The organism is Luteimonas sp. AC640a (genome assembly GCF_979256585.1).
The window spans coordinates 829,078-885,003 of the sequence record NZ_CEEDOV010000007.1 but is presented as its reverse complement, the minus strand read 5'-3'; the positions used below and the strand labels follow the sequence as shown (position 1 = coordinate 885,003).

Here is a 55,926-nt window from a genome sequence, read left to right as displayed (position 1 = left end):
CACCAGCGTCACCGTCGCCACCTTGGACAGCACGGTCGCCGTGTCGGACACCGGCAGTGACTTCCAGAACAGGACGCTACGGTCGCGGCGATCGTCGTACAGCGCGCCCAGACAATAGAAGAACGCGACGAAGATCATCACCAGGAACGGCCAGGTCGCCGACAGCGCCAGCGTGATCGTGATGCCTTCCGACAGCTGGTAGAGATCGTCGCTGGTCAGCTGCTGGGCCAATGTGCCCAGATCCAGACCGTTGATGGTCACGCCGTTGTGCTGGACCAGGTTGCCCTCCGCGACCGCCTTGTGGGCGAACACGATGCCGGCGACCAGCAGGCCGAGCGACAGCAGCAGCGACACGCCGCCGGCGATCATCGGCGCCCAGAAGATGCCACCACGGTGCTCCCAGTACTCGCGCCGCAGCAGCAGACGGAAGCGGTGGGTCGGATGGGTCGATGCGAATGTGCGGGACGGAACCGGGGCGTCCACGTGTTCGGCGGCGGCATTCATGCGTAGGCTCCTTTCATCGTGGCCACGAACAGGTCGGCCAGGCCCGGGGTGCGGGTTTCGCCGTACGTCGACAGGGTGGAAACGGGCACGTTGTCGAACAGCATCACGGTCTTGCCGAAGGGCAGGGCGCGTTCGTCGATCGGGCGGTGGGCGCGGGCAGCGTCGAGGTGTTCGGCGTTGACCAGTACTTCGACGAAGCGTTCGCCGACATCATCCATCGGCGCGTCCAGCACGATCTTGCCGTTCTGGATGAAGAGCACGTCGGTGAGGATGTGCTCGATCTCCTCGACCTGGTGCGTGGTGACGATGATCGTCTTCTGCTCGTCGAAGTAGTCTTCGAGCAGGCGCTGGTAGAACTGCTTGCGATACAGGATGTCGAGACCGAGCGTCGGCTCGTCGAGCACCAGCAGCTTGGCGTCGATCGCCATCACCAGGGCCAGATGCAGCTGCACGATCATGCCCTTGGACATTTCGCGCACGCGCTGCTTCGGGCCGAGCTTGGTGTTGGCGAGGAATCGCTCGCAGCGGGCGCGGTCGAAACGGGGATGCACGCCTTCGACGAAATCGATCGCGTCACGCACCCGCATCCAGCGCGGCAGCACCGCGACGTCGGCGATGAAGCAGACATCGTTCATCAGTGCGTCGCGTTCGGTGCGCGGATCGCGGCCCAGCACCGACATCTCGCCGTCGAAGCGGATCAGACCGAGCAGCGCCTTCAGCGCGGTGGTCTTGCCGGCGCCGTTGGGACCGATCAGACCGACGATGCGTCCGGCCGGAATCTGGAAGCTGGTGCCGTCGAGCGCACGCGCGCCCTTGTAGGTCTTGGTGAGGTTGCGCGCGGTGATCACCGGGGTGTCGATGACGGCGTTCATTCGTTGGCTCCATTGCCGATGGACTGCAGCAGGTCCCGGGTCGACAGCCCCAGGCGTTCGATCCGTTCCACCACCTGTGGCCATTCGTCGGTCAGGAACCGTTCGCGTTCGCTGCTGCGCAGCTTCTTCGAGGCTTCCTCGGTAACGAACATGCCCAGGCCGCGGCGCTTCTCCACCAGCGCCTCGTCGGCGAGTTCCTGGTAGGCGCGGGAGACGGTGATCGGGTTGAGCTGGTAGTCGGCGGCCACCTGGCGCACCGAGGGCAGCGCATCGCCGGGCTTCAGGACGCCGTCGAGCATCATGGCGATGACGCGTTCCTTCAGCTGGCGGTAGATGGGAGCGCCGTCGCTCCATTCGATATTGGCCATGGCCTCAGCTCCTTCCACCAGCGCCCCGCGCGAACGAGAAGTACGGCAGGGCGAAGCCGCTGCGTGCACGGCGGGTGCGGGGACGCGGGGTCTCCGCTTCGATGTCGGTCGTCGTCGCAGCGCGCTCGGCCTGGGCACGGGCCTTCGCGGCGACCGCAACGGCGACGGGCGGGGGTGCGAGCTCGCCGGCCGACAGCGCCGGGCCGGCGAACAGCAGGCCGGCCGAGAGCGCCAGGGCGGAGGCGGTGCATGCGATGATCGGGGTGTGGAGCCTGCGGTTCATGAGGACCGTCCTGCTCTAGTGGGTAGGTGTTGTAGGTGACTATAACACCACCGCAGCAGGTGTCAACGCGCCTGACAGAAATTTCTACCCAACTGATGGCACGGTGCGCCGGCCATCCAGGAGATCGCGACATGCGTGGCAATCGGTGGTTCCGGCGCGTGGCGCTGGTAGTGGGTGTGACCCTGGTGGCCGGCGCGGCGTTCGCGCAGGGCGCGGCCGCGCCGCGCGGCGTGCTCGATCACCAGTTCCGCCAGCTCGCGGTCCGCGAGACCGTGGATCTGCGTAGCGCCTACGGCGGTGATGTCGTGCTGATCGTCAACACCGCCAGCAAATGCGGGTTTACCCCGCAATACGAAGCACTCGAATCCATGCATGCGCGCCTGCGTCCGCGCGGATTCGCGGTGCTGGGCTTTCCGTCCGGCGACTTCAAGGAACAGGAATTCGAGGACGAGGCGGCGATCCAGGAGTTCTGCACGCTGACCTATGGCGTGAAGTTCCCGATGTTCCAGAAGGTGCACGTGATCGGTCCCGACGCGACGCCCCTGTTCAAGCAGCTCACCGAGGCCACCGGCCAGGCGCCGCAGTGGAACTTCCACAAGTATCTGGTGGGTCGCGACGGGCGGGTGCTGGGTCAGTGGGGCAGTCGCACCAAGCCGGATGATCCGCAGATCCTCGCGGCGATCGAGCGCGCGCTGGCCGCGCCCAGGCCCGCCGCCCGCTGAAGGCCGCGGCGGGCCTGATTGCTCCGCCGCCGCGCGCCCGCGACAATAGCCGGCTGCATCGCCCCGCATCCGGGGCAGGAGAACCATGCGGATGTTGAATCAGATGCGTGCCGCAGCCCTTGCGGTGCTGCTGGCACCGGTCGCCACGCTGGCCGTGGCCGCCGAAGGCACCGATCGCGACAAGAGCAGTTACGTGGTCGGCATGGATATGGCCGCGCAGCTGGCCCAGGTGACGCCCGATCTCGATCTGGCCGCGTTCGAAGCCGCGGTAACGGCCGCGCTCGCCGGCAAGCCGCCGACGCTCGACCAGGCGGAAACCCAGCGCATCGGCCAGGCGCTGGCGCAGCGCGTGGCCTCGCGCAGCGGTCGTCCGGTGCCGGGCCTGCCGCCTGGCAGCGAGCCGCCTGCAGTGGATCGCGCTAAGGTCGGCCAGATGCTCGGCGCCGATGTCGGTCGCTCGCTGACGCCGATGCGCGACGAGATCGCCATCGCGCCGTTGATGCGCGGCGTCCGCGACGCGGTCGACGGCAAGCCGCCGACGCTGTCGGCTGACGAGATCACCAAGGTGCGTCAGGGCATGATCACGCGCGGCCAGATGCGCACTGCGCGCGCCGCAGACGACAACCGCCAGGCCGGCATCGCCTTCATGACCGCCAATCGCGGTAAGCCGGGCGTGTTCGCGACCGCGTCGGGCATCCAGTACAGCGTCGAGAAGCAGGGCCAGGGCCCGCGCCCGCGCGCCAGCGATCGCGTGCGTGTGCATTACAAGGGCACGCTGCTCGACGGCACCGAGTTCGACAGTTCCTACAGCCGCGGCGAACCGGCCGTGTTCGGCCTCGACCAGGTCATCGCCGGCTGGACCGAAGGTCTGCAGCTGATGCCGATCGGCGGCAAGTACCGCTTCTGGATTCCCGGCGAGTTGGCCTACGGTGTGCGCGGCAGTCCGCCGAACATTCCCGCGAACTCGACGCTCATCTTCGATGTCGAACTCATCGACATTCTTTGACCTTTCGTTCTTTGATTCATTGTTCACATCCCGTCGTCCGCCATCTGCGGCCGTCCGTTCCAGATCCCTCATCCCGGAGTTTTGACCGCATGAAGAACACCAAGCGCCTCGCCATCGCCGGCCTCGCCGCCGTCCTGCCGCTGGCGATGATCGCCTGCAAGCCGATCGACAAGGAGACCGGCAAGCCCGTCGAAGGCGCCGCTGCCGAAACGCCGGCCGAAGGCGGCGAGATCGCCGGCCTCAAGGGCGAGCGCGAGCAGATCAGCTACATCATCGGCAACCAGATGGGCGAACAGCTCAAGCAGATCAAGGACGAGGTCGACATCAAGACGCTGCAGCGCGCGATCAGCGAAACGCTCGACGACAAGGCGATCGAGATCACCGACGAGCAGGCCATGGGCATCATGCAGAAGTTCGGTGAGCGCATGCAGGCCAAGCAGGTCGCGGAGATGGAAGAGAAGTCGAAGACCAATGCCGCCGAGGCCGAGAAGTTCCTCGCCGAAAACGGCAAGCGTGACGGCGTGCAGACCACGGCATCGGGCCTGCAGTACCGCGTGATCACCGAAGGCACCGGCGCCAAGCCGGGCCCGAACGACACTGTGCGCGTGCACTACAAGGGCACGCTGCTCAACGGCGAAACCTTCGACAGCTCGATCGATCGCGGCGAGCCGGCGCAGTTCGCGCTCAACCAGGTCGTTCCGGGATGGCAGGAAGGCCTGCAGCTGATGCCGGTCGGCAGCAAGTACGAGCTGTGGATCCCGGCGGCGCTGGGTTACGGCGAAATGGGCTCGGGTCCGATCGGTCCGAACCAGGCGCTGGTGTTCGAAGTCGAGCTGCAGGACATCGTCAAGTAAGACCCTGGCCGGTGCGCTGCCCCGTGCGGCGCGCCGGTCCATCGAGAATGCAATGAATGACACCGGACACGACGCGCTGGAATCGCGCGTCACCGAACTGGAAACGCGACTCGCGTTCCAGGAGCAGACCATCGGCGAGCTCAACGATGCGCTGAGCCAGGCGCGACTCGAGCTGAGCGCCCAGACCGGGCTGCTGCGCCGGATGATGGACGACCTGCGCCAGGCGCGCACCGTGCAGTTCCCCGATGCGTCGGAAGAACCGCCACCCCCGCATTACTGAGTACGACAGCGATGACCGATTCCCTCCGCGACCAACTGCTCGGCCTCGGATTCAAGGCGCCGGCTCCGGCTGCGCCCAAGCCCAATCCGCGCCGCGACGAGCGTCGTCCGCGGCCCGACGACCGTCGCGGCCCTCGGCCTGTCGGCCGCAGCGCCGATGGCAAGCCTGGCGCGCCGCGTGGCGACACTCCCGCGCGTCCGCAGGCCCGCCACAGCGGCGCACCGCGCAGCGACGGCAAGCCGCGCCCGAACACCGATCGCCGCGCCGCGCCGCAGGGCAAGCGCCCGCCGCGCGAAGACATCGATCTGGCCAAGGCCTTCGCCATCCGCGCCCAGCGCGAGAAGGACGAGCGCATCGAAGCCGAGCGCGTGAAGCAGGAAGACGCCCGACTGCGCCGCGAGGCGCGCGCGAAGCTGGAGGTGTTCCTGGCCGACAAGTCGCTCAACATCAAAGAGGCCGAGATCGCCCGCCACTTCGAGTACGGCGGCAAGATCAAGCGCATCCACGTCGACGAGGCCCAGCTCAAGGCGCTCAATGCCGGCGAACTCGGCGTCGTGCAGCTCAACGGCCGCTACATGCTGGTGACCGCCGCGGTGCTGGCGGAAGCCGGTGCGATCTTCGCGCCGTCGGTGGCGCTGCGGATCGATCCCGATGCACCTGCCACGGACGATCCCTACAGCGATCCGATGTACCAGGTGCCGGATGATCTCGTCTGGTGATCACGTCCGCGCCCATGCGGTTCGCGATGCGTGCAGGCGCGATCGGCCTGCTGGCGTTGGCCTGCGCGGCCGCGCAGGCCCAGGATGCGTCCGACGTCGAATTCGACCGGCCCGGCATCGGCTTTTCGCCGTCGGTGCTGGCGCCTGGGCGGATCGCCTGGGAGCAGGGCCTGCCCGACATCGGTCATGACGACAGCGACGGCGTGCGCACCACGCGCTACGCCGCCGCGAGTCTGTTGCGCGTGGGTCTTGCCGAAGATATCGAGCTGCAGATCGGCAGCGACAGCCGGGTGTGGGAACGCACGCGCAGCGTCGATGCGCGCCAGCGCGTGCACGGCGGTGGCGACAGCAGCGTCGCATTGAAGTGGGTGTTGCCGGGTTCGAACGACACCACGCAGTGGGCGCTGCTTGCGCGGCAGGGCGTGCTGACCGGCGCGTCCGACATCCGCGCCGAGCGTGCGCAGCAGGATCTCGGCGTCAGCGTCGCCACTGGCGATCTCGCGTTCTACGTCAACGGCACGCGCGACGAAAACGGCACCGGCTGGACCGTCTCACCGAGTTACACGTTCCTGTCGACCGAGACCGTCGGTGCGTACGTCGAAGCCGGTCTCGGTACCGGCGCGCAGCGTTCGCGCGCGCTGGGCACCGGCATCACCTGGCGCGTCGCGTCTGCGGTGCAGCTGGATCTGTCGGTGCTGCGCGGATTCGCCGATGACGAGGACGACTGGACCGGCGGCTTCGGCGTGTCCTTCCTGTTGCCCTGACGTTCCTCGACGAATCGCGACCCGCGTCGACGCACGGATCGCGGCGGTGTTGTGATCAGTCCCGCGCCTGCGCGTCGTATTCGGCGATCGGCCCGGCGACCTTGCGACCGGCCTGCCACACGGCTTCGATACTGCGCGTGTTGCGGATGTCGGTCAGCGGGTCGGCCGACAGCACGACGAAATCGGCGCGCTTGCCCGGCTGCAGCAGACCGCGATCGTCGAAGCGCAGCAGCTGCGCGGCCGCGCTCGTGGCGACGACCAAGGCCTGCTCGGGGCTGAAACCGGCCTGGTCGACCATCAGTTCCAGTTCGCGATGCTCGGCGAAGCCCGGTACGCGATGGGGCAGTGCGCCGGCATCAGTGCCGAAGCCGATGCGTACGCCGGCCTCGCGCAGCGTCGACAGGTTGTCGAGATTCACCGCCAGTGCGTCGCGGTGGGTCTGCGTCGCCGGATCGGCCAGCTTGTTCTCCCGCCATGCCGCATCCGACCACTGCGCGCGCACCGACGCGGGCAGGGCGTTGCGCAGGAACGGCGTGTCCAGCCAGTCCGGCTGCTCGGCGTAGATGTAGTTCGCCTCGTCGATCTGCAGCGTGGCGATGTAGCCGGTGCCCGCCGCCCTCATCGCGTCGACGAGCGGTGCACCGATCGCCTGGTCACGGATGCCGTGGGCGATGATGTCGACGCCGCTGGCGACGAGATCGGCAGCCGGCGCCAGATCGTGGATGTGCGCGGCCACCAGCAAGTCGTGGCGATGCGCTTCCTCGATTGCGGCGGTGTAGACCTCGGGCGTCATCTGCGGCGACTTGCCGCCGAGGTCGTCGACCCAGAGCTTGATCAGATCGACGCCGGATTCCGCCTGCGCGCGCACAGCCGCGCGAGCGCTCGCTGCGTCGGCAGGGCGGGCGACGGGATCGTCCGCGAGTCCCATGTTCGCGGCCGGCGGCGCGCCATCGGGCGTACCGACACCGCCGCCTGCGCCGTAGAGCTGGGCGCCGAGCATCGGGTCTGCATTGATCGCGGTGCGGATCTCGCCGAACGCACTGCCGTTCATGCCCAAGGATGCGACCGTGGTGATGCCGTAGGCCTGGAACTGGCGCAGGTCGGCCGACACCTGGTCCTGCGTGTAGAAACGATCGCCGTGCTCGGTGCCGCGGGTGTTGCCGACGTGCGCGTGATCGTTGACCAGGCCCGGCATGACGAAGCGTCCTCGATGGTCGATGCGTTCGGCGCCTTCGGGCAGATCGCTTGCGCCGGACTCGGCGATACGTTCGATCAGTCCATCGCGGATCACCAACGAGACTTCGCCCAGATCGCGTGTGCCGTCGAACACGCGCGCGTTGTCGATAACGATCACGCCGCTGTATGCGTCGGGCGCAGTGCTGGAGGCGCCAGTGTTCGCTGCATCCTGTGCGTGGCCGCTGCAGGCGGCGAGGCAGGCGGTGGCGGCGAGCGAAACGAATGCGCCGGGGCGTCGGGACATGCGGGCGTCCTTGTTCGATGAAAGGACGGGCCAGCCTAACGACCGCCGGGTGGCGGTCGTGTGTCCATGCCTGCGCGCGGCGCTATTCCGGGTCGTAATCGAGGTTCGACGCGAGCCAGCGTTCGACCTGCGCGAGTGTCGCGTGCTTGCGCTTGGCGTAGTCCTGCGCCTGTTCCTTGGAGACGCGGCCGACGACGAAATACTGGCTCTTCGGATGACTGAAGTAGTAACCCGAGACCGCCGCGGTCGGCAGCATCGCGAAGCTTTCGGTCAGCGTCATGCTGGTGTGCGCGGTCGCATCCAGCAGTTCGAACAGCCGGCCTTTTTCGCTGTGTTCCGGGCACGCCGGATAGCCGGGCGCCGGCCGGATGCCGCGGTACTTTTCGGCGATCAGCGCATCGGTGTCGAGGCTTTCGTCGGTCGCATAGCCCCAGTAATCGGTGCGCACGCGCTGGTGCAGCCGCTCGGCCAGCGCTTCGGCCAGACGATCGGCCAGCGCCTTGAGCAGGATCGCGTTGTAGTCGTCGTGCGCGGCTTCGAAGCGGGCGACGTGCGGCTCGATGCCGATGCCGGCGGTGACCGCGAACGCGCCGATCCAGTCCTGCTTGCCGCTGTCCTGCGGCGCGATGAAATCGGCGAGGCAGAAGTCCGGCCGTTCGACCGGCTTGTCGACCTGCTGGCGCAGGAAGTGCAGCGTCGCTTCGCCGCTATCGTGCTGCAGCACCACGTCGTCGCCGATGCTGTTGGCCGGCCACAGGCCGAATACGGCTTTCGCGGTCAGCCACTTCTCGTCCACGATCCGGCGCAACATCGCCTGCGCATCGTCGAACAGCTCGGTCGCCTGCGGGCCGACGATGTCGTCGCTGAGGATCGCCGGGTACTTGCCGAACAGTTCCCAGGCGTTGAAGAACGGCGTCCAGTCGATGATCTGGACCAGATCGTCGAGCGGATAGTCGTCGAACACATGCACGCCCGGCCTGTTGGGCGTGGGTGGCGTGTACTGGCTCCAGTCGCCGTCGAAGCGCTGCGCGCGGGCTTTCGCCAGCGACACCAGCCGCTTGGCGTCGCCACGATTCGCGTGGCGCTGGCGAATCTCGGCGTAGTCGGCATCGTTGGCGGCGACGAACGCGCCGCGCAGCTCCGGACTGATCAGCGACTGCACCACGCCGACCGCGCGCGAGGCGTCCTTGACCCAGACCGTCGGCGACGCGTAATGCGGCGCGATCTTCAGCGCGGTGTGCGCGCGTGAGGTCGTCGCGCCGCCGATCAGCAGCGGTGTCTCGAAACCCTGGCGCTTCATTTCGCGGGCCACGTGGCTCATCTCTTCGAGCGATGGCGTGATCAGGCCCGACAGGCCGATCACGTCCGCCTGCACCTCGCGCGCCTTGTCGAGGATGGTCTGGGTGGCGACCATGACGCCGAGGTCGACGACCTCGAAGTTGTTGCAGGCCAGCACCACGCCGACGATGTTCTTGCCGATGTCGTGCACATCGCCCTTGACCGTCGCCATCAGCACACGGCCGTTGTTCTTGCCCACGTCGCCAGTGCGCAGCTTCTCGGCCTCGATGTAGGGCAGCAGATAGGCCACGGCCTTCTTCATCACACGCGCCGACTTGACCACCTGCGGCAGGAACATCTTGCCCGCGCCGAACAGATCGCCGACGACGTTCATGCCGGTCATCAGCGGCCCTTCGATGACATCCAGCGGGCGCGTGAACGACTGCCGTGCTTCCTCGGTGTCCTCGACCACGTACTGGTCGATGCCGTGCACCAGCGCATGGGTGAGCCGCTGCTGCACCGGCGCCTCCCGCCAGGCGGTGTTCTCGACGTGGGCCGCGCCTTTCTTGCCCTTGTAGCGCTCGGCGAGATCGAGCAGGCGCTCGGTCGAGTCGCTGCGGCGGTTGAGCACCACGTCCTCGACGCAGTCGCGCAGTTCGGGATCGAGGTCATCGACGATCGGCATCGCGCCGGCATTGACGATGCCGAAATCCATGCCGGCCCGGATCGCGTGGAACAGGAACACCGCATGGATCGCCTGGCGTACGACCTCGTTGCCGCGAAACGAGAACGAGACGTTGGAGACGCCGCCCGAGACGTGGCAGTGCGGCAGCGTCGCCTTGATCTCGCGGGTCGCCTCGATGAAGTCGACGGCGTAGTTGTCGTGCTCGGCGATGCCGGTGGCGATCGCGAAGATGTTGGGGTCGAAGATGATGTCTTCGGGCGGAAACCCGACGACTTCGGTCAACAGCTTGTAGGCGCGCGTGCAGATCTCGACCTTGCGGTCCTTCGTATCGGCCTGGCCGACCTCGTCGAAGGCCATGACCACGACCGCCGCACCGTAGCGCAGCACCTTGCGCGCCTGTTCAAGGAATGCGGCTTCGCCTTCCTTGAGCGAGATTGAGTTGACCACGCCCTTGCCCTGGAGGCATTTCAGGCCGGCCTCGATGACGGTCCACTTCGAGGAGTCGACCATCACCGGGATGCGCGCGATGTCGGGCTCGGCGGCGATCAGGTTGAGGAAGGTCGTCATCGCATGCTCGGAATCGAGCATGCCTTCGTCCATGTTGACGTCGAGGATCTGCGCGCCGCCTTCGACCTGCTGGCGGGCGACCTCGACCGCCTCGGGATAGCGGTTTTCCTTGATCAGCTTGCGGAACGCCGCCGAGCCGGTGACGTTGGTGCGCTCGCCGACATTGATGAAGAGCAGTTCCGGCGTGACGATCAGCGGCTCGAGGCCGGACAGGCGGGTGTGGCGGGGACGCGTCATGCGGCGACGTCCAGCGTCGCCGGCGGTCGACGCGGCGCCACGTCGGCGACGGCTTCGGCGATCGCGCGGATGTGTTCGGGCGACGTGCCACAACAACCGCCGACGATGTTCAACAGGCCGGCGGTCGCGAACTCATGCAGCACCTCGGCCATGTCTTCGGGCGTTTCGTCGTAGCCGCCGAATGCATTCGGCAGGCCGGCGTTCGGATGACACGACACGTACGTCTGCGCAATCTGCGACAGCGTTTCGACATGCGGACGCAGGTCTTTCGCGCCGAGCGCGCAGTTGAGGCCTACCGCATGCGGACGCGCGTGCTGCAGCGAATACCAGAACGCCTCGGCGGTCTGGCCCGAGAGCGTGCGACCCGAGGCGTCGGTGATCGTGCCGGAGATCATCACCGGCAGACGCCCGCCGCGATCGTCGAACACGGTCTCGATCGCGTACAGCGCAGCCTTCGCGTTGAGCGTGTCGAACACGGTTTCGACCATGAGGATGTCGGCGCCGCCGTCGATCAGTCCGTGGGCCGCGTCGCGGTAGATCGACACCAGTTCGTCGAAGGTCACCGCGCGGTAGCCGGGATCGTTGACGTCGGGACTGATCGACGCGGTGCGGCTTGTCGGCCCGAGAATGCCGGCGACGAAACGCGGGCGATCCGGCGTTTGCGCCTGCGCGGCGTCGCAGGCTGCGCGCGCGAGCGCCGCGCCGGTCTCGTTGAGTTCGTGGACCAGGTGCTGCAAGCGGTAGTCGGCCAGCGAGACTGCGGTCGAATTGAAGGTGTTGGTCTCGACGATGTCCGCGCCAGCGGCGAGATAGTCCGCGTGGATGCCCTGGATGATGTCGGGGCGCGTGAGCGTCAGCAGATCGTTGTTGCCGCGCTGGTCATGGCTTTCGCAACCACAGCCGGCGCCATGCGCGTGGCCTTGCGCCGCATAGAGCGCGTCGTAGCCTTGCGCGAAACGCTCGCCGCGATAGTCGGCCTCGGTCAGTTCGAAGCGCTGGATCATCGTGCCCATCGCGCCGTCGAGCACGAGGATGCGCCGGGCCAGCGCGGCATCGAGCGCCGCGACGCGTTCGGGGTGCAGCCAGGTGGTCATGGCTTTCTCGCGATGATCGAGATCACCTGGAAATGCGGCGGACGCTTCTCGCGGGTCACGGTTTCGGCGCTGTGGATCTCCAGCCCGGCCTTGGTGACGAAACGGCGCAGTTCTTTGTCCGGGAAGCCGAGATTCGCGTGGCCGTAGGCCTGCACCGCGGTTTCGTGGCCGTGGCGATCGAGGCTCGACAGCAGCAGCCGGCCGCCGGGCCGCAGCACACGCGCGGCCTCTATGACCGCCTGCGCGGGCTTGGTGGCGTAGGTCAGGGCGTGCATCAGCACGACCAGATCGAAGCTGCCGGCCTCGAAGGGCAGGGCATGCATGTCGCCCTCGCGCACTTCGACGTTGGTGAAGCGCTTGAGCCGCTCGGCCGAGGCGGCGACGACGCGCCGGCTGGCATCCAGACACACGTAGCGATTCGCGTGCGGCGCCAGCAGTTCGGCCAGCACGCCATCGCCCGAGGCGATGTCGAGTACGTCGCCGGTCTCCAGCAGCGGCAGCGCGGAACGCGCCAACGCCTCCCAGGTCCGGCCGGGCGAGTAATGCCGCTCCATGTCGCCGGCCACGGTGTCGGCCCAGCTCTGGTCGGCGGCGCGCGTCGCCAGCACCGCGGGGGTGCGTTCGGCATCCTGGCGCAGCAGCGGATCGTCGCTGCCGGTCGACAACGCCTGCCACAGGGCGCGCTGCGCGTGGTCGAGCGCTGCATCGTCGAAGCGGTAGTAGGCGGACACGCCGGCGCGACGGTCGCGCACGAGGTTGGCTTCCTTCAGTCGCGCGAGATGGGTGGAGACGCGCGGCTGCGCGAGGCGGGTGATTGAGGACAGCTCGGCCACCGTGAGCTCTTCGACTTCGAGCAGGGCGAGCAGGCGGACACGCGTGGGGTCGGCGAGCACTTTCAGGCGCGCGGACCAAGCCTCCAGATCCATCAATATCTCCATATCGCGATATAGAGATAATTGTCGGCGCGCAGGTCGCTGGGGTCAAGGTTGCGCGGACGCGACGTCATGCGAGGGTCACACGCTGGGACGCGGATATACACCGTTTGCAGCGCGTTTGACTGCACGCGTCAACCGGTGTTTCCGGGCGATTCATGCTGCACTGCGCAACCGGTTTGTCGGGTGTTTTACCGGGCTGGAACGTTACAATCACCGAATCGTTTTCGAGCAGGAGTTGCATGCCGTGGAGTTCGGTTTCAGCGAAGAGCAGTTGATGATCCAGGACATCGCGCGACGGATCGCCCAGGAGCGCATCGCGCCCAGCGCCGAGCACCACGACCGGACCGGTGACTTTCCCGTCGAGAACATGAAGGTGCTCGGCGAGAACGGCCTGATGGGCATCGAAGTGCCCGATGAGTACGGCGGCGCGGGCATGGACCCGATCTCCTACGTGCTGGCGATGGTCGAGGTCGCCGCGGCCGATGCCGCGCATTCGACGATCATGTCGGTCAACAACTCGCTGTTCTGCAACGGCATCCTGACCCACGGCAACGAGGCGCAGAAGCAGGAGTACGTGCGTGCGATCGCTGAAGGTCGCGAGATCGGCGCGTTCGCGCTGACCGAACCCCAGTCGGGCTCCGACGCGACGGCGATGAAGTGCCGCGCGGTCAAGCAGGCCGACGGCACGTACGTGATCAACGGCAAGAAGAGCTGGATCACCTCCGGTCCCGTGGCGAAGTACTTCGTGCTGTTCGCGGTGACCGAGCCCGACAAGGGCGCGCGCGGCATCACCGCATTCCTCGTCGACGGCAGCCGCGACGGGTTCCACCGCGGCAAGACCGAGCCCAAGCTCGGCATCCGCGCCTCGGCGACCTGCGAGATCGAGTTTCAGGACTACGTGGCCCAGGCCGGTGACGTGCTCGGCGAGGAAGGCCAGGGCTTCAAGATTGCGATGGGCGTCCTCGATGCCGGCCGTATCGGTATCGCATCGCAGGCGATCGGTATCGCCCGCGCCGCGTACGAGGCGACGATCGCCTACGTCAAGGAGCGCAAGGCCTTCGGTCAGCCGATCGGCGCGTTCCAGATGACCCAGGCGAAGATCGCCGACATGAAGTGCAAGCTCGATGCGTCGCTGCTGCTCACCCTGCGCGCGGCCTGGCTCAAGGGCGAGGGCAAGCGCTTCAGCAATGAGGCTGCGATCGCCAAGCTCACCGCATCGGAAGCCGCGATGTGGATCACCCACCAGGCACTGCAGATCCACGGCGGCATGGGCTATTCGAAGGAAATGCCGATCGAACGGTATTTCCGCGACGCCAAGATCACCGAGATCTACGAAGGCACCAGCGAGATCCAGCGTCTGGTGATCGCCCGCAACGAGACCGGTCTGCGCTGATCCGCATGCCGCTTCTCCACGCCAGCATCGCGTGTGTCCGTCGCCTGCGCCGCCCTCGTGGCCGCGCGGCGTCGGTGGTTCCCGACCCGGTCGCACACGCGACCGCGTTGTATTGAGAGATTCCTTCCCGTCGGCCCGCGTGAGAACGCGGGCCTCATTGCATCGGAACGTTTGTCGTCATGACCTCATCCCGCAAGACAGGTAAATCCGCCGCGGCCGCCGCGCCCGTGAAATCCAGCAAGACCACCGCGCCCGCGAAGCAGCGGGATACCCGCGTGGCCCCAGCGTCGCCGCGTCGCGCCGGCATCGGACTGCTGGACCCGATTTTCGACGCCGTGCGCCGCCGCGCGGGCAAGGCCGCGCATGCGGACGCCAGCGCCTTCGCGCAGGCCTTCTATCGCCGCATGACCGAGGACGAGCTCCCGCTGCACAATGCCGACGGCTGGGCCGCGCTCGCGGCGGATCTGTTCGACTTCGCCGGCAGGCGCAAGCCTGGCACCGCGAACGTGCGGCTGTTCAATCCGGTGATGAAGACCCACGGCTGGGAGTCGCCACACACCGTGCTGCAGGTCGTCAACGACGACATGCCGTTCCTCGTCGACTCGGTGACGATGGCGCTGGCCGAGCAGGGCATCGGCGTGCACGTGCTGGGCCACCCGGTGCTGTCGATCGCGCGCGACCGCGCTGGCCGGCTGACCGGTGTGGGCGAGGGCGATTCGGAATCGGTGATGCATCTGGAGATCGACCGGCAGACGCCTGACGAGAATGCGCGCATCGAGGCCCTGGTGCGCGGTGTGCTCGACGACGTGCGGGTGATCGTCGCCGACTGGCCGGCGATGCGCGAGAAGATGCTGCAGATGGCGACCGATCTGGATTCGCAGAAGATTCCGGTGTCTGAATCCAGCCGCGAGGAAGCGCAGGAATTCCTGCGCTGGGCCGCAAGCGACCACTTCACGTTCTTCGGGTATCGCGCCTACAAGGTGCGCCGCAAGGGCGACGATGCGCGCCTCGAAGCCGTGCCCGACAGCGGCATGGGCCTGCTGCGCACGCCCGGCGCGGTGAAGTCGCGTCCGATTAGCGAGCTGGGCGCCGATGCGCTGCGCCGCGAGGGCCTGATCGATGCGCTGATCCTGACCAAGACCAGTGCGCGTTCGACCGTGCACCGTCCCGGATATATGGATTACATCGGCATCCTCGGCTACGACGACGCCGGCAATGTCGTCAGCGAGCAGCGCTTCCTCGGTCTCTACACCTCGAGCGCCTACACGCGTCGTCCGTGGGACATCCCGCTGGTGCGCGAGCGCTTCGAACACGTGATGACCGAATCCGGCCTCAAGCCGACCGGTCACAGCGGCAAGGCGCTCAAGCATCTGCTCGAGACGCTGCCGCGCGACGAACTCTTCCAGTCGACGCCCGACGAACTGTTCCGCCTCGGCACCGGCATCCTGGGCCTGCAGGAGCGTGTGCGCAGCCGCCTGTTCCTGCGCAAGGACCGCTATGGCCGCTTCTATTCGGTGCTGGTCTACATTCCGCGCGACCGCTTCAATACCGACGTGCGTCATCGCATCGAGCAGCTGCTGCGCGAAGTCATGCAGGCCGACCACGTGGACGCGAGCGTCGTGCTGGGCGAATCGCCGCTGGCGCAGCTGCATCTGATCGTGCGTCCGCGCGCGGGCGTCGCATCCGATATCGATCAGGGTGCGCTGGAGCAGGCGCTGCAGGCGATCGTGCGCAACTGGCAGGACGATCTGCGCGACGAACTCGTGCGCCGTCACGGTGAGGCCGATGGTCTGCGCCTGTCGGGCCGGTTCGGGCGGGCGTTGTCGCCGTCCTATATCGAATTCGCTTCGCCGGCCGCGGCCGCGACCGATGTCGAGAAGCTGGCCGCGACCCTGGAGACCGACGCGCTGCAGCTGAGCTTCTACAGCCAGCCACTGCCGACCTCCGGCGAATCGGTGCTGCACTTCAAGCTCTACCGTCGCGATGCGCACATCCCGCTGTCGGATGTGCTGCCGGTCATGGAGAACCTCGGCCTGCGCGTGATCGCCGAGCACCCCAATCGCATCGAAGTCGACGGCACCACGCTGTTCCTGCAGGACTTCTATGTCGAGGCCACCGCCGGTGCGATCGATGTCGATGCGCGCGCGCAGGCGTTCACCGAAGCGTTCGACCGCGCGTGGCGCGGCGATGCCGAGAACGACGGCTTCAACCGTCTGGTGCTGGGCGCCGATCTGGACTGGCGCCAGATCGCGATGCTGCGCGGCTACTGCAAATATCTGCTGCAGGTCGGCGTGCCGTTCTCGCAGGCCTATGTCGAAGACACGCTGGTCCGGTATCCGCTGCTCGCGCGTCTGCTGGTGGAGGTGTTCGAATCGCGCTTCGATCCGGCCACGGGCACCGAGAGCCGCGCGCAGATCGAGGGCGGCCGGAAGGCGTTCGCCGCCCAGCTGCAGGCGCTGACCGGCAACGACGACGCGACGCTGGCGACGCTCCAGCCGCTGCTCGATGCGCGCGGTAGCGACCGCGACGCACAGTACGAAGCGTCGCGCGCCGCGCTCAAGGGTCTGCTCGATCGCGTCTCCAGTCTCGACGAGGACCGCATCCTGCGCAGCTACCTTGCCGTCGTCGACGCGACGCTGCGTACGAGCTACTACCAGAAGAATCGAGACGGCGGTCTGCTCGACACGATCAGCTTCAAGTTCGATTCGTCGCGCGTGCCCGAGCTGCCCAAGCCGCGCCCGTACCGCGAGATCTTCGTCTACGGTCCGCGCGTGGAAGGTATCCACCTGCGTTTCGGCCCGGTGGCGCGTGGCGGCCTGCGCTGGTCCGATCGCCGCGAGGACTTCCGCACCGAGGTGCTGGGCCTGGTCAAGGCGCAGATGGTCAAGAACACGGTCATCGTGCCGGTCGGGTCGAAGGGCGGCTTCATCGTCAAGCGTCCGCCGGTCGGCGGTGACCGCGATGCGCAGTTCGCCGAAGGCGTCGCCTGCTACACGCTCTTCATCAACGGCCTGCTGCAGATCACCGACAACATCGTCGAAGGCGAGATCGTGGCGCCGGTGGATGTCGTGCGCCACGACGACAACGATCCCTATCTCGTCGTCGCTGCCGACAAGGGTACCGCGACGTTCTCCGACATCGCCAACGGCATCGCCCGCGAGCACGGCTTCTGGCTCGACGATGCGTTCGCGTCCGGCGGTTCGGTCGGCTACGACCACAAGGGCATGGGCATCACCGCGCGCGGCGCGTGGGAGTCGGTCAAGCGCCATTTCCGCGCGATGAATCGCAACTCGCAGACCGAAGATTTCACCACCGTGGGCGTCGGCGACATGTCCGGCGACGTGTTCGGCAACGGGATGCTGCTGTCGGAACACATCCGCCTGGTCGCTGCGTTCGACCACCGCCATATCTTCATTGACCCGGATCCGGATGCCGCGCGTTCGTTCGCCGAGCGCCAGCGCATGTTCGCGATTCCGCGTTCGAGCTGGGAGGACTACGACAAGTCGCTGATCGCCAAGGGCGGCGGTGTGTGGCCGCGCAGCGCGAAGTCGATCCCGCTGTCGGCCGAAGCACGCGAAGTGCTGGGCATCGAGGGCGATGCGACGTCGATCAGCCCGAACGAGCTGATGTCGGCAATCCTGCGCGCGCCGGTCGATCTGCTGTGGAATGGCGGCATCGGCACGTACGTGAAGTCCTCCAGCGAAACGCATGCCGATGTCGGTGACCGCGCCAACAACCCGCTGCGCGTCGATGGTCGCGACCTGCGCTGCAAGGTGGTGGGCGAGGGCGGCAATCTCGGCCTGACGCAGCTCGGTCGCATCGAGGCCGCGCTGCACGGCGTGCTGCTCAATACCGACTTCATCGACAACTCGGCCGGCGTGGACACGTCCGATCACGAGGTCAACATCAAGATCCTGCTCAATGCACTGGTGCAGGACGGCAAGATGAAGCTGCCTGCGCGCAACAAGCTGCTGGCATCGATGACGGACGAGGTCGCGGGTCTAGTGCTGTGGGACAACTACCGCCAGAACCAGGCACTGAGCCTGATGGAGCGCATGAGCGTCTCGCGTCTGGGGTCCAAACAGCACTTCATCCGCACGCTGGAATCGCAGGGTCTGCTGGACCGCCAGATCGAGTTCCTGCCGTCAGACATCGAGATTTCCGAGCGCAAGACCAAGGGTCTGGGCCTGACGCGTCCGGAGCTGTCGGTGTTGCTGTCGTACTCGAAGCTGGTCGCGTTCGACCAGATGCTCGACTCCGACATTCCGGAAGATCCGTATCTCTCGCGCGAGCTGCAGCGCTACTTCCCGCAGCCGCTGCAGAAGAAGTACGCAGAGCTGATGGAGGGCCATCGCCTCAAGCGCGAGATCATCGCGACCGCGGTGACCAACACGATGATCAACCGCATGGGCGCGACGTTCCTGCTGCGCATGCAGGAAGACAGCGGCCGTGGGCCGGGCGAGGTCGCCAAGGCGTTTACGATCACGCGCGAAACGATCGAGGCGCGTGCGCTGTGGGGCCAGATCGATGCGCTCGACGGCCAGGTGCCGGAATCGGTGCAGGTCGATGCGCTGCAGGTGATCTGGAACCTGCAGCGTGCGTTCACGCGCTGGCTGCTGGCGCGCCCGGGCGCGATTCCGGACATCACCACCGCGGTCGAGCGCTACCACGACGGGTTCCATGCGATCCGCGACGGCAGCAAGATCATCGCCGACGTCCAGCGCGCCGAACACGACGCGAGCCTGCAGACGTGGATCGAGAAGGGCGTGCCGAAATCGCTCGCGATCGAGCTGGCGGCCCTGCCGTATCTCGAAGCGGCCTGGGACATCATCGAGGTCGCCAGCGAGCGCAAGCAGAAGCCGGTGGACGTAGCGCGTCTGCACTTCCGTCTCGGTGAAGCCTTGAACCTGCCGTGGCTCACCGCGCAGATCGATGCGCTGCAGGTCGACGGCCGCTGGCACGCGGTGGCGCGTGGCGTGCTGCGCGAGGAACTCGGCCAGCAGCACCGCGCCCTCGTGTCGCAGGTGCTGTCGATGCCGGGCGCCACGCCGGAGGCCAAGGTGCAGGCATGGCTCGAACGCGACGATTCCGCGTTGCGCTTCACCCTGGCGATGCTCGGCGAACTCGCGGCGCAGAAGTCGCTGGACTATCCGACCGCCTCGGTCGCGGTGCAGCGCGTGTCGCAGCTGGTGCAGCGCAGCTGACGCTGCATTCCGCAGGCGGACATCCGCTACTCCGATTCCGCCCGCATGCTGGGCGGGATCGGATGCGCATTCCCCCACGCGCGACATCCTGATACAGCGCCTGCGCTAAGCTGCGCGCCGACGTTCACGCACCGGCCTGCCGATGACCGCAACGCCCCGTATCGCTTTCATTGCCAGCCAGGCCGACGAGGCGCAACGCGCCCTGTCGGTGCTGACGGGCCTGCACGGGCAGTGCGATCCCGAAGCCGCCGACGTGCTGGTGCCGCTCGGCGGCGACGGTTTCATGCTGCAAACGCTGCATCGCCATGGACAGCTCGGCAAACCGGTCTACGGCATGAAGCTGGGGACCGTGGGTTTCCTGATGAATCACTACCGGCAGGACGATCCCGCGTCAGGCTCCGATCTGCTGGCGCGTATCGCGGCGGCCGAACCGGCCGTGCTGCGTCCGCTGGAAATGCGCACCGAAACCGAATCGGGTGCGACGGTCACCTCGCTCGCCTACAACGAGGTCGCGCTGCTCCGGCAGACGCGCCAGGCGGCGCATCTGCAGATCGATCTCAACGGCGTGACCCGCCTCGAGGAACTCGTCGCTGACGGCGTGATCCTGTCGACCGCGGCCGGCAGCACCGCCTACAACTTTTCTGCGCACGGGCCGATCCTGCCGCTCGGCGCGGGCGTGGTGGCATTGACGCCGATCGCGCCGTTCCGGCCACGTCGCTGGCGCGGCGCGATCCTGCGCGCGGAGACCGAAGTGCGCTTCCGCGTGCTCGACCCCTACAAGCGTCCGGTCAGCGTGACCGCCGATTCGCACGAAGTGCGCGATGTCGTCGAAGTCACGATCCGAGAATCCCGCGAGCGCACTGTGACCCTGCTGTTCGACGCCGAACACAACCTCGAAGAACGCATTCTCAGCGAACAGTTCGTGGTCTGAGCGGCGTCAGTCGACCAGCGCCGTGCCATCGCCCGCCGCCACCGCGAGCGGACGCACGCGCTGCACCAGCGTCATCAACGTGCGACCCGGTTCCTCGATCGGCGCGAAGTGCGCAGAGTGCTCGAACCACGCCGCATGTTTGAACGGCGCGTCCACGGCGGCGATCCAGTCGGCGACTGGTTGCGAGGGCGTGGTGAAGTCGTGCCGGCCGAGTAGCATCATCACCGGCGCCTGCACGCGCCGCAGCCCGCGGAAATCCACGCTGCGCCACTGGCCGAGAATGCGGTCGAGCGTCAGCGCGCTGCCGGCAGCAATCGCGCGTCGGTCCTCGGGCGTGTAATCGGGCGACAGCCGCTGCGCGCGGAAGTAGTAGTCGGAGTTGTCGCGATAGGCGCTGTGGCCGCCGTAATGGATGACCCATTTGCGCTGGGCGTCGATGCGACCGTTGCGCAGATCGGTGCCGGGGTAGGGCGCCAGCGTCTGAAGTTCGCGTACGGCGGTGTCGTTGCCTTCGGCGCGTGCGGCCTTGAGGACATGCGCGTAGCCGATGGTCTCGTCGGTCCAGGGATGAATGATCTGGCCGATGCCGACATAGGCGTGCAGCCATTCGGGTTTTTCCGCCAGCACGCGCATGCCGATCACGCTGCCCCAGCTGTGACCGACCAGGATCACCTTGCGCTTGCCGTAGGTCGTGCGCAGCCAGTCGATCAGTTCGATCGCGTCAGCGACATATCGATCGATCGCGATCGTCGGCGCGACCGCATCCGCGTCGTTCGCGCGCAGCGTGCGCCCGGCCGCGCGCTGGTCCCATTGCACCACGGTGAAATAATCCTCCCAGGGCTTCTGGAAGGTCCACGAGGCCGGCATCATCGGCGCCGCGGGGCCGCCATGGACGTAGAGCAGAATCGGATTCGCGCGATCCATGCCGCGCACCGTGATCACCTGGTCGATGCCGCCGATCCGCACGGTGTGCGTTTCCTGCACGCCGGTCGGCGCGACGATGCGCTGCAGCTCGCCGACGATGCCTCGGGCTTCCGCGTTGGGATCGTCATCCGGCGGAACGGCGCCCGCATACAGCGGCAACGCGAACAGGGCGAGGGCACACAGGCGGACGAGGGACATGGCGCATTCCTTGTAATGCGGACTGCGATCCACGCTGCGCCTGCGCATGGATGCGGCCCAGTGCCGTTGGTCAGGGCCCGTACGCCGGGATCGCGCATAATTCACGCAGGCTCTTCCGGCCGCTTCACGGTTTACGCACCCTCGACGCGTCGCCGGATACCGCCGCCCCCATCGACCTGCGATCCGCCATGCCCGATCTGTCCGTCCCCACGCTCACCGTCGCGATCACCACGCGCGCCCTGTTCGATCTCGAGGACAGCCATGCCGTGTTCGAGGCCGAAGGTATCGAGGCCTACGCCGAGCACCAGCGTGCCCACGAGGACGATGTCCTCGAGCCGGGCATCGCGTTTCCGCTGGTGCGCAAGCTGCTGGCCCTGAACATCGACGCGCCGCCCGACGCGCCGCACGTCGAAGTCATCCTGCTGTCGCGCAATTCGGCCGATAGCGGGTTGCGGATCTTCAACTCGATCCAGCACCACAACCTGGGCATCACCCGCGCGACGTTCACCTCCGGCGAGCCCACCTGGCCTTACATCAAGCCGTTCGGTACCCAGCTGTTCCTGTCCGCCAATCCCGACTCGGTGCGGCGCGCACTGGAGAATGGCATCGCTGCCGCGACGATCATCCCGGCGCGCGCACCGGCGCATCGCAACGACCAGTTGCGGATCGCATTCGACGGCGACGCGGTGATCTTCGGCGACGAAGGCGAACGTCTCTCCCAGGAGAGTGGCCTCGACGCATTCCACAAGCACGAGCGCGACCGCGCGCGTGAGGAAATGACCGGTGGCCCGTTCCGCGGCTTCCTCGCTGCGCTGCACGACCTGCAGGCCGCGTATCCGGCCGGCAAGGACGCACCGATCCGCACCGCGCTGGTCACTGCACGCTCGGCGCCTGCGCACGAACGCGTGATCCGCACGCTCCGCGCCTGGGGCGTGCGTCTGGACGAAGCGCTGTTCCTCGGCGGACGGCCGAAGGGCCCGTTCCTCGACGCATTCGGCGCCGACATCTTCTTCGACGACTCACAGCACAATATCGATTCCGCACGCCCGCACGTCGCCGCCGGCCATGTGCCGCACGGCTGGTCGAACCGCTGAGCACGATGACGGATACGAAGGGACGCGGCCTGCTCGGTCGCTGGATGGACCGCTTGCGCGGCGGCGGCTCCGGCCCACGCAAGCCCTACGTGCGCGAGCACGAGGGCTTCGTGTCGCTGCAGTTCGTGCGCCGGCAGACCCAGAGTCGCATGGTCGGCAACGATCCCGACCGGCTGCTGATCGACTACACCCGCACCATGTTTGCCGCGCTGCTGTGGCGGCCTGCGCCGGCGGTGCTCGGCATGGTCGGCCTGGGGGGCGGCTCGCAGGCGAAGTTCGCCTACCGGCAGCTGCCGGGCACACGCATCGAAGCGGTCGAGAACAATCCGCACGTGGTCGCCTTGCGCGGCGCGTTCGGCATTCCGGACGACGATGCGCGGCTGTCGGTGGTCGTCGATGACGGCGTGCGTTTCGTTGCCGAGTGCCGCGGCCGTTTCGATGTGCTGCTGGTCGACGGCTACGACGAACACGGCATTCCTGCGGAATTGTCCACGCAGGCGTTCTACGACGCCTGCCGCGATGCGCTGACTGCATCCGGCGTCATGGCCTGCAACCTCTATGTGCGTGATCCTGAAACGCACCTAGAGAAACTGCGCGCTGCGTTCGGTGCCGATCACGTGCTGGTCGTCGACGAACCGAAGATGAGCAATCGAGTCGCATTCGCCTGGCGTGGTGCGTTGCCCGCACTCGATGCCGAGGCGCTGACGACGCGCGTGCCGATTCCGGTGCGGTCGTTGTTGCCAGAAGTGTTCCCGCGGATCGCGGTGCGGATGGTGCGGCATCGGACGGTAACGGGGCGGTAGAACAAGGCGCGTGGCACCTGCAGTCACTGGTGTCCAACTGGAAGTGCACGCACGGTTGGCGCGCGAATATGGGTCCCAGCTTTCGCTGGGACGACGAGCTTGGAGCGATTACCCCAGCATCGTCGCCCCAGCGAAAGCTGAGGCCTATTTTGATTTCAGCTCTGTTCTCAGCGATGTCGTGAGTCGAAAGGTAGGCGGCTTGTCGGATGCCGTCAGCGCGCCCGCGACATTGCACCCCTGTCCATTCCCCTGCAAAGTCGCCCGTCGACTGCAATCGTTCACGGGGAACACCGAATGCACACATGGATCAGGACACTCGCCTGCGCGCTCGTGCTGGCCACCGGCGCGCCGCTCGCGGGCGCGGCCACGACGACGGGCGGCATGACGCTCGAACAGGTCGCGCAGACGCGCGCGGTCACCCAGGCGCAGATCAGTCCGGACGGTCAGGAGGTCGCGTACATCCTGTCGGTGCCGCGCACGCTGGGCGTCGATCCCGATGGTCCGGCGCGGACCGAGCTGCACGTCGTCGATCGCAACCACAACAGCCGCGGCTTCATCACCGGCAAGGTGGATGTGGCATCGCCGCGCTGGCTGCCCGATGGTCAGCGCGTGGCGTATCTGTCCAAGCGCGAGGGTGACGAGACCCGCGGCCTGTATACGATTCCGCTGCGTGGCGGCGAGTCGACCCGCGTGGCGAAGCTCGCTGGCGACATCTCCAGCTACGACCTCTCGCCTGACGGTCGCCGCGCCGCGTTGCTGTCCGCGCAGCGCGAGAGCGACGCGCGCAAGGCGCTGCGCGACCAGGGCTTCTCGCAGAAGGTGTACGAGGAAGACTGGCGCCCGGTCGAGCTGTGGGTCGCCGAGCTTGGCAGCGAGGCCGAGCCACGCCGCATCGCCATCGAAGGCAGTGTGCAGGCGGTGCGATGGAGCCCCGCCGGCGATCGCCTGGCCGTGGTGGTCACACCGCGCCAGCTGACCGACGACACCATGGTCGAAGCGCGCGTGCGCATCTATTCGGTCGAAGGACGCGAGCTGGGCCGTGTCGACAATCCCGGCAAGCTCGGCGACATGGCCTGGAGCCCGGACGGCGCGCATCTGGCGATCATTTCCGCCGAAGACAAGAACGATCCCAGCGAAGGCCGCCTGACCGTGGTCGGTCGCGACGGCGGTGTGCAGCGCGATCTGCTGCCCGGCCTCGAAGGCCACGTGCGTGGCGTCGCCTGGCGCGACGCGACGACGCTGGTGTTCCTCAGCCACGAAGGTGTGCAGAGCCGGATCGGCGAGATCCAGGTCGATGGCGGCAATCCGCGCACCGTGCTGGCTGCAGGCGGTGCGGTGCACATGGGCCTGAGCGTGTCGCCACGCGGCGACATCGCCCTGGTCGGTAGCGATCCCACCCATCCGTCCGAAGTGTTCCATCTGGCGTCGGGCGCGAGCGAAGCGCGCCGGCTGACCGACAGCAATCCGTGGCTCAAGGATGTGCGTCTCGCGCGTCAGGAAGTCGTGCGCTACACCGCGCGTGACGGGCTCGAACTCGAAGGACTGCTCGTGCATCCATTGGAGCGCCGCGGCAACGCGCGCGTGCCGTTGATCCTGGTCGTGCACGGCGGTCCGGAGTCACATTTCTCCAACGCCTGGCTCAACGGCTATTCGCAGCCGGCGCAGGTCGCGGCCGCACAGGGTTTCGCGTCGTTTTTTCCGAACTACCGCTCGAGCACCGGCCGCGGCGTCGCGTTCTCCAAGCTCGGTCATGGACGTCCGGGCATGGAGGAGTTCGATGATGTCGTCGACGGCGTCGATCATCTGGTCGAGACCGGCCTGGTGGATCGCGACAAGGTGGGCATCACCGGCGGCTCCTATGGTGGCTACGCGAGTGCCTGGGGCGCGACGTATTACAGCGAACGCTTCGCGGCCTCGGTGATGTTCGTCGGCATCTCCGACCAGGCGAGCCTGGTCACCACCGGCGACATCCCGTACGAGCAGTACAACGTGCACATGCAGACCTGGCCGTGGGAAAGCCCGGAGATGTACCGCCAGACCAGCCCGATCACGCATGCGCAGAAATCGCGCACGCCGACGCTGATCCTGCATGGCGAAGCCGATCCGCGCGTGCCGGTGATGCAGTCCTACATGATGTACCGCTACCTGCAGCTGGCGGGGCAGGCGCCGGTGCGGCTGGTGCTGTATCCGGGCGAGGGCCACGGCAACAGCCGCGGCGCATCGCGGTACGACTATTCGCTGCGCCTGATGCAGTGGATGACGCACTACCTCACGGGTCCGGGCGGCGAGCCGCCCGCATACGAGATCGACTACGCATTGCCGGAGCAGGGCGCCAAGCGCTGAGTTCCGATCGAATCGATGCGCACGAAGCCGCGCCGGTCTCCGGCGCAGGTTTTTTTTTTCGCCAACTTGGTAGGCCACAAACGCTAGACCCGTCATCCCGACAGCTTTCAACAGACGCACATCTGGTCAAGTTGGGACCCATTTTGATCGTCAGATCCCGGGGGCTCGTTGGACAGGCAGCGCGTAGCGACACTCAACATCGCGGTCCGAAGCCCGTAGGCGAACGGATCAGCGAGAGCTCCGCGCGGAATCGCCTGTATCACGTGACTCGGAGCATTCAGCATCACCGGCTTCACCGCGTGGAGTACGCCCTGCATTCACGCCACCGTCGCCCGCGCGTCACGCCTCTTTGCCCACCGCGTCGATACCTTGCATCCCATCGATCCGCGCTACCGCTCCCCGGTCGCGCACCGCGACACCGGCCTTGTCCGGCAGGCGCATGGACGATGCGGCAGCAATACGCCGTCCCCTGATTCCCCAATGGAGAACCCCATGTCCAACAAGACCGCGCACACGCTCAACGACCTCATCGCCATTGCCCGCGACGGCAAGGACTTCTACGAAGAAGCCGCGCAGAAGGTCGACGATGCCGAGCTGAAGACGCTGTTCGCGCGCATCGCCACCACCAAGTCGCAGATCGTCAGCGAGCTCAGCGCCGCCGTGCAGGCCGCGGGCGGCAAGCCGGAAGATTCCGGTACGTTTGTCGGCAGCATGCAGCAGATGTACGGCAAGGTCCGTGCGACGTTGGGTGACAAGGAATACGGCTACGTGGCCGAGCTCGAAGAGTCTGAAGACCGTCTGCTCGAAGCGTTCGACGAAGCTTCGCGCGATGCCGACACACCGCCGGCCGCCCGCGACGTCGTCGTGCGTCTGCTTCCGGAAGTGCGTGCCTGTCACGACGTGATGCGCACCCGCAAGCTCGCGATGAAGAACGCGCACTGATCCAGCCGTACGTTCTCGTGTGATCCGAAGGGCCGGTCGATGACCGGCCCTTTTTTCGGTTGTTCTCTCTCGAGGGTGCGTGCGTGTCCTGCGTTTGGGCGTTGGAATTCTCGCGCTTCGAAGATCCGGACCCGCGGATAAATACGACAGGTTGCGCACGCAACGGTCGAGGAACCGCTGCCCGACTGGCAGAATCGCAGTTCCCCCGTTTCGCGCATTCCGATGACCGCATCCGTCGCCACCGCGCCCGCCAAGGGCCGCGTGTTGTTCGCCAGCCTGATCGGCACGACGATCGAGTTCTTCGATTTCTACATCTACGCGACCGCCGCGGTGCTGGTCTTTCCGAAGCTGTTCTTCCCGTCCGCCGATCCCGCATCGGCCACGCTGCAGTCGCTGGCGACGTTCGCGCTTGCGTTCTTCGCGCGCCCGATCGGTTCGGCGGTGTTCGGCCATTACGGCGATCGCGTCGGCCGCAAGGCGACGCTGGTCGCGGCCCTGCTGACGATGGGCATCTCGACGGTTCTGATCGGCCTGCTGCCGACCCACGCGCAGATCGGTGTCGCCGCGCCGCTGTTGCTCGCGCTGTGCCGGTTCGGGCAAGGACTGGGTCTGGGCGGCGAGTGGGGCGGGGCGGTGCTGTTGGCGACGGAGAACGCACCGCCCGGCAAGCGCGCCTGGTACGGCATGTTTCCGCAACTCGGCGCGCCGCTCGGCTTCTTCCTGTCGACGGCGATCTTCCTCGCGCTGACCGAGGTCATGACCGATGACGCGTTCTTCGCCTGGGGCTGGCGCATTCCATTTCTGGCCAGCGCGGTGCTTGTGCTCGTCGGCCTCTGGGTGCGGCTGCGCATCACGGAGACCCCGGATTTCCAGAAAGTGCTCGACAAGGGCGCGCGGGTGCGTCTGCCGATGCAGGAGGTACTGGTCAACCAGTGGCGCGGTGTCGTCGCCGGCACGCTGCTGGCGCTGGCGACGTTCGTGCTGTTCTATCTGATGACGGTGTTCGCGCTGAGCTGGGGCACCTCGCAACTCGGCTATTCGCGCGAGCACTTCCTGATGCTGCAGCTCGCCGGCGTGGTCTGCTTCGCGGCGACGATTCCGATTTCCGCGCTGTACGCCGACCGCTTCGGCCGCCGCCGCGCGATGTTGATCGCCAGCGCCGGCATCGTGGTGTTCGGTCTGTGCTTCGCACCACTGTTCGTCGCCGACAGCCATGTCGCCACGCTCGCGTTCCTGATGATCGGGCTTGGACTGATGGGCCTGACCTACGGCCCGGTCGGCACGCTGCTGGCCGAACAGTTCCCCACCGCCGTGCGCTACACCGGCGCATCGCTCGCGTTCAATCTGGCCGGCATCTTCGGCGCATCGCTGGCGCCGTATATCGCGACGTGGCTGGGTGAGCGGCACGGCCTGGCATCCGTGGGCTGGTATCTCGCGGGCGCCGCTGTCATCAGCTTCATCGCGCTGTGGACGCTGCCCCGCGACGGCACGCCGGGCGTTCCGCCGGCCCGGCGCTAGACTGTTGCGCCAACCGCCGTGGAGTCGCGCATGCATCACTGGCTGCTGCTGAGCATCGTCGTCGCCGTTCTGGTGGGGATGCTGTTGCCGCTGCAGGCGCTGCTCAATGCGCGCGTCGGCGCGCTGACGCAGGGCGCGTTGTTCGCGTCGTTCCTGTCGTTCGCGGTAGGCACGCTGGCGCTCGGTCTCGTGCTGCTGGTCACGCGCACGCCGTTGCCGTCGATGCGCACGCTGACGACCTTTCCGCCGTGGCTCTGGTGCGGTGGGCTGATCGGCGCGGTGTTCGTGTTCTGCGGCACGCTGCTGGTGCCGCGGCTCGGCGCGGCCGGGATGATCTGCCTGATCGTGGCAGGGCAACTGGTGGGCTCGCTGTTGCTCGATCACCACGGCGTACTCGCGCAGCCGCGCCCGGTCGATGCGGTGCGTCTGTGCGGCGCTGTGCTGGTCGGCATCGGCGCGCTGCTGGTCGTGCGCCCCTGGCAGGCGGGGTGAGTCATGTCGAATCCAGAGACCACCGTGTTTCCACTGCCGTCAGAGATGCAGGCCTCGCTTGAATCCGCCTACGCCACACCGCCGAGGGCGTATCACAACTTCGGTCACATCGAGACCCTGCTGCGGCATTTCGACGAAGTCGCGGCGCGTGACGGCTGGGCGCGGCCGGTTGAAGTGCGGCTGGCGATCCTCTATCACGATGCGATCTACGACGCGCGCGCGGGCGACAACGAAGCGCGTTCGGCGGAGCTGGCGGTCGAGTCCATCGCCCGTTGGCTGCCCGATGCCGGCATCGACGCCGGGCGTGTGGCCGACCTGATCCGTCTGACCGCGCGTCACGGCCAGCTGTCGGCGGACGACTTCGCCGACGATCCGCAGCCCGATGACGCGCGCCGGTTCCTCGACTGCGACATGGCGATCCTGGCCGCCGACGATGTCGCGTTCGATGCGTACGATCGCGGCATCGCGGCCGAGTACCGGCATGTGCCGCGCTGGCTGTATGCGGTGAACCGCCGGCGATTCCTGAAATCGCTGCTCGCCCGACCGCGGATCTATCTCGATGACGGCTTCCACGCGCGGCTCGACGCGCAGGCACGTCACAACCTGCGGCGCGCAGTGACGACCAAGCGCTGAGCGCCGCGTTCTCTGGGATGTCGCGCGCGACGGGCGCGACGGGCTCGACGGCCCGACCATCGCGCGCAAGCGCGCTCACACGGGGCCATGCCGCTATCATCGGCACATGGCAAAGCTCCTCCTTAATCTGCGTTACGTCCCCGACGACGAAGCGGCCGATGTGTGCGCGTTCCTCGACGAGGCCGGCATCCCCTGGTACCAGTCCCGTCCGAGCCCGTTCGGCATCTCGCTCGGCGGGATCTGGCTGCGCGAGAACGACGATCTGCCGCGCGCGAAAGCGCTGATGGCCGAGTACCAGACCGAACGCCAGAAGAAGGCGAAAGCGGCGCAATCGCAGGCCGAGCGTGACGGCACCGCCGAGACGTTTGGCGACGTCGTGCGCAACGATCCGAAGCGCGTTGTGCTGATCGTGATCGCGATTGTGTGTCTGATCGGCCTGATGGCAGTGCCTGGCTACATGCTGTCGCGCTGAGTCGCGTTGGCCGTCTGCGTCCGCGTCACTACGAAGCAACGATTGCCACGCGAGACTGCGTGCCTGTCCGTTACCGATCGCGTCGGCCTCATGTCGCCGGGCGAGAGCGGGCAACCGGAGTCGAGCCTATGACCACGCCCAACGACCGCGCGCACCCCAAGCCGAAGACAAAACCGTGGACCCGGCCGAACCCGAAGCCGCGCGCCGCACGTGAACCGCTGACCGACGCGCAAAAGGCACGCGCACATCAGCGCGCCGACGAAGCCGGCCGCCGCTATCCGAATCTGGTCGACAACATGTGGGCCAGCAGCCACCTCGCGAAAGACGGGTCGCCGAAGGCGTAGCGGCTGAACGTTCGTGCGCGATTGCGCGCAGACGCGCGCGACCGCCGCCAGGACGGAGGATGGGCCGCAGATCAGAAGCAGACTCCGCACCACGCAATGTCGGCGCGGGGATGTGGGGATCGACATTCGGCGGCCGAGGCGAATCGTCACGAGAGCGCGTGAAGCGCGCCCGCGCATGACCATCGGCACAGCCCGCGTGGGCTGACACCCTTGCTCAGGTCGACGGTTCCCCGCGCCGATGCGCCGCAGTCCCCGCCATCGCCCGCAGAGTCCATGCGCTCGCGCCGCACACCATCGCAGACCCTGTTCGCCGCGCTGACCGTCTTGATTGCCGCATTCGCTGCACTCGCCGCGGTGCCAGCGTTTGCCTAGCGCGAGATCCGCTTCGAGGCTGCTGAGGCAAGCGTGAGCAGAACCCTGGTGCTGGCGAAGTGGCTAAAGGTGGCACACGCGGGGGCGCGTTCGCGCGCATCAATGCCGGCAGCCAGGGTGCGCTGACGCGTGCGATCATCGCGGTCGGTGTGATGCCTCGACCCGAAGGTTCGCCCCCCACCCAACCTTCCCCGCATGCAAGGGAAAGCCTGGAAGTGGGGCCGAGGGGAGCCCCCCGCTACAATGCGCGCCATGATCGACAACCTCGCCGCCTACCACTTCGTCGCTATCGACGATCCCGCCGCCGTCGCGATGTGGCTGCACGCGTCGGCGGAAGCGGGAGGCCTGCGCGGCACGGTGCTGGTCGCGCCGGAGGGCATCAATCTGTTTCTCGCCGGCAGCGTCGATGCCATCGACACGCTGGTCGCGACCGTGCGCGGCGATGCGCGGTTCGCGATGCTGCAGGTCAAGCGCAGCCGCAGTGACGTGGTGCCGTTTGCGCGGCTCAAGGTCAAGGTCAAGCCGGAGATCATCAGCTTCCGAAAGCCGGAAGCGATGCCGCTCGGCGCACCGGCGCGCGCGCCCGAGGTGTTGCCCGGGACGCTGGCGCGCTGGATCGCGCAGGGTCATGACGATGTCGGCAGGCGTCTGGTGCTGCTGGACACGCGCAATCGTGAGGAGTTCGGCTTCGGCACGTTCACCGATGCGCTGACGTTGCCTATCGACAACTTCACCGAACTGCCCGACGCGCTGGCGCCGCACCGTGAGGCGCTGCGCGATGCGACCGTCGTGAGCTTCTGTACCGGCGGCATCCGTTGCGAGAAGGCCGCGCTGTGGATGCGCGCCGACGGCATGGACAACGTGCTGCAGCTCGACGGCGGCATCCTGGGTTACTTCGAACACGTCGGCGGGTTCGGATACGACGGACGCTGCTTCGTCTTCGACGACCGCGTCGCACTCGATCCGCAGCTGCGCCCGCTGCAGGGCGGCGTGCCCGCATGACCTGGTTCGGTTTCGTCCTCGTGATCCTCGGCATCTGGCTGGCCTTCAAGGTCGCCGGCGTGGTGCTGCGGCTGATCGTCACGGTACTGATCGTCATCGCTGCCTACTGGTGGCTCGCGCCCGTGTTCGGCTGGCCGACGCTGGGCGAGCTATTCCATGTGCTGGGGCCTGAAGTGCGCCTGCCGGACATGCCGATGCCGGAACTCAAGCTCCGGTAGTCCGTCCCGGAATTGCGCGCCGTGCGCCTCAGCCGAACTCGCGCGACGGCAGCACGAAGCGCCGGTCGGGACGGCCGACGAGATCGAGGAAATTGTTGAACACCGCCTCGGCCTGCGCCTGCATCGGGGCGATGTGCGTCTGCGTGAGGGCGCGGATCGCCGCGTCGTCGTGCGGCAGGCCGGAGGACGCGAGTTCGTCGCGATACGCGGGCGTCGCCAGCCAACGTTCGATCAGCGGCGGGTCCATTTCCAGATGGAACTGAAAGCCGTAGGCGTTGTCGCCGTAGCGAAAGGCCTGCTGTTCGCAGCTGTCGGTGCGTGCGAGATGCACCGCGGTCGAGGGCACTTCGAAATGCCGGCCGTGCCACTGGAACACCGGTGACGTGGCGCCTAGTGGGGCGAGTACGGGGTCGGCCTGGCCTGCCTCTGTCGTCAGCAGCGGATACCAGCCGATCTCTGGGCGCTCGATGCGCCGCACCGGCGCACCGAGGACATGCGCGAGCAGTTGCGCGCCCAGGCAGATACCGAGCACTGGCCGGCCGAGCTCGAGCATGCGTTCGATCGCACGCAACTCGGTGAGCAGATGCGGTCGCGACTCACGTTCCTCGACATTCATCGGCCCGCCCAGCACGACGAGGCCGCGATAGCGATCCACGCTCGGCTGCGCGCCTGGTTCGCGTTCGAAATTGACGAAGCGGATGCGATGCCCGCGCCGACGGATCAGCGGATCGAGCGTGCCCAGCGGTTCGGCGGCGACGTGCTGGAAGACGAGGATGCGGGACATGGGTCGATTCTAGTGGGCACGCTCGAGCGACGCCTCTACCGACTCGATAATCCAGCCGCCGCTTCGATGATCCAGCCGTCGCCTCGACAAGCCGGCCGTCGCCGGGCAATGGGCACCGTCATCCCAGCGGCTTTCAACAGACGCATGTCTGGTCGCGCCGGGATCCACTTTGATTTTGAGCTTCGTCGTGGAAGATCAAAATGGGCCCCAGCGTTCGCTGGGGCGACGAGCGTGAGGCAACCCGCACGTGCTCACGCTTCACAACTCACATTCTGAAACGTCTCAGCGCGGATCGCGACGCGGCGGCGGACCCTTGCGCGGGCCGCCCGGCTTGAAGCCGCCCGGCTTGTGACCCGCCGGCTTCGCACCGAAGGGACGCTTGGCGCGCGGCGGGGCCGCGGTCATGTCGGCGTCTTCGGCGCGGCGGATGCGGATCGGCTGGCCGCCGACACGCACCTTCTTCAGATGCTCCAGCAGCTCGCGCGGCATGCCTTCCGGCAGGTCGACCAGGCTGTAGTCGTCACGGATGTCGATGCGGCCGATGAACTTGCTCTCGAGGTCCGCTTCGTTGGCGATTGCGCCGACGATGTTGCCCGGCTGCACGCCGTGCACGTAGCCGACTTCGATGCGGAAGGTCTCCATGCCGACGTCCGGATCGCGCGGACCGGTGTCGGGACGCGGCGGACGCGCTTCGCGCGGCTCGCGGGCTTCACGCGGTTCGCGCGCAGTACGCGAGGCTTCGCGGCCACCCGGACGCTCGACGAACTCGCGCTCGAACGCGGGCTTGTCCGGCTTGCGCGGCGGCTCGAGCAGCAGCGGCGTGTCGCCCTGGACCACCTTGGCCAGCGCGGCGGCGATTTCGGCCGCCGGCACGTTGTGCTCGCGCTCGTAGCGTTCGATCAGCTCGCGGAACATGCCCAACTCGCTGCTGCCCAGCGCGGTGGTGATCTTCTCGAGGAACTTCGCGACGCGCGCTTCGTTGACGATGTCGACGCTCGGCAGCTGCATCTGCTCGATCTTCTGGCGCGTCGCGCGTTCGATCGCGCCGAGCATGCCGCGCTCGCGCGGGGCGACGAACAGGATCGCCTCGCCGCTGCGACCGGCGCGGCCGGTGCGGCCGATGCGGTGCACGTAGCTTTCGGTGTCGTAGGGAATGTCGTAATTCAGTACGTGGCTGATGCGGTCGACGTCCAGGCCGCGCGCGGCGACGTCGGTCGCCACCAGCACGTCGAGACGGCCGTCCTTGAGGTTCTGGATCGCACGCTCGCGCTGCTTCTGGTCGAGGTCACCGTTGATCGCGGCGGCCGACAGGCCCCGCGCCGACAGCTTCTGCGCCAGTTCCTCGGTCGCCAGCTTGGTGCGCGCGAAGATGATCATCGCGTCGAAGGGCTCGGCCTCGAGGATGCGGGTCAGCGCGTCGAGCTTGTTGACGCCGCTGACCATCCAGTAGCGCTGGCGGATGTTGGCGGCCGTCGTCGTGGTCGCCTTGATCGCGATCTCGACGGGATTCTTCAGATAGGTCTGGGCGATGCGCTTGATCTGGCTCGGCATCGTCGCGGAGAACAGCGCGACCTGACGCGTTTCCGGCGTCTTCTTCAGCACGGCCTCGACGTCGTCGATGAAGCCCATGCGCAGCATCTCGTCGGCTTCGTCGAGCACCAGGGCGCGCAGTTCGGACAGATCCAGCGAGCCGCGCTCGAGGTGGTCGATCACGCGGCCGGGCGTACCGACGATCACCTGCACGCCGCGCTTCAGCGCGCTCAGCTGTTGGGCATAGCCCTGGCCGCCGTAGATCGGCAGCACGTGGAAGCCGGGCATGAAGGCCGCGTACTTCTGGAACGCTTCAGCAACCTGGATCGCCAGTTCGCGCGTCGGCGCGAGCACCAGCGCCTGCGGCTTGCGCTGCGCGGGATCGATGCGCGCCAGCACGGGCAGCGCGAATGCGGCCGTCTTGCCGGTACCGGTCTGCGCCTGGCCCAGCAGATCGCGGCCTTCGAGCAGTGGCGGAATGGTCGCGGCCTGGATGGGCGAGGGCGACTCGTAACCGACCGCGGTCAGTGCGCGCAGCAGGGTCTCGGGCAGAGCGAGATCGGTGAACTTGGGGGTCTCGGCAGCGGTGATGGGCGACTCGGCGCTCATGATTCGGTCTCTTAGCGCCGGCGCAGCCGGACGGGGAACCGCATAGTGTAGCGGGCGGGTCGCGATGCCGCAGTCGCGTGGCCAGGGATTCTGAAGCGCCGATGGCTGGCGTTCACCTGCGGGAACGCCAGCGGAAGATCGTGCGCCCCGGTGCTTCGGTCCAGGCGATGCCGCCCCCATCATGGCGGGATTCCGCACCGAGTCGTCTCCATGATCCGCGTACACCACTTGAACAACTCGCGCTCGCAGCGTGTGCTCTGGTTGCTGGAAGAACTCGGCCAACCTTATGAAGTGGTGCGCTACGCCCGCGATCCCAGGACCATGCTGGCGCCGCAGGCGCTGCGTGACGTGCATCCGCTGGGCAAGTCGCCGGTGGTCGAGATGGACGGGCGTCGCCTGGTCGAGTCGGGCGCGATCATCGAGGCGCTGGTGGAGCGCTTCGATCCCGATCACGCGCTGTCGCCGGCCCCGGACGACGAGGACGAGCGCCTGCGCTATCGCCAGTGGCTGCACTACGCCGAAGGCTCCGCGATGCCGCCGCTGCTGCTGTCGCTGGTGTTCGGGCGTCTGCGCTCCGCGCCGATGCCGTTTTTCGTGAAGCCCATCGCCCGCGGCATCGCCGACAAGGCGATGCAGAGCTTTATCGGTCCGCAGCTGCAGACGCATCTGGAATACGTCGAGCGCGAGCTCGGTGCCTACCAGTGGTTCGCCAGCGACCGTTTCACCGCGGCCGACATCCAGATGAGCTTTCCGCTGGAGGCTGCCGTGGTGCGTGCGGCCGATCGCGTCGGGCCGAACATCCGACGCTTCGTGGAGCGCATCCATGCGCGGCCGGCCTATCAGCGTGCGCTGGAAGCAGGCGGTCCGTTCGAGCTGGGACGATGACCGAGGCCGCCCCGGCGTCCGTGCCGCTCGCGCATTCGCTGACGTTCGACAACCGATTCGTCCGCTCGCTGCCGGGTGATGCCGAAACCGGCGCACGGCGGCGGCAGGTCGAGGGCGCGCTGTGGTCGCCGGTGCTGCCGACGGCGGTTGCGTCGCCCCGCGTGCTGGCGTATTCCGCGGAAATGGCGGACGCGCTCGGTTTCGATGCGGACACGGTCGCGTCGCCGGAATTCGCTGCGGTGTTCGGCGGCAACGCGCTGACGCCCGGCATGACGCCGTATGCCTCGAATTACGGTGGTCATCAGTTCGGCCACTGGGCCGGGCAGCTCGGCGACGGCCGCGCGATCACACTGGGTGAGGGCGTCGCCACCGACGGCCGACGCTGGGAGCTGCAGCTCAAGGGCGCCGGCCCGACGCCGTATTCGCGCACCGCCGACGGCCGTGCGGTGCTGCGTTCTTCCGTGCGCGAATTCCTGTGCAGCGAGGCCATGCATCATCTGGGCGTGCCGACGACGCGGGCGCTTTCACTGGTCGGTACCGGCGATGCCGTGGCCCGCGACATGTTTTATGACGGCAACGCCGCGCCCGAACCGGGCGCGATCGTGTGCCGGGTCGCGCCTTCCTTCATTCGCTTCGGTCACTTCGAACTGCCGTCCGCGCGTGGCGATACCGCGCTGTTGCGGCAGCTGGTGGAGTTCACCATCGCCCGCGATTTCCCGCATCTGACAGGCGGGGGCGAGGCGCTGTACGGCGACTGGTTCGCCGAAGTCTGCACGCGCACCGCGGCGATGATTGCCGGCTGGATGCGCGTCGGCTTCGTGCACGGCGTCATGAACACCGACAACATGTCGATTCTCGGATTGACGATCGACTACGGCCCCTACGGCTGGGTCGACGATTACGATCCGGACTGGACGCCGAACACTACCGATGCCCAGGGCCGACGCTACCGCTTCGGCTGGCAGCCGCGCGTGGCGCACTGGAATCTCGGGCGTCTGGCGCAGGCGCTGGCGCCGCTGTTCGGCGATGTCGCGCCGCTGCAGGCCGGTCTGGATGCCTACGCGGCGACGTATGCGCAGCTCGATCGCGAGACCATCGCCGCGAAACTCGGCCTGCCCGAATGCCGCGACGACGATGTCGAACGCATGCAGCGGCTGCATGGGCTGTTGCAGGCGGGTGAGGTCGACATGACGCTGTTCTTCCGCGGATTGGCGGATCTCGACGCCGAGGCACCGTCGTTGAAAATCGTGGCGAATGCGTTCTACGACGATGCGAAGCGCGCGCAGGTGCAGGACGAGTTCGACGCCTGGCTGGCTGCCTACGCTGCGCGCTTGCAGGAAGTAGGCGAGTCCAGCGACACGCGCCGTGCCCGGATGCACGCGGCCAATCCGCGCTTCGTGATGCGCAACTATCTCGCGCAGCAGGCGATCGACCGCGCCGAGGCCGGCGATCCGTCCGGCATCGTCGAACTGCTGGACGTCATGCGTCGGCCGTATGACCAACAACCCGGCCGCGAAGCGTTCGCCGGTAAGCGCCCGGACTGGGCGCGGACGAAGGCAGGGTGTTCGATGCTGTCGTGCAGTTCCTGAGAACGATTGGTTTCACCGAAGGTGGAACGCCTACGCCCCTCTCCTGGGGGAGAGGGGAGGGCCATCGGCGGATGCCGATGGCGGGGTGAGGGTCGGGCTTTCTCAGGGGGCCGCCTTTTTTCCGGTCGGCGAATTGCGCGTGCCCTCACCCCAACCCCTCTCCCGAAGGGAGAGGGGCTCGAAACACCGCGCGAGTTGAAGCGCAACACCGCGCAAGTCCACAGCCGTGGCTCCGAACCCGCATCCAAACCACGCCGACCCGCTAGAATGGCGGGATGCCTTTGATGACCTTGAATGACGTCGACTACAGCGTCGGCGGACCCTTGCTGCTGGACGGTGTCGAGCTTTCGATCGAACGCGGTGAGCGCATCGCGCTGATCGGCCGCAACGGCGCCGGCAAGTCCACCCTGATGCGCCTGATCGATGGCGAGCTCAAACCCGACGACGGCGAGATCCGCCGCGAGCAGGGCGTGCGCGTCACTCGGCTCGAGCAGGAAGTGCCTGCGGGCGCAGACGGCAGCGTGTACGACGTCGTCGCAGGCGGGCTTGGCGATGCCGGCGCGGCGCTGGCCGAATACCACCGCCTGTTGCACGCGGAGGATTACGACGCGCTCGCGGATGTACAGGCGCGGGTCGAGGCGCTCGATGGCTGGCGGATCGACCAGCGCGTGACCGAGGTGCTGGAGCGTCTGCAGCTCGACGGCGATGCGGCGTTCACCAAGCTCTCGGGCGGCATGAAACGTCGCGTGCTGCTGGCGCGCGCGGTCGTGTCGGCCCCCGACATCCTGCTGCTCGACGAGCCGACCAACCACCTCGACATCGCCGCGATCGACTGGCTCGAAGGCTTCCTCAAGCAGTGGCCCGGTGCGCTGGTGTTCGTGACCCATGACCGTCGCTTCCTGCGCGCACTCGCCACGCGGATCGTCGAGATCGAGCGCGGTGGGCTGACCAGCTGGCCCGGCGACTGGGACAACTACGTGCGTCGTCGCGAGGAGCGCCTGCACGCCGAAGCCCAGGAGCAACAGCGCTTCGACAAGATGCTGGCGCAGGAGGAAGTCTGGATCCGTCAGGGCATCAAGGCGCGCCGTGTCCGCGACGAAGGTCGCGTGCGGCGGCTCAAGGCGATGCGCCTGGAGCGCAGTCAGCGTCGTGACCTGACGGGCAACGTCCGCATGGCCGCCGCGTCAGCGAATGCGTCGGGCAAGAAGGTCGTCGAGATGCAGGACGTCTCGTTCTCGTTCGGCGAACGCACGCTGATCGAGAACTTCTCGACGACGATCTTCCGCGGCGACCGCATCGGCCTGATCGGCGCCAACGGCACCGGCAAGACCACGCTGCTGAAACTGCTGCTCGGTGAACTGCAGCCGCAGGCGGGCGAGGTCAAGACCGGCACCCAGCTGCAGATCGCCTACTTCGACCAGTACCGCGCGACATTGCGCGAGGACTGGAACGCGCTGGAGAACGTCGCCGAAGGCCAGGATTTCGTCGAGATCAATGGCACGCGCAAACACGTGATCGGCTATCTGCAGGATTTTCTGTTCACCCCCGAACGTGCGCGCGCGCCGATCACCCGGCTGTCGGGCGGCGAGCGCAACCGTCTGCTGCTGGCCAAGCTGTTCGCGCAACCGTCGAACCTGCTGGTGATGGACGAACCGACCAACGATCTCGACGTCGAGACGCTGGAACTGCTCGAAGAGCTGCTGGGCGACTATCCCGGCACGCTGCTGCTGGTTAGTCATGACCGCGACTTCCTCGACAACGTGGTGACCTCGACGCTGGTGATGGAAGGCGAGGGCCGCGTCGGCGAGTACATCGGCGGCTATGAGGACTGGCTGCGCCAGCGTCCGCAGCCGGGCGCTGCATTGCCGGGCACGACGCTCGCGCCGAAGGCCGCCGTCACCGCCGCGGCAACGGCTGCGCCGTTGACGCCGGCCCCGGTCGCCAAGCGCAAGCTCAGCTACAAGGATCAGCGCGAACTCGAACAGCTGCCGCTGCGCATCGAGCAGCTTGAGGGCGATATCGCGCGCATGACTGGTGAGATGAACACGCCCGCCTTCTACCAGCGCGACGCCGAGGCCATCGCCGCGCACGGGCAGCAGCTGCAGGACACGCAGACCGCACTCGATGCGGCCTACCTGCGCTGGACCGAACTCGACGCCTGATCGCTGCCGCCGCATCCGCGGCCCACTGGAAAAGTCGCCGTGCTGATCACCTGTCCGCTGCCTGCCGAGACCGACCTGCTGGCGCTGCAACGCGCGGCGCCCGCGCGTCACCCGCTACTGCTGCAATCGGTGGCGCACGGCACTGCGCATGCGCGCTGGGATCTGCTGCTGGCGACGGATGGCACGCGCCTGCAGCTGGATGTCGATGGCGTCACCCGGGATTCGGCGGGCACCAGCGTCGATGGCGATTTCCTAGCTGCGCTGGATGCCGCGTGGTCCGGCCTGCGCACGCCCCGCGAAGAACCGCGCTGGCCATTCCGAGGCGGCTGGGCGCTGTATCTGGGTTACGAACTGGCGGGGCAGGTCGAGCCGGTGCTGGATCTGCCGGCCGCGGTCGGTAGCTTGCCGGTCGCAGTGGCCTGGCGTTGCCCGGCTGCGGTATTGCGGGATCACGCGACCGGCGAATGCATCGCCGTTGCCGAGGCCGGCGCCGATGCGTTGCTCGCCGAGCTCGTCGCGGCTGCAGGCGCCACGGTCGCGTCCCCGCCGTCGTGGCATCCGCCGGAAACGCTCGATGAAGACGCGCCTGCGCGTTTCACCGACGGCGTGCGCCGGGTGCTCGACTACCTCGCGGCCGGCGATGTGTTCCAGGCGAATCTGTCGCGCGGCTGGGCGGCTCGTTTCGATGGCGCGCTTGCTCCTGCCGACCTGTACGCACGCCTGCGCGAACACAATCCCGCGCCGTTCGCCGGCCTGCTGCAGGGCGACGGCTGGGCGGTGGCGAGTGCGTCGCCGGAACGGCTGGTGTCCGTGCGCGGCGATCTGGTGGAAACGCGCCCGATCGCCGGCACCCGCGCACGCTTTGACGGCGACGACGATGTCGCGCGCGTGCAGGAGCTCGTCGGGCATCCGAAGGAACGCGCCGAGCACGTGATGCTGGTCGATCTCGAACGCAATGACCTGGGGCGCGTCTGCGTGCCCGGCAGTGTGGAAGTCGACGAACTGATGTGCGTGGAGAGCTACGCGCACGTGCACCACATCGTCAGCAACGTCCGCGGTCGCCTGCGCGCCGACGCGACGCCAGGCCGCACGATCGCCGCGGTGTTCCCCGGCGGCACGATCACCGGCTGTCCCAAGGTGCGCTGCATGCAGATCATCGCCGAGCTCGAAGGGCAGGGCCGCGGCGCCTATACCGGCGCGATGGGCTGGCTCAATCGCGACGGCGATCTCGATCTCAATATCCTGATCCGCAGCGCGGAAGTCGAAGGCGATGTCGCACGCTTCCGGACCGGCGCGGGCATCGTCGCCGACTCCGATCCGGACCGCGAACTCGAAGAGACACGGGCCAAGGCCCGCGGCACGCTGCGGGCGCTCGGTTTCTCCGGCTGATCCGCGCGCAGACGGCGTCAGTCGATCCGCGCCATCGCGCGCAGCCGCGGTTCGCCTTGGCCGACGCCTTCCGGGTCGGTCCGCAGGCCGTTTTCGTAACCGCCGCCGCTGCCCGAATACAGCAGCCACACCGGGCTCTCGTTGCGCAGCACGTCGAGCGCGTTGTGGAAATCGTCGAGGTGGTAATGCAGTGACGGCGCGGTGGCCTGGATGGCGTCATCGGGCAGCGCCTCGCCGTTGGCGTGGAAGACCAACTGGCCGATCGAGCCGCTGTCGCCGTGCAGCCAGATGCGCGGCGGGTAACGGTTGGCCGAATACATCACCTGGTAGCCGGTGATCCGGGTCTGCTGCATGGCGTGCTCCGCATGGATGTGCCGTGTCTCTCACTGACGGTGTACGCCGCACGCACCGGCCATGCCTTGCATGGTCTTCCGCCGGCCACGGTATCCTGCACCCCCCTCCCGCATCGACGGCCTACGCCGCCCATGACCGAATCCGCACCGCCACGTCCCCGTCGCCGCATCGGCAAGATCCTGCTGGGCGGGCTCGTGATCGTCGCGCTGCTGGCCGCTCTCACCGCCTGGTTCCTGCATGCGCGCTACAGCCGCTTCGCGGATGCGCCGCTGGCCGGCCTGTCGTCCGACGGCACGCTGGTGGTCGCACGTGGCGATTCGTTCCAGCGCGTGCTCGGTCGCCTGCGCGAGGCCGGCGCGGTGGAGGGACACGAACTCGAATGGCGCCTGCTGGCGCGCGAGCTGGGCGCCGATGCACGGATACAGGTCGGCGAATATCCGCTCGACCCGGCCACCACGCCGCGTGATCTGCTGGTACGCATGCGCGACGGCAAGGTCATCCATCACCGCTTCACCATCGTCGAAGGCTGGAACATCCGCGAGCTGCGCGCCGCGCTCGGTCGCGCGACGCCGCTGGTGCAGACGCTGCAGGACATCGACGACGCCGCGCTGATGGAGGCGCTCGGCAAGGCCGGCGTGCATCCCGAAGGCCGCTTCCTGCCCGAGACCTATCTCTACACCACCGGCGACAGCGACGTGGACCTGTTGCGCCGCGCGAACACCGCGCTGGAACTCGCGGTCGATCGCGCCTGGGAATCGCGCGCGGACGGTCTGGAACTGCAGGACCGTGAGCAGGTGCTGGTACTGGCCTCGATCATCGAGAAGGAAACCGGCATCGCCGAAGAGCGCCCTGCAATCTCGGGGGTGTTCAATCGTCGCCTGAAGGTCGGCATGCGAATGCAGACCGATCCCACCGTGATCTACGGCATGGGGATGGCCTACGACGGCAACATCCGCCGCAGCGATCTGCAGACCGACACGCCCTACAACACCTACACCCGCGACGGCCTACCGCCGACGCCGATCGCGATGGCCGGTGCCGCCGCGATCCAGGCCGCCACGCATCCCGAAGACGGCGATGCGCTGTATTTCGTCGCAGTCGGCGACGGCAGCGGCCGTCATGTGTTCTCGCCGACCTACGCGGCGCACAACGTCGCGGTACGCGAGTACGTGCGCCGCTACCGTTCGAAGTTCGGCACCGGCGACGCCAGCAGCGGCAACGCGGCGGAAGCGGCCGCGGGCGGTGAAGCCGCGCCGCCGAACGAAGTGGAAGTCGAAGCCGCCACCGGCGCAGCGGAAGGCGACGAGTGAGCGCACTCCGTACGTTTCCGCGCTTCGTGACCATCGAAGGCGGCGAGGGCGCCGGCAAGACCACGGTGCTGCGCGCCCTGCGCGATGCGCTGGCGGCAGACGGCGATGAGGTGGTGTGCACGCGCGAGCCCGGCGGCACGCCGCTGGCGGAGCTGATCCGCGGGCTGTTGCTCGATCCCGGCCACGAACCCGCACGCCCGGACACCGAGCTGCTGCTGATGTTTGCCGCGCGTACCCAGCATGTGCAAGAGACGATCCTGCCCGCGCTCGAACGCGGCGCCTGGGTGATCAGCGACCGCTTCACCGATTCCAGCTACGCCTACCAGGGCGGCGGGCGCGGTATCGATCCGGCGCGCATCGCCGCGCTCGAAACCGTGCACGTCGGTATCGCACCTGCGATCACGTTGCTGCTCGATCTCGGCGTGGCCCAGGGGCGCGAACGCGCGCGTGGACGCGATGCGTTTCCCGATCGTATCGAGGCCGAACAGGATGCATTCTTCGAACGCGTGCGCAGCGCATTTCTGGCGCGCGCGCAGGCCGAGCCGCAACGCATCCGCATCATCGATGCGACGCGTAGCGCCGATGTCGTCGCCGCCGACGCGGTGCACGCGCTGCATGCGGCGCGGGCTGCGGCATGAGCGCGCAACCCGCATTCGCGCCGTGGCAGGCGCGCATCCATGACCAGGTGCGCAGCGCGCTTGACAGCGGTCGGCTCGGCCATGCGCTGCTGTTATGCGGACCGGCGCGCCTCGGCAAGCGCGCGGTCGCCGATGCACTGGCCGCGCACGTGCTCGGCCTCGATCGCGAAGTCCGCAGCGCGCAACTGCTTGCGGCCGGCACGCATCCCGATTTCCACAGCGTCTCGTTCGTGCCGACCAAGGACGGCACCAAGCTGCGCACCGAGATCGTCATCGACCAGATCCGCGAGCTGTCGGCCAAACTGTCGCTGACGCCGCAGTACGGCAGCGCGCAGGTCGCGATCGTCGATCCGGCCGACTCGGTCAACACGTCCGCCTGCAATGCATTGCTCAAGACGCTGGAAGAACCGCAGCCGGGGCGTCACCTGTGGCTGGTCGCGGCCAATCCGCTGCGCTTGCCGGCAACGATCCGCAGCCGCTGCCAGCGCATCGAGTTCCGCCTGCCGCCGCGCGAGGAAGCGCTGGCCTGGCTCGCAGGGCGTGGCCATCGCGAGACCGACGCGGTCGAAGCGCTGGACGCCGCGCGCGGTCATCCCGGCCTCGCCGCCGAATGGCTCGACGGTGGCGGCATGGCGTTGCGTCGCGAGGTCGCCAAGGATCTCGCCGGTGTGGCGAAGGGCGATCTGCCGGTCGTCGCCACCGCGCAGCGCTGGGCCAATGGCGACGATGCGGCCGAACGCGTTGCGCACGCCGCCGATCTCGCGCTCGCGCGCGCATCCGGCTTGACCGATGTCACGGGAATCGGGAAGCTGGCCGCGTGGTTCGACGCTGCCAACCGCACGCGTGATCTTCTGAGAGCCACAGTACGCGCCGATCTCGCCATTGCCGAGCTGCTGCTGGCCTGGCGTGGCACCGTCGCCCGCAACTGACTTCTTCGCTGGAAACCGATCCATGAGCGCAACCGCTGCTGGGGCACGTCAGGGCATCCTGTCGCTCGCCGTCAAGGACAAGGCCGCGCTGTACAACGCGTACATGTCGTATCTCAAGCACGGCGGCATCTTCGTGCCGACGCCGAAGCGCTACTTCCTCGGCGACGAGGTCTTCCTGCTGCTGACGCTGCCCGAGTCCAGCGATCGCCTGCCGACGGCCGGCAAGGTGGTTTGGGTGACGCCAGCCGGCGCGCAGGGCAACCGCACGGCGGGTGTGGGCGTGCAGTTCGCCGATACGCCGGAAGGCGAGGCGGTCAAGAACCGGATCGAGACATTGCTCGCCGGTACGCTGCAATCCGAGAAGTCGACCCACACGATGTGAGTCCGTCGCCCGCATCGCGCGGGCGACCTGTCGCGACCGATGTGCTCAGCGTGCGTCGTCGAGCATCGCGCGCAAGGCGGGATGCCGGATGTCCATGACATCGAACAGACCCGCTGCGCGCAGATACACGGCGCGTCGCAGCAGTTCGTCTTCGTAACCGCGACGCAAGAGTTCGTCGTCCTCTTCATCAATCGCCAGGCGCGCGAGCTCGGTGAATTCCTCGATCCAGCCCATCGCCGCGTACGCATCCGGAGCGGCCGGCTGCACCCGCGGCGGCGCGTGTCTCGACGGATTCGGGAGGGCATGCATGCGGGAATCCTTCGGGTCAACTAAACCGGCTGGACGGTATAGTCTAGAATCTCCGCTCCTTCGTCAAGACGCGTGCCCATGACCACCCGCAAGCCCCGCAGCGACGCCCGCGCACGCATTCTCGATGCGGCGCTCGCCGTGTCCGATCGCGTCGGTGCCGCGCACCTGACCCTCGACGCGGTAGCAGCGGAGGCGGGCGTCAGCAAGGGCGGCCTGCTGTACCACTTCGCGAGCAAGGACCTGCTGCTCAAGGGTGTGGTCGAGCACCACATGGACCAGCACCATCGCGATCTGGAGATGGCCGAGACGATGTTCCCGCCCAATCCGGGCGGCTATCTGCAGGCCTTCGTGCACGCCCAGCGGCAGGGGCTGGAGGCCAAGCGGCTGCACGGCCCGAAGGCGACGCAGTCCTTCATCGCGGCGGCGGTCAATACGCCCGACCTGATGGATTCGCCGCGGGAGTACGCGGCCAAGCATGCGGCGCGCCTGCGCGAACTGGGACCGGATTTCGTCGAAGCGCTGCTGGTCACGCTCGCATTCGACGGCCTGTTCTTCGGGGACGCGTTCGAGATGCTCGACCTGACGGCGTCGGAGCGCAGCGCGCTGATCGCCGCGCTGGAATCGCGCGCCGCGGGCTTGGCGACTCGGCACTCGGGCTGAGCTTTTTTCTTAGGCGGATCGCCGCTGAAACGCGCGAACGCTACGAAACCTGACGCGCAGCAGGCGGGATTCTTCAGACGCTGCGTAGCCAACGACGCGAACGCATAAGCGCATCCCTGCAGACGATCTACCCGCACACAGGCGCGACTTCCGTCGCGCCTGCGGGATGCATCAGGCCGTCCGCGGCACCGGCTGCAGCGCCGGATTGTCCCAGCCCGGACGCGGTGCGAAGCGGTCGCCGTGGCGTGCCTGCAAGGTGCGCAGGCGTTCGACGATGACGTCGGCGCCGGTCTCGCGGATGTACTGGATCGGACCACCGCGGAACGGCGCGAAGCCGGTGCCGAAGATGACGCCCGCATCGAGCAGATCCGCGTCGGCGACCACGCCGTCATGCAGCGCAGCGACGGCCTCGTTGAGCAGCGGCAGGATCAGACGGTCCTGCAGATCCTCCGGCGCCTTGTAATCCTTCGGCAGCTCCGGCTTCTGCGCTTTGCCTTCGACCCAGCTGTAGAGACCCTGGCCGTCCTTCTTGCCGCGCTGGCCCGGTTCGGGCGGCGTGGCCAGAGAGGCGGGAATGCGCAGGCCGAGGAACGGTGCGAGTTCCTGGCCGACGCCGGAGGCGACATCCAGACCCACGGTGTCGATCAGCTCGATCGGTCCCATCGGCATGCCGAAGTCGACCGCGGCCTTGTCGATCGCCTTGCCCGGAATGCCTTCGGCGTAGGCGCTCGCGGCTTCGAGCATGTACGGAAACAGCAGACGGTTGACCAGGAAACCCGGCGTGCCGGCGACAGGCACGGGCAGCTTGTCGATGGCCTTGCAGAACGCGGCCAACCGCTGCGCGGTGCCCTCGTCGACACCGTCGTGGTGGACGATCTCGACCAGCGGCATTGAGGCGACCGGATTGAAGTAATGCAGGCCGGCGAACTGGCCCGGACGCTGCACGCCGCTGCGCAGTTCGTCGAGCGGAATCGACGAGGTGTTCGTCGTCAGCAGCGCATCGGCCGGCAAACGCGGTTCGACATCGGCATACAGGCTGCGCTTGGCCTCGGCATTCTCGATGATCGCCTCGATCACCAGATCGGCATCGGCAATGCCGTCGCCGGCGAGATCGGAGCGCAAGCGCGCGGCGACTTCGGGGCGCTTGGCGGGATCCTTGACCTTCTTCTCGAATAGCGTCGCGGCGCGTGCCTGCGCCTTGTCGATGAATTGCTGCTCGCGGTCCTGCAGCGTGACATCGAAGCCCTTGTATGCCGACCACGCGGCGATGTCGCCACCCATGACGCCAGCGCCGACCACGTGCACGCGCCGGATCGGCGCTTGGCCGCTCGCGGCCTTGCCGCCGAGGCCCTTGAGGCGCTCCATCAGGAAGAACACGCGGGTGAGGTTGCGCGCCGTCGGTGTGCCGGCGAGCTTGACCACCGATTTGCGCTCCGCGTCCAGCAGGCCACGCGTATCCCCCGACGCTCGGCGCCAGGTCTCGATCATGGCGTACGGGGCAGGGTAGTGCTGCTTCTTCGCCTTGCGCGCGACCTGCTTGACCAGCACCGGCGCCAGCGCCTGGCGGACCGGCCAGAGATTGGTCGCCCAGCCCATGAAGCGCTGCTTGAACGGACGCGGCGCGCCCTTGAGCGCGAGTGCGATGGCGGCATCGACGAGCAGTGCAGGCTCGACCACCTTGTCGACCAGACCGATGCCGCGCGCGGCCCTCGCCGACAGCGCGCGACCGGTCAGCATCATGTCGAACGCGGCCGGTGCCCCGACCAGTCGCGGCAGGCGCACGCTGCCGCCCCAGCCCGGATAGATGCCTAGCTTGACCTCGGGCAGGCCGATCTTCGTCGACGGATCATCGCTGGCGACACGGTAGTCGCAGGCCAGCGAGATCTCGGTGCCGCCTCCCATGCAGAAGCCGTGGATCGCGGCGACCGTCGGGCAGCGCAGTTCCGCCAGCCGCTGGAACGTCATCTGGCCGCGGCGGATCGAATCGCCGATCGTGCCCTTGGCATCAAACGCCTGGAATTCGCGGATATCGGCACCGGCGATGAAGCCCTTGGCTTTCGCCGAGCGGATCACCAGCGCCTTCGGCGGATCGAGCGCGAGGCGCTCGAGCAGGGCGTCGAGCTCAATCAGCACGTCCTGCGCAAACGTGTTGACCGATTCGTTGGCGCGGTCGAAGGACAGCACCAGCACGCCGTCTTCGCGCGGCTCGGCTTGCCAATGACTGAAGCGAAGCCCGTCGAGGCCTGCAAACATACGGCACCATTCTTGAAGGTATGGGGGATCGGCCTATGATCCCGAGGTTGCTTGAGCGTCGTCAAATCGGCGCTTGAAAGCAGCGTTTGAATCGGTTCACCGGCTGATGGGTCGAACGAGGGCGCCTTCGCGGCTTGCAGGGCGCCCGCGCCGCCCCAAGACATGCAGCACGGTGACGTGGCGACGATGCCACACCGACTGTGACGGAACTTTTCGCGCAGCGCCCTGTCCTAATGACCCGAGCCAGGCCGGGTGTCCCAAGGAGATCCGGCCCGATGATCGAGGAACACCACAGCCAGGAGCGGATTCAACTGGACGAGGAACTGATCAAGCGGGTGCAGGCGGGCGACACCGCGGCGTTCGACCTGTTGGTGCGCAAGCACCAGCATCGGATTGCGGCTTTGATTGGGCGCTACGTGTCCGACTGGAGTGAAGTGCAGGACGTCGCCCAGGAAACCTTCATCCGCGCGTATCGCGCGTTGGGGAACTTCCGCGGCGATGCGCAGTTCTATACCTGGCTGCACCGGATCGCGGTCAATACCGCGAAGAACCATCTGGTGGCGCACAACCGCCGGCCGCCGACGGATGACATCGACATCGAGGACGCCGAGCATTTCGACAGCGGCATCCGTTTGCGCGACAGCGATACGCCCGAGCGTGAACTGATGCGCCAGCAGCTGGAACAAACGGTGATGCGCGCGGTCGAAGCATTGCCCGAGGAACTCCGGGTCGCGATCAACCTGCGCGAAGTGGACGGTCTGAGCTACGACGAGATCGCCGAACGGATGGGCTGCCCGATCGGCACCGTCCGCTCCCGGATCTTTCGGGCGCGCGAAGCGATCGATCGCGAACTGCGGCCTTTGATGGACAACGAAACACAAGTGGAGCGCGTGACCCGATGAACACTGCCGACGACATCGATACCCTGCAGATCGGCCCCGATCCCGACAAGCTGGAGCGGTTCCACCGTCAGCAGCTGTCGACGATGCTCGATGGCGAGCTGTCTCAGGACCAGGCGCGCTTCCTGCGCCGCCGCCTCGAACACGACGCCGAACTCTCCGGTTGCTTCGAGCGCTGGCAGGTCTGCGGTGACGTGCTGCGGGGCCGCCAGGTCTCGCTGTTGCCGCCCGATTTCGCCGATCGCGTCGCGCGCGGTATCGCTGCAGGCGATGTGGTGATCGCGCCGGTTGCGTCGGCGAAGCGTCCGCGTCTGCTGCGTTGGGGCGGGGGTGCCGCGCTGGCGGCATCGGTCGCACTGGTGGCGCTGTTCGTCGGCCGTCCGGGCGCTTTCTTTGACGATGCGGACGACGTGCTGCCGATGGTCGCCGACGCCGCGCCCGTCGCGCCGGCGATTCCCAGCGCTCATGACGCCACCGCTGATGCGACCGCGCTCGTGGCGGCGTCTCCTCTCGAAGCCACCGCTGCGGTCGCCGGCGCCGCCGCACTGGCAGTAGCTGAAGTGCCGCGTCGCGGCAACGGCGATCGCGCCTCGCGCGGCCAGTCGCAGCGCGCCGCACTCCGCAACACGCAGACGCGTCAGGCATCGGCGTCGCGCATGGTCGCGTCCGCGGCGCCGCCGCGGTTTGCGGTGTCCAATGCCGTCCCGCCGCGTGCGCTGGCGTCCACATCGGCGATTGCGACCGGCCTGCCGGAAGCGCCTGCCGTGTCGCGGCCGTGGCCGAAGGCCTCATCGCTGTCGGCCAACAGCAGCTTCTCGGTGCGCTATGGCGATGCGTTCGCCGCGCCGTCCTGGGATGCGCCGCAGGCGTCGGGCAGCAATGTGCTGCCGAGCTTCCCGGTCGATCCCGCCGATGCCGCGCGCCCGCAGCTGCGCGCGGTGCCCTGAGTCGTATCGGCACGCCTTCTGACGCCCTGCGCGTCGACGACGTGGTCGCTGCCCCGTTTCGCATCGCATATCCCCCTCAGAGTCCGTCATGTCCTCGATGAAGAAATCCATGCTCGCGGTGTCGCTCGTCGCCGTGCTTTCGGCCGGCACCACCGCCTTCCTGCTGCCCAACGCCACCGCCCAATCCGGCGCGCAGACGCCGGCCGATGCCGCGGCCAGCGTGTCGTCGACCCCAGAAGCGCCGCTGGTCTCGGGTCTGCCCGATTTCACCCGTCTGGTCGAGCGTGTGGCGCCGGCCGTGGTCAGCATCGAATCGACGATCGGCGCGCGGCAAACGCGTGGCCAGCAGATGCCCGACGACGCGCAGATCCCCGAGATATTCCGCCGCTTCTTCGGCCCCGGTTTCGAAATGCCGGGCGGTCCGGGCGGTCCCGGTCGTGGCGGCAGCGCGCCGCGCGGCACTTCGATGGGCACCGGTTTCATCATTTCGGCCGATGGCTATCTGCTGACCAACCATCACGTCGTCGACGGCGCGGAAGAGGTCAAGGTGCGGCTGTCGGACCGGCGCGAGTTCACCGCCAAGGTCGTCGGCAGCGATGCCGAATCGGACGTCGCGGTGCTCAAGATCGACGCGACCGGTTTGCCGACGCTGCGCTTCGGTAACGGTGCAAGTGTCAAGCCGGGACAGTGGGCGGTCGCAATTGGTTCGCCGTTCGGCTTCGAGCAGTCGGTCACTGCAGGCATTGTCAGCGCCGTGGCGCGCTCCAACCAGTACGCCGACCAGCGCTACGTGCCGTTCATCCAGACCGACGTGCCGATCAATCAGGGCAACTCGGGCGGTCCGCTGCTCAACGTGGCGGGCGAGGTGATCGGTATCAACTCGCAGATCTTCAGCAACTCCGGCGGCTACATGGGCGTGAGTTTCGCGATTCCGATCGACATCGCCGCCAACGTGGCGGAGCAGATCAAGAAAACCGGTTCGGTGCAGCGTGGTCAGGTCGGCGTCATCGTCGAAATGCTGACCGCCGACAAGGCATCGGCTGTCGGCCTCACTGATACGCGTGGCGCGTTGGTCAACAGCGTGCAGCCGGGCAGCCCGGCGGAGCGGGCCGGTATCGAACCGCTGGACGTGATCCTTTCGGTCGACGGTACCCGCATCAACACGTCGAGCGATCTGCCTCCGTTGATCGGCAACAAGGCGCCGGGCACACGGGTGAAGCTGTCGGTGTTCCGGGAAGGTCGCACGCGTGATGTGGATTTGACGCTCAGCCAACTTGATGAGAGCGCGACGGCAGGTTCGAGTGCGGGTCAGGCGCCAAGCGCTGGCTCCCAGACGCAGTCGGGTGGAAATCCGCTCGGCTTCACCGGCCGCGATCTCGACGCCGCCCAGCGTCGCCAGTTCGGCCTCACCGGCGACGAGGGCGTGCTCGTGGCCAGTGCCGGCCGTGGCGCGGCGGCGAATGCCGGCATTGCGCAGGGCGACGTGATCCTGCGCGTCGGTCGCACGCCGGTGGGCAGTGCGGCGGCGCTCGACCGGGCACTGCAGAGCGTCCAGCCGGGCGATACGGTGATGCTGCTGGTCCGCGGACGCGGCGGCGCCACCCAGTACCGCGCGGTGACGGTGTCGGAGACCGCCGAGCGCTGATCGGACGCGCCATGGTGCAACGCCGACGGCCCGCGCATTCGCGGGCCGTTTTCGTATGCGCGTCGGCACGTGCTGTGAACGGCGTACCCGGCCCAATTCGCCGGCCGCGTGCGACGCGGGCGCTGTGCGATAATCGCCCGTTACCTTTTCGACGACGGCCCGGCCGCCGCCCAATGACCCACGATCCGATGCGGAACATCCGCAACTTCTCCATCATCGCCCACGTCGACCACGGCAAGTCGACGCTCGCCGATCGCATCATCCAGCTCTGCGGCGGCCTCCAGGCGCGCGAGATGGAGGCGCAGGTGCTCGACTCGAATCCGATCGAACGCGAGCGCGGCATCACGATCAAGGCGCAGTCGGTCTCGCTGCCGTACAAGGCGCGCGACGGTCAGATCTACCATCTGAACTTCATCGACACCCCCGGCCACGTCGACTTCTCCTACGAGGTCAGCCGTTCGCTGGCCGCGTGCGAAGGCGCGCTGCTGGTCGTCGATGCAGCGCAGGGCGTGGAAGCGCAGTCGGTCGCCAACTGCTACACGGCGATCGAGCAGGGTCTGGAAGTGATTCCGGTGCTCAACAAGATCGATCTGCCGACGGCCGATATCGAAAAGGCCAAGGCCGAGATCGAAGCGGTGATCGGCATCGATGCCGAAGACGCGGTCGCGGTGAGCGCCAAGACGGGTCTCAACGTGGAAGAGGTGCTCGAGGCGATCGTGCATCGCATCCCGCCGCCGAAGCCGCGCGACACCGATCGTCTGCAGGCGCTGATCATCGACTCCTGGTTCGACAATTATCTGGGCGTGGTGTCGCTGGTACGCGTGATGCAGGGCGAGATCACGCCCAAGACCAAGATCCTGGTGATGTCGACCGGGCGCACGCACGACGTCGACAAGGTCGGTGTGTTCACGCCCAAGCGCAAGGAACTGCCGGCGCTGCGCGCGGGCGAAGTGGGCTGGATCACCGCGTCGATCAAGGATGTGCATGGCGCGCCGGTCGGCGACACGCTGACCCTGGCCGCGAAGCCCGCCGAAAAGCCGCTGGCCGGCTTCCAGGAGATGCAGCCGCGCGTGTTCGCGGGTCTGTTTCCGATCAACGCCGAGGACTACCCGGACCTGCGCGAAGCGCTCGACAAGCTGCGCCTCAACGATGCCGCGCTGCGCTTCGAGCCGGAAAGCTCGGAAGCCATGGGCTTCGGTTTCCGCTGCGGCTTTCTCGGCATGCTGCACATGGAAATCGTGCAGGAGCGTCTGGAACGCGAGTACAACCTCGACCTGATCAGCACCGCGCCGACGGTGATCTACGAGATCCTCAAGACGGACGGCGAGGTGATGCCGCTCGACAATCCGGCCAAGCTGCCGCCGGCGAATCTGATCCAGGAAGTGCGCGAGCCCATCATTCGCGCCAATATCCTCACGCCCGAGGCTTACATCGGCGCGATCATCAAACTGTGCGAAGACAAGCGCGGCGCGCAGGTCGGGATCCAGTATCTCGCCAGCCAGGTGCAGATCAGCTACGAGCTGCCGATGGCGGAAGTGGTGCTCGACTTCTTCGACAAGCTGAAGTCCGCCAGCCGCGGTTACGCCTCGCTGGACTATCACTTCGTGCGTTTTGACGCCGGCCCATTCGTGCGCGTGGACACGCTGATCAACGGTGACAAGGTCGATGCGCTGTCGCTGATCGTGCATCGCAGCCACGCCGATCGCCGTGGTCGCGAGCTGACCGAGAAGATGAAGGAGCTGATTCCGCGCCAGCAGTTCGACGTGGCGATCCAGGCTGCGATCGGCGCGCAGGTCATCGCCCGCACGACGGTCAAGGCGCTGCGCAAGAACGTGCTGGCCAAGTGCTACGGCGGCGACATCTCGCGCAAGAAGAAGCTTCTGGAAAAGCAGAAAGAAGGCAAGAAGCGCATGAAGCAGGTCGGTCGCGTGGAGATCCCGCAGGAAGCGTTCCTGGCGGTGCTGAGCACGTCGCGCGAGTCCTGATTCGTGTTTTCATAGCGGCGGCCCAGCGCGGCCGCCCGATCCCGTGTCCGAGGATGCTGCATGAAATGGTTTGAGACCGCTCTGGTCGTGCTGACGTTGCTCACCGGCGTCATCTGGCTGCTCGACAAGCTGGTGCTGGCCAAGGCGCGCGCGCGCCGCGCCGGACTGATCGAGGAAAAGGAACCGATCGTCGTCGATTACGCGAAGGCGTTCTTCCCGGTGCTGTTCGTCGTGTTGATCCTGCGCAGCTTCGTCTCCGAGCCGTTCCGCATTCCGTCCAGTTCGATGATGCCGACGCTGCTGATCGGCGACTTCATCCTGGTCAACAAGTTCGCCTACGGCATCCGTCTGCCGATCACCAACAAGAAGATCATCGACATCGGTGAGCCGGTGCGGGGTGACGTGGTGGTGTTCCGCCCGCCGCAGCATCCCGACCAGGACTGGATCAAGCGCGTGATCGGCCTGCCGGGCGACACGGTCGAGTTCCGTGACAACACGGTCTTCGTCAACGGCACGCCGTTCGAATACCAGCGCGTAGGCACCTACGAGGGCGTGGGCCGTGGCGCGGAGATGACCGGCGCCTCGCTCATGACCGAACAGATGCCGGACCGCAGCCACCAGATCCTGCACATCGACCAGGCGGCGCCGTTCCACCTGGGCGAGGGCACGTTCCACGTGCCGCAGGGCCATTATTTCGTCATGGGTGACAACCGCGACCGCAGCGATGACGGCCGCTTCTGGGGTACGCTTCCCGAGACCCAGCTGCGCGGCAAGGCGTTCCTGATCTGGATGAACGTCGATAGCGCCGCGCCGGGCTGGGTCGATTGGGGAAGGATCGGTCAAAGCATCAAGTGACCAACGGCATCGGCTCTAGGGGACGTCCATGAAACGCACGCAACGCGGCATCACCCTGCTGGGATTCATCATCGTCCTGGCAGTCGTCGGCTTCTTCGCCTATGTCGGCATGAAGCTGTTTCCGATGTATTCGGAGTACTACAGCGTCAAGACCGCGCTCAAGGGGCTGGCCAGCGAGCCGGGCACCGCAGCGTCCGATCCTGCACGTATCCAGGACCTGTTCTTCCGCCGGCTGTACATCAGCTATTCGGAGAATGTAAAGCCCGAAAACGTGAAGATCCGCCGCGCCGACAACGGCTGGCAGATGGATGTGCAATACGAAGTGCGCCGTCCGCTGGTGTTCAACCTCGACGTCGTGGGCAAGTTCCACGCGACGCAGATGCTGACCCGCGGTGGCGACGGAGTTTGACCGGCAGCAGGGTCGGTTCGCCGGGCACGTCTTCCGTGATCCCGACCTGCTGACCCAGGCGCTGACGCATCGCAGCGCCGGCGCCCCGCACAACGAACGCCTGGAATTCCTCGGCGACGCCGTGCTCGGCGCACTGGTCGCCGAGTCGTTGTATGCCCGCTGGCCGACGGCCGACGAAGGCACGCTGACCCGGGCGCGCGCGGAACTGGTCCGCGAGTCCTCGCTGGCCGCAGCCGCGCGCGAACTCGATCTCGGCGCGCGGCTGGTGCTGGGGCCGGGTGAGCTCAAGTCGGGTGGGCATCGCCGCGACTCCATCCTGTCCGATGCGCTTGAAGCCGTGATCGCGGCGATTTATCTCGACGCGGGCCTCGACACCTGCCGCGATGTGGTGCTGCCGCTGTTCGAGAAGACCATGGTCGCGCTGGCCAGCGGCCGCGTCGCCAAGGACGCCAAGACCCGCCTGCAGGAATGGCTGCAGGGGCGCCAGAAGGCGCTGCCGGTCTATGAACTGCTGTCGGAAAGCGGCGAGGAACATGCCAAGACCTTCCTCGTACGCTGCGCGCTCAATGATGCCGGTGTCGCCGCCGAGGGCCAAGGTAGCTCGCGCCGGGCGGCCGAGCAGCAGGCCGCCGAAGCGGTGATGGGCCTGCTCGAAGGTCCGGGCTGACCGCCCGCGAGACGCCCGACGCTGTTTCCGCGTCGCGCCATCGGCATTTCCGTAGAATGCCGGCATGACCGAACCCCACACCACGCCCCACCATGCCGGCTACGTCGCCGTCATCGGCCGACCGAACGTCGGCAAATCCACCCTGGTCAACGCCCTCGTCGGCGCCAAGGTGAGCATCGTCTCCAACCGACCGCAGACCACGCGCCATCGTCTGCTCGGCATCGCGACATTTCCGGAAGGCCAGTTGCTGCTGGTCGACACACCCGGCATCCATCACGAGCAGAAGCGCGCGATGAACCGCATCATGAATCGCGCGGCGCGCGGCGCACTGGAGGGCGTCGATGCGGCGCTGCTCGTCGTCGTCGCCGGCCGCTGGGACGACGAGGACAGCCTGGCGTTCGATGCGCTGCACGAGGCGGGTGTGCCGGTAGTGCTGGTGGTCAACCAGGTCGACCGGATCAAGGACAAGACGGCGCTCCTGCCGTATCTGCAGAAGGTCACCGAGGGCCGCGATTTCGCTGGCGTCGTGCCCTTGTCCGCGCTCAAGCGCAAGGGACTGGAACAGCTGAAGTCGACCGTGTTTCCGCTGATACCGGCGCAGGACGCGCTGTTCGGCGAGGACGAGATCACCGACAAGAGCCAGCGATTCCTGGCCGGTGAACTTGTGCGCGAACAGTTGATGCGCCAGCTCGGCAACGAACTGCCGTATGCGACCACGGTCGAGATCGAAAGCTTTGCGCTGGACGGCAGGATGCTGCGCATCGGCGCGGTGATCTGGGTCGAGCGCGAAGGCCAGAAGGCGATCGTCATCGGCAAGGCCGGGACCCGGCTCAAGGACATCAGCACCAAGGCGCGAATGGGCATGGAGCGCCTGTTCGATGCCAAAGTGTTCCTGGAGACCTGGGTGCGCGTGCGCGAAGGCTGGTCCGATGACGAAGCCGCGCTCAAAGCGCTCGGCTACGGCGAATAAGGAACTGCGCATGCGTGAGACTTCCCCGAATGCTGACCGTCTGCACGGGCATTGCCTGTGCGGCGGCGTGACGCTGAGCGTGTCGGGCGATGCGAAGAGTGTGCATGCCTGCCACTGCGCCGCCTGCCGTCGCTGGACCGGCGGTCCAGCGATGGTGTTGCTGGCTGGCGCGGATCTGTGCATCGAAGCCGGCGACACGTTGGTGCGCCGGTTTGCATCCTCGGACTGGGCCGAG

52 protein-coding genes (2 of these 52 cut by a window edge) are annotated in these 55,926 nt (G+C 67.3%); 38 read left to right on the top strand and 14 right to left on the bottom strand.

The genetic code is table 11. The features are described 5' to 3' along the window. The 4 genes in view from ACZ9YD_RS08245 to ACZ9YD_RS08230 are tightly spaced (at most 4 nt apart) and all read right to left on the bottom strand, a layout consistent with a single transcriptional unit that may run on beyond the window. Nucleotides 1-504, bottom strand: the 5' portion of a protein-coding gene (locus ACZ9YD_RS08245; RefSeq protein ID WP_465074642.1) for a hypothetical protein. 543 nt of this gene lie to the left of the window's left edge; only the first 504 of its 1,047 coding nucleotides appear in the window; it begins with the start codon at nt 502-504; the stop codon falls past the left edge of the window. After that, the gene (locus ACZ9YD_RS08240; protein WP_465074641.1) at nt 501-1,376 is read right to left on the bottom strand and encodes an ABC transporter ATP-binding protein; all 876 of its coding nucleotides are present in this window, start codon (nt 1,374-1,376) and stop codon (nt 501-503) included. The genes ACZ9YD_RS08245 and ACZ9YD_RS08240 overlap by 4 nt, the downstream gene beginning before the upstream one ends. Continuing rightward, nucleotides 1,373-1,744, bottom strand: a complete 372-nt coding sequence (locus ACZ9YD_RS08235) for a GntR family transcriptional regulator (RefSeq protein WP_159678859.1) — start codon at nt 1,742-1,744, stop codon at nt 1,373-1,375. Before ACZ9YD_RS08235 ends, ACZ9YD_RS08240 begins: the two co-directional genes overlap by 4 nt. Nucleotides 1,745-1,748: 4 nt before the next feature. Further along, the gene (locus ACZ9YD_RS08230) at nt 1,749-2,027 is read right to left on the bottom strand and encodes a hypothetical protein (protein WP_465074640.1); all 279 of its coding nucleotides are present in this window, start codon (nt 2,025-2,027) and stop codon (nt 1,749-1,751) included. Between the two features lie 131 nt (nt 2,028-2,158). Between ACZ9YD_RS08230 and ACZ9YD_RS08225 the strand changes: the two genes are divergently transcribed. The 6 genes from ACZ9YD_RS08225 to ACZ9YD_RS08200 all read left to right on the top strand — a co-directional run bounded on the left by ACZ9YD_RS08225 (nt 2,159) and on the right by ACZ9YD_RS08200 (nt 6,372). Beyond that, nucleotides 2,159-2,749, top strand: coding sequence for a glutathione peroxidase (locus ACZ9YD_RS08225; protein ID WP_465074639.1), 591 nt, complete (start codon nt 2,159-2,161; stop codon nt 2,747-2,749). A gap of 85 nt (nt 2,750-2,834) precedes the next feature. Continuing rightward, nucleotides 2,835-3,755 carry an FKBP-type peptidyl-prolyl cis-trans isomerase gene (locus ACZ9YD_RS08220; protein WP_465074638.1) on the top strand — a complete coding sequence of 307 codons (921 nt, stop codon included), beginning with the start codon at nt 2,835-2,837 and terminating at the stop codon, nt 3,753-3,755. An 89-nt stretch (nt 3,756-3,844) separates the two neighbouring features. Further along, nucleotides 3,845-4,609: an FKBP-type peptidyl-prolyl cis-trans isomerase gene (locus tag ACZ9YD_RS08215; protein ID WP_465074636.1), complete on the top strand. Its 765-nt coding sequence runs from the start codon at nt 3,845-3,847 to the stop codon at nt 4,607-4,609. Between the two features lie 52 nt (nt 4,610-4,661). Next, nucleotides 4,662-4,889 (top strand): SlyX family protein, encoded by a 228-nt coding sequence (locus ACZ9YD_RS08210; protein WP_310238660.1) that lies wholly within the window; start codon nt 4,662-4,664, stop codon nt 4,887-4,889. Between the two features lie 11 nt (nt 4,890-4,900). Beyond that, nucleotides 4,901-5,608 carry a DUF2058 domain-containing protein gene (locus ACZ9YD_RS08205; RefSeq protein ID WP_465074635.1) on the top strand — a complete coding sequence of 236 codons (708 nt, stop codon included), beginning with the start codon at nt 4,901-4,903 and terminating at the stop codon, nt 5,606-5,608. A gap of 14 nt (nt 5,609-5,622) precedes the next feature. Beyond that, nucleotides 5,623-6,372: a transporter gene (locus tag ACZ9YD_RS08200; protein WP_465074634.1), complete on the top strand. Its 750-nt coding sequence runs from the start codon at nt 5,623-5,625 to the stop codon at nt 6,370-6,372. Nucleotides 6,373-6,427: 55 nt separating this feature from the next. On the opposite strand, the gene ACZ9YD_RS08195 is transcribed toward ACZ9YD_RS08200, so the two are convergent. From ACZ9YD_RS08195 to ACZ9YD_RS08180, 4 genes are all read right to left on the bottom strand, one after another. After that, nucleotides 6,428-7,852 carry an amidohydrolase family protein gene (locus ACZ9YD_RS08195; RefSeq protein WP_465074633.1) on the bottom strand — a complete coding sequence of 475 codons (1,425 nt, stop codon included), beginning with the start codon at nt 7,850-7,852 and terminating at the stop codon, nt 6,428-6,430. A gap of 82 nt (nt 7,853-7,934) precedes the next feature. Further along, complete coding sequence (gene metH, locus ACZ9YD_RS08190; RefSeq protein ID WP_465074632.1) at nt 7,935-10,619, bottom strand: methionine synthase; 2,685 nt, start codon at nt 10,617-10,619, stop codon at nt 7,935-7,937. Then, the gene (locus tag ACZ9YD_RS08185; protein ID WP_465074631.1) at nt 10,616-11,713 is read right to left on the bottom strand and encodes a homocysteine S-methyltransferase family protein; all 1,098 of its coding nucleotides are present in this window, start codon (nt 11,711-11,713) and stop codon (nt 10,616-10,618) included. Before ACZ9YD_RS08185 ends, metH begins: the two co-directional genes overlap by 4 nt. Then, nucleotides 11,710-12,639, bottom strand: a complete 930-nt coding sequence (locus tag ACZ9YD_RS08180; RefSeq protein WP_465074630.1) for an ArsR/SmtB family transcription factor — start codon at nt 12,637-12,639, stop codon at nt 11,710-11,712. The genes ACZ9YD_RS08185 and ACZ9YD_RS08180 overlap by 4 nt, the downstream gene beginning before the upstream one ends. Before the next feature lie 226 nt (nt 12,640-12,865). Between ACZ9YD_RS08180 and ACZ9YD_RS08175 the strand changes: the two genes are divergently transcribed. The 3 genes from ACZ9YD_RS08175 (at nt 12,866) to ACZ9YD_RS08165 (ending at nt 20,176) form a co-directional block, all read left to right on the top strand. After that, the gene (locus ACZ9YD_RS08175; RefSeq protein WP_465074711.1) at nt 12,866-14,041 is read left to right on the top strand and encodes an acyl-CoA dehydrogenase family protein; all 1,176 of its coding nucleotides are present in this window, start codon (nt 12,866-12,868) and stop codon (nt 14,039-14,041) included. A 179-nt stretch (nt 14,042-14,220) separates the two neighbouring features. Beyond that, on the top strand, nt 14,221-19,245 hold the full coding sequence (locus tag ACZ9YD_RS08170; RefSeq protein WP_465074629.1) for an NAD-glutamate dehydrogenase: 5,025 nt from the start codon (nt 14,221-14,223) through the stop codon (nt 19,243-19,245). Nucleotides 19,246-19,387: 142 nt separating this feature from the next. Continuing rightward, entirely contained in the window at nt 19,388-20,176 is a 789-nt protein-coding gene (locus ACZ9YD_RS08165; RefSeq protein ID WP_465074628.1) for an NAD kinase, read from the top strand. A 6-nt stretch (nt 20,177-20,182) separates the two neighbouring features. Here ACZ9YD_RS08165 and ACZ9YD_RS08160 read toward each other — a convergent pair whose 3' ends face one another. Continuing rightward, the gene (locus ACZ9YD_RS08160) at nt 20,183-21,298 is read right to left on the bottom strand and encodes an alpha/beta fold hydrolase (RefSeq protein WP_465074627.1); all 1,116 of its coding nucleotides are present in this window, start codon (nt 21,296-21,298) and stop codon (nt 20,183-20,185) included. Between the two features lie 188 nt (nt 21,299-21,486). Between ACZ9YD_RS08160 and ACZ9YD_RS08155 the strand changes: the two genes are divergently transcribed. The 11 genes from ACZ9YD_RS08155 (at nt 21,487) to ACZ9YD_RS08105 (ending at nt 31,531) form a co-directional block, all read left to right on the top strand. Then, the gene (locus tag ACZ9YD_RS08155; RefSeq protein ID WP_465074626.1) at nt 21,487-22,392 is read left to right on the top strand and encodes a 5'-nucleotidase; all 906 of its coding nucleotides are present in this window, start codon (nt 21,487-21,489) and stop codon (nt 22,390-22,392) included. Nucleotides 22,393-22,397: 5 nt separating this feature from the next. Then, on the top strand, nt 22,398-23,195 hold the full coding sequence (locus ACZ9YD_RS08150) for a spermine/spermidine synthase domain-containing protein (RefSeq protein ID WP_465074625.1): 798 nt from the start codon (nt 22,398-22,400) through the stop codon (nt 23,193-23,195). Nucleotides 23,196-23,489: 294 nt separating this feature from the next. Further along, nucleotides 23,490-25,538, top strand: coding sequence for a S9 family peptidase (locus ACZ9YD_RS08145; protein ID WP_465074624.1), 2,049 nt, complete (start codon nt 23,490-23,492; stop codon nt 25,536-25,538). A gap of 492 nt (nt 25,539-26,030) precedes the next feature. Beyond that, nucleotides 26,031-26,480 carry a PA2169 family four-helix-bundle protein gene (locus ACZ9YD_RS08140; RefSeq protein WP_232134830.1) on the top strand — a complete coding sequence of 150 codons (450 nt, stop codon included), beginning with the start codon at nt 26,031-26,033 and terminating at the stop codon, nt 26,478-26,480. A gap of 222 nt (nt 26,481-26,702) precedes the next feature. Beyond that, nucleotides 26,703-27,998 (top strand): MFS transporter, encoded by a 1,296-nt coding sequence (locus tag ACZ9YD_RS08135; RefSeq protein ID WP_465074623.1) that lies wholly within the window; start codon nt 26,703-26,705, stop codon nt 27,996-27,998. A 30-nt stretch (nt 27,999-28,028) separates the two neighbouring features. Next, on the top strand, nt 28,029-28,490 hold the full coding sequence (locus tag ACZ9YD_RS08130) for a DMT family transporter (RefSeq protein WP_465074622.1): 462 nt from the start codon (nt 28,029-28,031) through the stop codon (nt 28,488-28,490). Between the two features lie 3 nt (nt 28,491-28,493). Then, nucleotides 28,494-29,123, top strand: a complete 630-nt coding sequence (locus ACZ9YD_RS08125) for an HD domain-containing protein (RefSeq protein ID WP_465074621.1) — start codon at nt 28,494-28,496, stop codon at nt 29,121-29,123. Between the two features lie 106 nt (nt 29,124-29,229). Then, entirely contained in the window at nt 29,230-29,595 is a 366-nt protein-coding gene (locus ACZ9YD_RS08120) for a DUF6164 family protein (protein ID WP_465074620.1), read from the top strand. Between the two features lie 128 nt (nt 29,596-29,723). Next, entirely contained in the window at nt 29,724-29,939 is a 216-nt protein-coding gene (locus tag ACZ9YD_RS08115; RefSeq protein WP_465074619.1) for a hypothetical protein, read from the top strand. Nucleotides 29,940-30,563: 624 nt separating this feature from the next. Continuing rightward, the gene (locus ACZ9YD_RS08110) at nt 30,564-31,313 is read left to right on the top strand and encodes a sulfurtransferase (RefSeq protein ID WP_465074618.1); all 750 of its coding nucleotides are present in this window, start codon (nt 30,564-30,566) and stop codon (nt 31,311-31,313) included. Continuing rightward, nucleotides 31,310-31,531: a hypothetical protein gene (locus ACZ9YD_RS08105; RefSeq protein ID WP_465074617.1), complete on the top strand. Its 222-nt coding sequence runs from the start codon at nt 31,310-31,312 to the stop codon at nt 31,529-31,531. Before ACZ9YD_RS08110 ends, ACZ9YD_RS08105 begins: the two co-directional genes overlap by 4 nt. 28 nt (nt 31,532-31,559) lie before the next feature. Here ACZ9YD_RS08105 and ACZ9YD_RS08100 read toward each other — a convergent pair whose 3' ends face one another. Both ACZ9YD_RS08100 and ACZ9YD_RS08095 read right to left on the bottom strand, forming a co-directional pair. After that, the gene (locus ACZ9YD_RS08100) at nt 31,560-32,315 is read right to left on the bottom strand and encodes a type 1 glutamine amidotransferase (protein WP_465074616.1); all 756 of its coding nucleotides are present in this window, start codon (nt 32,313-32,315) and stop codon (nt 31,560-31,562) included. A gap of 282 nt (nt 32,316-32,597) precedes the next feature. After that, the gene (locus ACZ9YD_RS08095; RefSeq protein ID WP_465074615.1) at nt 32,598-34,454 is read right to left on the bottom strand and encodes a DEAD/DEAH box helicase; all 1,857 of its coding nucleotides are present in this window, start codon (nt 34,452-34,454) and stop codon (nt 32,598-32,600) included. Between the two features lie 210 nt (nt 34,455-34,664). On the opposite strand from ACZ9YD_RS08095, the gene ACZ9YD_RS08090 reads away from it, so the two are divergent. The 4 genes from ACZ9YD_RS08090 to ACZ9YD_RS08075 all read left to right on the top strand — a co-directional run bounded on the left by ACZ9YD_RS08090 (nt 34,665) and on the right by ACZ9YD_RS08075 (nt 40,479). Next, a complete protein-coding gene (locus ACZ9YD_RS08090) occupies nt 34,665-35,339 on the top strand; it encodes a glutathione S-transferase (protein WP_465074614.1) in 675 nt (224 codons plus the stop codon). Then, nucleotides 35,336-36,928 (top strand): protein adenylyltransferase SelO, encoded by a 1,593-nt coding sequence (locus tag ACZ9YD_RS08085; RefSeq protein ID WP_465074613.1) that lies wholly within the window; start codon nt 35,336-35,338, stop codon nt 36,926-36,928. Before ACZ9YD_RS08090 ends, ACZ9YD_RS08085 begins: the two co-directional genes overlap by 4 nt. Nucleotides 36,929-37,203: 275 nt before the next feature. Further along, nucleotides 37,204-39,090: an ATP-binding cassette domain-containing protein gene (locus ACZ9YD_RS08080; RefSeq protein ID WP_465074612.1), complete on the top strand. Its 1,887-nt coding sequence runs from the start codon at nt 37,204-37,206 to the stop codon at nt 39,088-39,090. A 39-nt stretch (nt 39,091-39,129) separates the two neighbouring features. Continuing rightward, nucleotides 39,130-40,479 carry an aminodeoxychorismate synthase component I gene (locus tag ACZ9YD_RS08075; RefSeq protein WP_465074611.1) on the top strand — a complete coding sequence of 450 codons (1,350 nt, stop codon included), beginning with the start codon at nt 39,130-39,132 and terminating at the stop codon, nt 40,477-40,479. A gap of 17 nt (nt 40,480-40,496) precedes the next feature. Here the strand turns inward: ACZ9YD_RS08075 and ACZ9YD_RS08070 are convergent, their stop codons facing one another. Next, the gene (locus ACZ9YD_RS08070) at nt 40,497-40,832 is read right to left on the bottom strand and encodes a hypothetical protein (protein ID WP_465074610.1); all 336 of its coding nucleotides are present in this window, start codon (nt 40,830-40,832) and stop codon (nt 40,497-40,499) included. A 132-nt stretch (nt 40,833-40,964) separates the two neighbouring features. On the opposite strand from ACZ9YD_RS08070, the gene mltG reads away from it, so the two are divergent. From mltG to ACZ9YD_RS08050, 4 genes are read left to right on the top strand one after another with little or no spacing between them, the layout of a single operon-like run. Next, the gene (gene mltG, locus ACZ9YD_RS08065) at nt 40,965-42,143 is read left to right on the top strand and encodes an endolytic transglycosylase MltG (RefSeq protein ID WP_465074609.1); all 1,179 of its coding nucleotides are present in this window, start codon (nt 40,965-40,967) and stop codon (nt 42,141-42,143) included. After that, on the top strand, nt 42,140-42,781 hold the full coding sequence (gene tmk, locus ACZ9YD_RS08060; RefSeq protein WP_465074608.1) for a dTMP kinase: 642 nt from the start codon (nt 42,140-42,142) through the stop codon (nt 42,779-42,781). The genes mltG and tmk overlap by 4 nt, the downstream gene beginning before the upstream one ends. Further along, nucleotides 42,778-43,710 carry a DNA polymerase III subunit delta' gene (locus ACZ9YD_RS08055; RefSeq protein ID WP_465074607.1) on the top strand — a complete coding sequence of 311 codons (933 nt, stop codon included), beginning with the start codon at nt 42,778-42,780 and terminating at the stop codon, nt 43,708-43,710. Before tmk ends, ACZ9YD_RS08055 begins: the two co-directional genes overlap by 4 nt. A gap of 22 nt (nt 43,711-43,732) precedes the next feature. Further along, nucleotides 43,733-44,092 (top strand): PilZ domain-containing protein, encoded by a 360-nt coding sequence (locus ACZ9YD_RS08050; protein ID WP_232134856.1) that lies wholly within the window; start codon nt 43,733-43,735, stop codon nt 44,090-44,092. Between the two features lie 45 nt (nt 44,093-44,137). Here the strand turns inward: ACZ9YD_RS08050 and ACZ9YD_RS08045 are convergent, their stop codons facing one another. Then, a complete protein-coding gene (locus ACZ9YD_RS08045; RefSeq protein WP_465074605.1) occupies nt 44,138-44,401 on the bottom strand; it encodes a hypothetical protein in 264 nt (87 codons plus the stop codon). 78 nt (nt 44,402-44,479) lie between these two features. Here ACZ9YD_RS08045 and ACZ9YD_RS08040 point away from each other — a divergent pair, with 78 nt between their 5' ends. Then, complete coding sequence (locus tag ACZ9YD_RS08040; RefSeq protein ID WP_465074604.1) at nt 44,480-45,061, top strand: TetR/AcrR family transcriptional regulator; 582 nt, start codon at nt 44,480-44,482, stop codon at nt 45,059-45,061. Nucleotides 45,062-45,232: 171 nt separating this feature from the next. On the opposite strand, the gene ACZ9YD_RS08035 is transcribed toward ACZ9YD_RS08040, so the two are convergent. Beyond that, on the bottom strand, nt 45,233-47,314 hold the full coding sequence (locus tag ACZ9YD_RS08035; RefSeq protein ID WP_465074602.1) for a 3-hydroxyacyl-CoA dehydrogenase NAD-binding domain-containing protein: 2,082 nt from the start codon (nt 47,312-47,314) through the stop codon (nt 45,233-45,235). Between the two features lie 275 nt (nt 47,315-47,589). Between ACZ9YD_RS08035 and rpoE the strand changes: the two genes are divergently transcribed. From rpoE to ACZ9YD_RS07990, 9 genes are all read left to right on the top strand, one after another. Beyond that, nucleotides 47,590-48,216 carry an RNA polymerase sigma factor RpoE gene (gene rpoE / locus ACZ9YD_RS08030; protein WP_465074601.1) on the top strand — a complete coding sequence of 209 codons (627 nt, stop codon included), beginning with the start codon at nt 47,590-47,592 and terminating at the stop codon, nt 48,214-48,216. Next, nucleotides 48,213-49,160 carry a sigma-E factor negative regulatory protein gene (locus ACZ9YD_RS08025; protein ID WP_465074600.1) on the top strand — a complete coding sequence of 316 codons (948 nt, stop codon included), beginning with the start codon at nt 48,213-48,215 and terminating at the stop codon, nt 49,158-49,160. Before rpoE ends, ACZ9YD_RS08025 begins: the two co-directional genes overlap by 4 nt. A 97-nt stretch (nt 49,161-49,257) precedes the next feature. Then, nucleotides 49,258-50,805 (top strand): Do family serine endopeptidase, encoded by a 1,548-nt coding sequence (locus ACZ9YD_RS08020; protein WP_465074710.1) that lies wholly within the window; start codon nt 49,258-49,260, stop codon nt 50,803-50,805. 188 nt (nt 50,806-50,993) lie between these two features. Beyond that, on the top strand, nt 50,994-52,790 hold the full coding sequence (gene lepA, locus ACZ9YD_RS08015; protein WP_465074709.1) for a translation elongation factor 4: 1,797 nt from the start codon (nt 50,994-50,996) through the stop codon (nt 52,788-52,790). 60 nt (nt 52,791-52,850) lie between these two features. Continuing rightward, on the top strand, nt 52,851-53,645 hold the full coding sequence (lepB, locus tag ACZ9YD_RS08010; protein ID WP_465074599.1) for a signal peptidase I: 795 nt from the start codon (nt 52,851-52,853) through the stop codon (nt 53,643-53,645). Nucleotides 53,646-53,673: 28 nt separating this feature from the next. Then, a complete protein-coding gene (locus ACZ9YD_RS08005; protein ID WP_465074598.1) occupies nt 53,674-54,054 on the top strand; it encodes a DUF4845 domain-containing protein in 381 nt (126 codons plus the stop codon). After that, on the top strand, nt 54,038-54,721 hold the full coding sequence (gene rnc / locus ACZ9YD_RS08000) for a ribonuclease III (protein WP_465074597.1): 684 nt from the start codon (nt 54,038-54,040) through the stop codon (nt 54,719-54,721). The genes ACZ9YD_RS08005 and rnc overlap by 17 nt, the downstream gene beginning before the upstream one ends. A 64-nt stretch (nt 54,722-54,785) precedes the next feature. After that, entirely contained in the window at nt 54,786-55,691 is a 906-nt protein-coding gene (era, locus tag ACZ9YD_RS07995; protein WP_465074596.1) for a GTPase Era, read from the top strand. Nucleotides 55,692-55,701: 10 nt separating this feature from the next. Then, on the top strand, nt 55,702-55,926 hold the 5' portion of the coding sequence (locus tag ACZ9YD_RS07990) for a GFA family protein (protein ID WP_465074595.1). 213 nt of this gene lie beyond the right edge of the window; the window shows 225 of its 438 coding nt (coding positions 1-225); the start codon lies at nt 55,702-55,704; its stop codon lies beyond the right edge, outside the window.

What these genes read in the sequence shown, in the direction of transcription:
- ACZ9YD_RS08240 (WP_465074641.1), bottom strand. Translation starts at nt 1,376, where the DNA reads ATGAACGCCGTCATCGACACCCCGGTGATCACCGCGCGCAACCTCACC.
- ACZ9YD_RS08235 (WP_159678859.1), bottom strand. Translation starts at nt 1,744, where the DNA reads ATGGCCAATATCGAATGGAGCGACGGCGCTCCCATCTACCGCCAGCTG.
- ACZ9YD_RS08230 (WP_465074640.1), bottom strand. Translation starts at nt 2,027, where the DNA reads ATGAACCGCAGGCTCCACACCCCGATCATCGCATGCACCGCCTCCGCC.
- ACZ9YD_RS08225 (WP_465074639.1), top strand. Translation starts at nt 2,159, where the DNA reads ATGCGTGGCAATCGGTGGTTCCGGCGCGTGGCGCTGGTAGTGGGTGTG.
- ACZ9YD_RS08220 (WP_465074638.1), top strand. Translation starts at nt 2,835, where the DNA reads ATGCGGATGTTGAATCAGATGCGTGCCGCAGCCCTTGCGGTGCTGCTG.
- ACZ9YD_RS08215 (WP_465074636.1), top strand. Translation starts at nt 3,845, where the DNA reads ATGAAGAACACCAAGCGCCTCGCCATCGCCGGCCTCGCCGCCGTCCTG.
- ACZ9YD_RS08210 (WP_310238660.1), top strand. Translation starts at nt 4,662, where the DNA reads ATGAATGACACCGGACACGACGCGCTGGAATCGCGCGTCACCGAACTG.
- ACZ9YD_RS08205 (WP_465074635.1), top strand. Translation starts at nt 4,901, where the DNA reads ATGACCGATTCCCTCCGCGACCAACTGCTCGGCCTCGGATTCAAGGCG.
- ACZ9YD_RS08200 (WP_465074634.1), top strand. Translation starts at nt 5,623, where the DNA reads ATGCGGTTCGCGATGCGTGCAGGCGCGATCGGCCTGCTGGCGTTGGCC.
- ACZ9YD_RS08195 (WP_465074633.1), bottom strand. Translation starts at nt 7,852, where the DNA reads ATGTCCCGACGCCCCGGCGCATTCGTTTCGCTCGCCGCCACCGCCTGC.
- metH (WP_465074632.1), bottom strand. Translation starts at nt 10,619, where the DNA reads ATGACGCGTCCCCGCCACACCCGCCTGTCCGGCCTCGAGCCGCTGATC.
- ACZ9YD_RS08185 (WP_465074631.1), bottom strand. Translation starts at nt 11,713, where the DNA reads ATGACCACCTGGCTGCACCCCGAACGCGTCGCGGCGCTCGATGCCGCG.
- ACZ9YD_RS08180 (WP_465074630.1), bottom strand. Translation starts at nt 12,639, where the DNA reads ATGGATCTGGAGGCTTGGTCCGCGCGCCTGAAAGTGCTCGCCGACCCC.
- ACZ9YD_RS08170 (WP_465074629.1), top strand. Translation starts at nt 14,221, where the DNA reads ATGACCTCATCCCGCAAGACAGGTAAATCCGCCGCGGCCGCCGCGCCC.
- ACZ9YD_RS08165 (WP_465074628.1), top strand. Translation starts at nt 19,388, where the DNA reads ATGACCGCAACGCCCCGTATCGCTTTCATTGCCAGCCAGGCCGACGAG.
- ACZ9YD_RS08160 (WP_465074627.1), bottom strand. Translation starts at nt 21,298, where the DNA reads ATGTCCCTCGTCCGCCTGTGTGCCCTCGCCCTGTTCGCGTTGCCGCTG.
- ACZ9YD_RS08155 (WP_465074626.1), top strand. Translation starts at nt 21,487, where the DNA reads ATGCCCGATCTGTCCGTCCCCACGCTCACCGTCGCGATCACCACGCGC.
- ACZ9YD_RS08150 (WP_465074625.1), top strand. Translation starts at nt 22,398, where the DNA reads ATGACGGATACGAAGGGACGCGGCCTGCTCGGTCGCTGGATGGACCGC.
- ACZ9YD_RS08145 (WP_465074624.1), top strand. Translation starts at nt 23,490, where the DNA reads ATGCACACATGGATCAGGACACTCGCCTGCGCGCTCGTGCTGGCCACC.
- ACZ9YD_RS08140 (WP_232134830.1), top strand. Translation starts at nt 26,031, where the DNA reads ATGTCCAACAAGACCGCGCACACGCTCAACGACCTCATCGCCATTGCC.
- ACZ9YD_RS08135 (WP_465074623.1), top strand. Translation starts at nt 26,703, where the DNA reads ATGACCGCATCCGTCGCCACCGCGCCCGCCAAGGGCCGCGTGTTGTTC.
- ACZ9YD_RS08130 (WP_465074622.1), top strand. Translation starts at nt 28,029, where the DNA reads ATGCATCACTGGCTGCTGCTGAGCATCGTCGTCGCCGTTCTGGTGGGG.
- ACZ9YD_RS08125 (WP_465074621.1), top strand. Translation starts at nt 28,494, where the DNA reads ATGTCGAATCCAGAGACCACCGTGTTTCCACTGCCGTCAGAGATGCAG.
- ACZ9YD_RS08120 (WP_465074620.1), top strand. Translation starts at nt 29,230, where the DNA reads ATGGCAAAGCTCCTCCTTAATCTGCGTTACGTCCCCGACGACGAAGCG.
- ACZ9YD_RS08115 (WP_465074619.1), top strand. Translation starts at nt 29,724, where the DNA reads ATGACCACGCCCAACGACCGCGCGCACCCCAAGCCGAAGACAAAACCG.
- ACZ9YD_RS08110 (WP_465074618.1), top strand. Translation starts at nt 30,564, where the DNA reads ATGATCGACAACCTCGCCGCCTACCACTTCGTCGCTATCGACGATCCC.
- ACZ9YD_RS08105 (WP_465074617.1), top strand. Translation starts at nt 31,310, where the DNA reads ATGACCTGGTTCGGTTTCGTCCTCGTGATCCTCGGCATCTGGCTGGCC.
- ACZ9YD_RS08100 (WP_465074616.1), bottom strand. Translation starts at nt 32,315, where the DNA reads ATGTCCCGCATCCTCGTCTTCCAGCACGTCGCCGCCGAACCGCTGGGC.
- ACZ9YD_RS08095 (WP_465074615.1), bottom strand. Translation starts at nt 34,454, where the DNA reads ATGAGCGCCGAGTCGCCCATCACCGCTGCCGAGACCCCCAAGTTCACC.
- ACZ9YD_RS08090 (WP_465074614.1), top strand. Translation starts at nt 34,665, where the DNA reads ATGATCCGCGTACACCACTTGAACAACTCGCGCTCGCAGCGTGTGCTC.
- ACZ9YD_RS08085 (WP_465074613.1), top strand. Translation starts at nt 35,336, where the DNA reads ATGACCGAGGCCGCCCCGGCGTCCGTGCCGCTCGCGCATTCGCTGACG.
- ACZ9YD_RS08080 (WP_465074612.1), top strand. Translation starts at nt 37,204, where the DNA reads ATGCCTTTGATGACCTTGAATGACGTCGACTACAGCGTCGGCGGACCC.
- ACZ9YD_RS08070 (WP_465074610.1), bottom strand. Translation starts at nt 40,832, where the DNA reads ATGCAGCAGACCCGGATCACCGGCTACCAGGTGATGTATTCGGCCAAC.
- mltG (WP_465074609.1), top strand. Translation starts at nt 40,965, where the DNA reads ATGACCGAATCCGCACCGCCACGTCCCCGTCGCCGCATCGGCAAGATC.
- ACZ9YD_RS08055 (WP_465074607.1), top strand. Translation starts at nt 42,778, where the DNA reads ATGAGCGCGCAACCCGCATTCGCGCCGTGGCAGGCGCGCATCCATGAC.
- ACZ9YD_RS08050 (WP_232134856.1), top strand. Translation starts at nt 43,733, where the DNA reads ATGAGCGCAACCGCTGCTGGGGCACGTCAGGGCATCCTGTCGCTCGCC.
- ACZ9YD_RS08045 (WP_465074605.1), bottom strand. Translation starts at nt 44,401, where the DNA reads ATGCATGCCCTCCCGAATCCGTCGAGACACGCGCCGCCGCGGGTGCAG.
- ACZ9YD_RS08040 (WP_465074604.1), top strand. Translation starts at nt 44,480, where the DNA reads ATGACCACCCGCAAGCCCCGCAGCGACGCCCGCGCACGCATTCTCGAT.
- ACZ9YD_RS08035 (WP_465074602.1), bottom strand. Translation starts at nt 47,314, where the DNA reads ATGTTTGCAGGCCTCGACGGGCTTCGCTTCAGTCATTGGCAAGCCGAG.
- rpoE (WP_465074601.1), top strand. Translation starts at nt 47,590, where the DNA reads ATGATCGAGGAACACCACAGCCAGGAGCGGATTCAACTGGACGAGGAA.
- ACZ9YD_RS08025 (WP_465074600.1), top strand. Translation starts at nt 48,213, where the DNA reads ATGAACACTGCCGACGACATCGATACCCTGCAGATCGGCCCCGATCCC.
- ACZ9YD_RS08020 (WP_465074710.1), top strand. Translation starts at nt 49,258, where the DNA reads ATGAAGAAATCCATGCTCGCGGTGTCGCTCGTCGCCGTGCTTTCGGCC.
- lepA (WP_465074709.1), top strand. Translation starts at nt 50,994, where the DNA reads ATGCGGAACATCCGCAACTTCTCCATCATCGCCCACGTCGACCACGGC.
- lepB (WP_465074599.1), top strand. Translation starts at nt 52,851, where the DNA reads ATGAAATGGTTTGAGACCGCTCTGGTCGTGCTGACGTTGCTCACCGGC.
- ACZ9YD_RS08005 (WP_465074598.1), top strand. Translation starts at nt 53,674, where the DNA reads ATGAAACGCACGCAACGCGGCATCACCCTGCTGGGATTCATCATCGTC.
- era (WP_465074596.1), top strand. Translation starts at nt 54,786, where the DNA reads ATGACCGAACCCCACACCACGCCCCACCATGCCGGCTACGTCGCCGTC.